Consider the following 57406-nt stretch of genomic DNA (forward strand, 5'->3'; position numbering starts at 1 on the left):
GGGTTGCTTACACTGGGATTATCTATAATTCAGCATCCAGAAATGGTCTTCAGGGGTATGTCAGCGCTTATCCGCCAAATAATATAAAAAGAAGTACTTCTCATTTCACAGTCAGTGGCATGAATGTCTACTATAATATGTCTCCGACAGTTATTGTTAATGTTCTGCTGTCTGTTAATTATTACGATACCTATCCTCCATACAGTTTCAATCCTTCCTTCCCGTCAACCATCCAGGGAGAACCCACCTTGTCCGATGCTCCGTCCACAGATGGCAGGAGCACCAAGGGACTTCCCGTAATGAGTCTTGTAAAGAACATCGAAGACGATAGCTGGACAAGAAACTATACTTATTATGATACCAAAGGAAGAGCGGTAGGGAGTTATTCCATTAACCATTTGGGAGGCTATACCAAAACAGAATCCAAGCTGGATTTTGCAGGAGTACCACAAGAAACCTATACTACCCATTTAAGAAGACCTAATGAAAACAGCGTATCAGTCAAAGAAAGATTTGTATATGATAATCAGAATAGATTATTGAAACATTATCACCAGGTTGATAACTGGACAGAACAATTACTGGCCGAAAACTCTTATAACGAACTATCCCAGTTATCCAATAAAAAAGTAGGATCAACAAATGGAGGCGCCCCATTGCAAAGCATAGATTATGCTTACAATATCCGAGGCTGGATGACAGATATTAACAAAGACCAGATGACAGTTCCCGATTTAGGAGGCAAATTATTTTCCTATAAAATCAAATACAACCAGAAGAATGGTCTCACCAATCCTGACCCCGTTTTATTCGCAGGAAAAGACGTACAGCCAAAATATAACGGAAATATCGCAGAAGTAGACTGGAGAGCCATTGAATCCCTGGGAGCCAATCCACCTATAGACCCCAAAAGATATGGGTATGCCTATGATGGATTAAACAGGTTAACAGCAGGCTATTATCAAAACCCCAATAACACAGGAAGCAAAGAAAATACAGAATCAATAGACTATGATTTAAATGGAAATATTACCAGCCTTTACAGGACATCAGTTATGGAAAATGATAATACAACCGCTACTGTAATAGACAAGCTGGCATATACTTATGTAGGCAACCAGGCCGTAAGGATCAAGGATAACAGCAATAACAATACCGGATATGAAGGAACTGCCGGCCTGCCTATTGATTACGATCTGAACGGGAATATGAAAAGCATGATGGATAAACAGATTACAGGAATCAGCTACAATTTCTTAAACCTTCCTGATGTTTTGAATATTGGTCTAGACCCGATAACCAGCCAGATAAAGACAAATTACCGTGCAGACGGCGTAAAACTGAGAAAAGAGAATCTAAAAACTTCCGTAGGAATTGCAGGTACAGCCTGGACAAAAGAAATCACGGATTATCTGGACGGTTTCCAGTATCTGAATAAAACATCCTCGGATGGTGGAGCCTCTGAAATGTTCTCCGTGGCTCCTATGGACACAAAGCGTGCCTTAGAAATGCAGGCATTTAGCCTTGCTCCGATTGATTTTGATCCCATCCCAGTAGATCCCATTGTTCAAAACCCTCATAATCCTGAGCTGCAGTTCTTTCCGACAGCAGAAGGATTTTATGATTATCAGAGAAAAATGTATATTTACCAGTATAAAGACCATTTAGGGAATGCGAGGGTAAGCTACGGAATGAACAGGAGTACAGGAAGTATTGAAATAACAGATAGCAATGATTATTATCCTTTTGGGATGAATCATTTAAAGACAGGGAATGCTTATTTTGGAGCTGGAAGGTATCAGAATTTTAAATATTCGGGAAAAGAATTGCTTGAAACTGGGGCTTACGAGTTCGGTGCGCGTCAATATATGCCAGATATTGGTAGATGGGGCGTTGTAGACGAACTTGCTGAAACTTCTCGTCGTTGGTCGCCTTATACTTACGCTTATAATAATCCTATTAGATATATTGATCCTGATGGTAGAGAAAGTAAAGACTGGTTCGTTAATAATAATACAGGTCAATTATTATATGTTAAAGGTGTTTCTGATTTATCAAAAGCTGATAATAGTCTTAAAAACCTTATTGGCGATACCAAACAATATGAAAGATTAGGTGATGACAATATGTTTGGAAAGAATGTTAGTGTTGAAGGAGTAAAAGGAAATGCTTTAGATAATAAACTGGTAAGAATGACAGCAGATCAATCTGAAGCCTTTATGGAAAATAAGGGCTATGAGAAAGCTGAACAAGTTAAAATTGTTGAACGCGAAATAGAATCAAAAGGACCAATGGGAGAAGAAAGGATTGCTCTAAAAAATCATTATATGGAGCAAGTGGGTAAAAGTGATATTACCTATGTAAAACCTAATGAATTAAATAAAAAAGAAGCGATCAAAGATATTACATATTCTTCACAATGGAGCTCTACCCGAACTATATCATATACATTGACTAAGCCACCAGGACAATCTAATGACAAGACTGCTTCTTTTGAAAGTTTAAGAAAAAGTGAAAATGCAAAACAAGGAGCAAGTTTTCTAAATGATTTAATTAAAGTTATTAAACCAATAATAAAAAAATGATAAAACCACTAAAATTTTTTATTTTATTAATATGTATGTTTTCTTGTAAAGAAAATGACTATGATTCAAAGAATACTGCAATATTGGATAGTCACATAAGCAATTTCCCCAGTGAATCAACGAAACATTTTCCCAAAAAAGTTGGTAGAGATGCATTAATCATATATAATGAAGATTTAAAAAACAACAGCATTAATCTTTATTTAGCAAAATTAAAGACAAGTGATGATGAAATTGATACAATCATTAAAAAGCTAAATACTATTAAAGCATATAGAGGAAATGATAATAAACTTTTGATAATCAATAAGAATGAAAAAAAAGATGGATATTTTAGTGAATTTCCGTATATAGACTCTTCATTAGAAAAAGGTGAAAAACCATTGCCAAATTTTGTCGATTACGATAAAAATATTTTTTCTAACTCTAATTATGAATTTTACATAATTCATTTTGATAACAAAAAGAGAATATTTAAAAAGCAAATCCTTAATCAAAATGCTTCAATGCCAAATAAATGGAAAAATGGTATTACTTATGGAATTGCTGTTGATAAGACTAATAAAAATATTGTTTATTGGGTAGCTATTTGGTGAGACTAAGCTATGGTTTTAACATTATGAAAAACAGTTTTGAAACGGTTGATACGAATGATTATTACCCTTTTGGAATGAATCATTTAAATCCTGCTGAACCGTCTTATTTTGCGGTCATGTTCCAAATATGTTGGTAATAAAATATAGCGTTGATTTTCAACGCTATATTCTAAAAAATTGAATAAAGTTTGAAAATTTGAAATGATATTTTGATAGTCGAAATAGAAAAAAATTGAAAATAAGCTACTTAAAATATTGAGAATCATACAAAGTGTTTCAAACGTGTTGGTAAGAAGATCAGTATATTTACCAGTATAAAGACCATTTAGGAAATGCAAGGGTAAGCTACGGAATGAACAGGAGTACAGGAAGTATTGAAATAACAGATAGCAATGACTATTATCCATTTGGGATGAATCATTTGAAAACAGGGAATGCTTTCTTTGGTCAAGGGAGTTATAAAAATTACAAGTACAACGGTAAAGAACTTCAGGAAACCGGAATGTATGATTACGGAGCAAGGATGTATATGGCGGATGTTGGACGATGGGGAGTTGTGGATCCTTTGGCGGAAACATCAAGAAGATTTAGTCCTTATAATTATGCGCTTAATAATCCAATGAGATTTATTGATCCTGATGGAAGACAAGGAAAAGATATTATTTTCTTGACTGAGAATGGTTCTTTCAAGGCTTCAAAAGATTTAATGTATCAAACAAAGGACGGTAAAAGAATATGGGATAAATATGGGACTAGCAAAACAGATGATGTTTATATAAAATCAAGTACTTTTTCTTCTAAAGACTCAAGGACTGGGGCCGAAACATATAGTTTAAAGGGTGATGAAAAATTTGTGAAAGATGGCAAAATAGATGGTATTGGAAAAACTTATTCAGCAATGGAAACATTTGAAGGAACAGATATATCGGGATCTGAAAATAAGCAGGTCCATTTGATGGCAATTAATGAATCGTTTTTTCCAAATGAAGCTTCAGACAGCTATTCAAAGTCAGAGGTAACATCTTCAGGAAAAACAGTAACATCTGAATATAATTTATCGGATTTAGCAAAAACTGTTTATCATGAATTTAAAGCACATATCGAAGATAGAACAGGAGATGCTGATAAGGATCACAAGAAATTTGGAGAATCTACCTTCAAAGGATATATAAGACCAAATTCCCCTATGGATACATTTGAAAAACAATTAATTAAAGTTGTTAGAACTCTAAATGAAAAAAAATATAATGAAAAAAAATAAAATCCTATTTTTCTTAGTATTAATATGTGTAAATTTTGTTAAAGCTCAAGATTTAAAACTTTTTACACCAATTTTAATCAGTGATATTAAATCAATAATGATTAATGGAGAAATGAATAATCAAGCAATAGTAGATTATTTTAATCCAGATGTTGATAAAATGCAGAAAGAGATATTAAAGTATAGTTCAGATTCAAGCGTACTATATTTATATAACTCTGAATCTAGTTCATATAAGGCATTTATATGTTTAAATAAAAAAAATAAAGAAACCGTTTCTACTGAGAATAATTTTGGTGTTTTTAGATCTTTTAATTTAATTAAGAAAAATGACAGGCTTTTTGATGCGGTATCAGCAACAGGTTCATATCCAAGTCATTTTGAAAGACTCAATTCAATAGAAATAATGGAGAAAAGTCAAAAGTTTCTAATTATAAAAATTAATTTTTCTGATACTTATGGTTATAAAGGATATAGTGTTTTAGTATTACAGGATTACAAATACATTAAGCATTAATGGAAGTTCATTTAGGAACTGCAAACATTTGGGTGACGTGTCAAATTTAGTGACACAGCTAATCCAGAACATCAAAAAGCATTTAAAAGTACATAGATAAGTGAACCCGAAGGTTCACTTATCTATTTTTTAGATTATATTGAAACATGACAAGCATGATGGATAAACAGATTACAGGAATCAGCTACAATTTCTTAAGCCTTCCTGATGTTTTGAATATTGGTTTAGACCCGATAACCAGCCAGATAAAGACAAATTACCGTGCAGATGGCGTAAAACTGAGAAAAGAAAATCTAAAAACTTCCGTAGGAATTGCAGGTACAGCCTGGACAAAAGAAATCACAGATTATCTGGACGGTTTCCAGTACCTGAATAAAACATCTTCGGATGGTGGAGCCTCTGAAATGTTCTCCGTGGCTCCTATGGACACAAAGCGCGCCTTAGAAATGCAGGCATTTAGCCTTGCTCCGATCGATTTTGATCCCATCCCTGTAGATCCCATTGTTCAAAACCCTCATAATCCTGAGCTGCAGTTCTTTCCGACAGCAGAAGGATTTTATGATTATCAGAGAAAAATGTATATTTACCAGTATAAAGACCATTTAGGAAATGCGAGGGTGAGCTACGGAATGAACAGGAGTACAGGAAGTATTGAAATAACAGATAGCAACGATTATTATCCATTTGGGATGAATCATTTAAAGACAGGGAATGCTTATTTTGGAGCTGGAAGGTATCAGAATTATAAATATCAGGAACAGGAATTACAAGAAACAGGTTTTTATAGTTTTAAATGGAGAAATTACATGCCGGATGTAGGAAGATTTTTTAATATAGATCCTTTAAGTGAAAAATATGCTTACCAATCGCATTACAATTTTTCTGAAAATAGGGTGATTGACGCAAGAGAATTGGAGGGACTTGAAGCTAAATTGATAAAGGATGCAGAGGTAAATTTGCAAGTATCTAATAATCCATTTAAATTGAGTGTAGAATATACTCCAGCAAAATATGAACTAAAAACAAATGTTATTCAGGGGGCTTTTTCAAACCTAGATGTACAACAAAAACTTTCAACAGTGGAAAATAATTTTAAATCAAAAGGGTTTGATCTAACAATTATTCAAGATAGTAATGCGACTTATAACATTGATATGACGTTTCCAGGACAATCTGTAACAATAGTAAATGATAATGGTACTACTAGGACGGGAACAGTTCTTGGAGATGCACCACTTGGCAATCCTACTACTGCAACGGTGAATGCAAAAAATGGAGATACGGATACAATTACGCACGAAATTGCTCATACCTTTGGTGCAGAACACATCTGGGAGCCAAACTCAGGGGTGGAAAATACTCCTGCCAATATTAACAATAGGATGAATTCATATGAAAACCCGACTTCTTCAATGAAAGGGTTAGGTACGGAATTTAATAAAAATCAGATACAGAAAATGGAAGAAACTGTTAAAGCTAACTCATTTAGACTACCTCAAAATAAAAAATAATGAAAATAGCATTTTTTTTAATAATCGTTTTACTAACCAACAATAGCTGCTCCGCACAACATAATATTGAATTTTATTATCAGGATAAAACGAAAGCAACAGAAACAGATAGTACAGCATATAAATCTTATTTGGAAAATATTCCAAAAGAATTTCTTAAAAAAGATGACGAAGTTTTATTATCTTTTAATAATGCTGCTTTTATTGACGATGTTATTACTATAAATGGTAAAAGTTATAATTTTGAAAACTATGCCTGTGGATATACACAAATTAGAGTTCTTAAAAGAGATAGAAAGATTAATATTACATCTAAGAAAAAAGAAGATATGAATTTTAAGCTAAAAAAAGGAATTGATTATATTATTATTAATGGAGGATTTGATAATAAATGGAGTGTTACATTTTCAGAATATTTTCCTACAATGGAATGCTTGTAAAATTACAAGTACAACGGTAAAGAACTTCATGTCATGTTCCAAACATGTTGGTAATAAAATATAGCGTTGAAAATCAGCGCTATATTTTTATAAAGTTTTTCTACTTATCAAGCAGTTTCTCCAGCCTCCCCATCATTTCATCCTTTTCTTTCAGCATGCGTTCATATAGGGCAATTTTTTCTTCGTGAAGCTGAACAATTTTATCAATAGGATTAATATTTTGAACTTCAACTCTATTATTGAACATTGCATTATCTGAAAACGTGCAAGAAATTAGATTCACAGCCTGCTCCTCATCAAAATTTTGAAAAGCTTCTACGGGAATTTTCAGTACTTCGGATATTTTTTGAAGCATTTGGTCTTCAATGGTTTCTTTCTGTTCAAGTAAAGAAATCTTCTTTTGGTTCCAGTCTTCGCCTAAATCAAGAGCCAGAGCTTCCTGCTTTATTCCCAGCATTTCTCTGAAGCGTTTTATGTTTCTTCCCTGATGTATTTTGTGGTCCATTCTTAATCAATTTGTGAAAGTTCAAAGATAATATATTCTATAAATTAAAGATAAAAAAATATCCGGTAAAATATCCGCTGGTATAGACACTTTTTCCGGATATAAACCACTAAAGTTTATCACTAGAAAACACATTTTTTATCAGAAAAAGCCCTTGCAACGGCCTGTAGGCATTCCCAAAGAAACTGGAGACACTTTCTAAAGCAGCTGCAGGCCCTTCCGAAGGCAAAACACCCCCTTACCCAAGGGGGTATACAGGCTTCACTAACTGGCTTTGGCCGTTTAAAAAAAGCCGATGGATACTTGAATAAGGCTCTGGAGACGGTTTATATAGTGTCTTTAGACGGGTAGAGGATTGGGAAAGCCAACTCAGCCTCTACTAACAATATGGTTGGTTTTTGTTACGGATAAAAAATTACAGTAAATCTTTATCTTTTCACCGGATATAGGCAAATACTTAATATTTAAAGCCATTATAGCCATTTTGTTTGGTATATTTGTTATACAATCACACAACACAAAATCTTATTACCATGAAAAAATTCCTTTTAATCATTCTCGGAATCGTTGTTATTTTGATTGCCGTATTATTCATCAAAATGTACACTTACCCCTTTAAAAAAAATACATCAGCAACATCAGACGGTTGGAAGCCTGTAAAAAATGATTCTGCCGTATTGCGTCTGTCAGGTGGGATCAAGATTCCTACAGTATCTACGGGAAGCCTTGGGGAATTCAATTATGCTCCGTTTGATCAGTTTAAAGCATACCTGAAAACATCTTATCCGCTTGTGTATCAGAATACCGAAAATAATGAAGTCAATACCCATGCCCTGGTTTTTCGGCTTAAAGGCAGCAATCCTTCATTAAAACCCATACTTTTCATTTCCCATATAGACGTTGTGCCTCCCGGAGATGCCGATGTGAAGAACAAAGAACAGAATATCTTCAGACCCGGTGACAAACCCTTGCCTCCCGTTTCAAAAGTAGCAGAAGACTGGGATTTTGAACCCTTTTCAGGAGCCGTGGCCAACGGCAGGATTTATGGAAGAGGAGCCATTGATATGAAAGGAATGCTTTTTTCCCTGATAGAATCCATGAATACGCTGATTAAAAGCAAAAAAACTCCTCAACGTGACATCTATCTGGCTTTCGGTTTCGATGAAGAAGTGGGCGGACAAAAGGGAGCTATGCAGATTGCAGATTATTTTAAGAAAAAAGGGCTACAGTTTGATACGGTTTATGACGAAGGAGGTCTCATTATGCAGAAAGGAAATATAGCAGGAGTAGACTCCGACGTAGCGGTTGTAGGTTGTGCTGAAAAAGGTTTTTTATCTGCAAAAATAAAAGTAAAAGGACTTGGCGGGCATTCTTCCATGCCTCCTATGGAAAGTGCGATAGGAAAAGCTGCAGTGATCATGCAAAGGCTTGAAGACAACCAGATGAAGCCTGCCATTACTCCGCTCATTAAAGGTTTTTTTGATAATATTGGCGGATCTATGCCGTTTACAACCAGGCTGGCTCTTTCAAACCAATGGCTGCTCAAACCCCTTCTTATATCCCAGCTTACCAAAAATAACACCACCAATGCCCTGGTGCGTACAACAACCGCTTTAACCATGATGAAAGGAAGCGATGGAACAAACGTACTTTCTCCCGAAGTGGAATTTGTAGTTAATTTCAGGCTTCTTCCCGGAAATACCGTGAAAGATGTTCGTGAACATATTGCCAGAGCCACAGAAGGTTTCGATGTTGAGGTAGAAGAGATCGACAATACAAGAGAAGCCTCTGCCGTTTCTCCTTCCAATACAAAAGGATTTAAATTAATAGAAGCCGGAGTCAGAGAAATCTATCCCGGTGCTATCGTGACTCCATATCTTACTATGGCCGGTACTGATGCCTATAAATATCAGATCGTAAGTAAAAATATCTACAGATTCATGCCCATCAGGATCAACAGCTCAGAACAGCAGAGCATCCACAGTACCAACGAGTATATCAGTATAGAAAATTACCTGAAAATGATCCATTACTTTGAATTCATCATGATGAATTATGACAGATAGGGGCGGATAGAGGTTTGAAGGTTTGGAAATTATAGTTGATGAGTTGCTGGTGTAAGTTTTTAAAAGTAAATCATCGGGAAAACAGTCTGAAATCTTGATTCTTGATTCTTGCTTCTCAAATCTTCTCAAACAAAAAATATAACACGTCAAGTTTTGTCGCATTACAGCAATAGCTTTGTCATATCAAAATTACAGAGCTATGGAATTGCCGTTTTACTTAACATTTAAAGAATTTGAAAGCCATTATTACGATACCCTTGAAAAATGGTTTGAAGAATACCACAACACAAGCGAAATTGATTATTTAAAGGCCCTTGCAGATCTTTACAGTCCTTATCTGTACTACAGCTTTGCAGATGACAGGCTCCTGGCTGATGCCTCTATGGAGATTAAAGATTGCTTTTTCCCTTATCACGAAAAGATCGGGATCTCTTTCTGCACAAACTGTGAAAATGAAAAGCAGTCCAAAACTACCAAAGGCATGAACCATATATTTGAATGGAAAACCATTACAATGATGGAATATGCACAGCACATCCTGGATAAGATCAACAGGCATCTGTTAAAAAACAGCAGCCCTCTGAACGGAAATAAAACAATCCGAGACTGTATCAATAATCATGAAATTATTACCTTCAGGGAAGGAGCCGGATATTGTGTAAATTATAATAAGCATCAGGTTGCAGTTCCGTTTTTGAAAGCCTATCTTCCTCATTACGGGCAGACTGTTGATATTGCGGTGTACAGGGATTTTATTTTTTCTGTCGCACAGATTGCGGAATTCATAGACAGAAAACTGAAAGCTGTGCAGGCTTTTGAATACACTATTTATGCTAAACTAAAATCGGAAGCCAAATTCAAAGTACAGATGAGCCATCAGTTCCTGACGATTTGTAACTAAATTTTGCACCAAACATTCATATCTAAATTATATTGATGAAAGCTTTCAACAGCTTTTAAAAACAAATCCCGGCAGAAATCCCGGGATTTTGTTTGATTTATCAGAAAGACGGATAAGTTTAAAATAAAAAAGCCTTAAACAACTAAGTTTAAGACCTTTATCTTCTTGCAGAGAGGAAGGGATTCGAACCCTCGATACAGTTACCCGTATACTACCTTTCCAGGGTAGCTCCTTCAACCACTCGGACACCTCTCTATTTGAGATTGCAAAAATAGGCTATTTTCTGGAATCTGCAAATATTATTTAAAAATTACTCGGTAATTTCTCCACAAAGGCTTCTGGTGAAGTTATCTGCGAAAGTTCCGGCGTAATTAGGATTGTCTATCAGGTGCATGGCTTTACTGATAGCACTTTCTGCTGTCATATCCTTCCCGCTGATGGCCCCGATTCTTGAAAAAATATTGCTGTTTTCATACTTTCCGAACGAAATACCGCCTGATATACACTGACTTACCACTACAATTTCAGTTCCGTTATTCCTGATTTCCTCAAGTGTTTCCTGGGTTTTTTCACTGCTGAAAATAGTTCCGGAACCAAAAACCTGGAGAATCAGAACCTTCATTTTCGGGATTTCTTTAAAGTGGCTCAGATGCATTCCCGGAAAAATTCTCCAGAACAGAACATCTTCAGAAATATGCTCATCTACATGAAACTCTATTTCAGGATCACAACGGTAAAGATTTTCCTTGATGATATTTAAGTGAACTCCGGATTGTCCCAGTATCGGATAGTTCGGACTGGCATAGGCGTCAAAATACTCAGCAGAATATTTCAGTGTCCTGTTTCCTCTCAATAATTTATATTCAAAATAAACCGCAACTTCCTGGATAACTGCTTCATCGTTTTCATAAAGACTGGCGTAATAAAGGCTTGTCAGAAGATTTTCCTTCGCATCCGTTCTCAGGTCCCCGATTGGCAGCTGTGAACCTGTCATGATTACCGGTTTCCTAAGACCTTTTAACATGAAACTTAAAGCAGAAGCCGTATAAGACATCGTATCCGTTCCGTGAAGAATCAGAAAACCGTCATACAGTTCATAATTTTTGAGGATATAATTGGCAATAACCTTCCATTCCTGAGGTCCCATATCCGAAGAATCCAGCGGTTTTGCAAAAGGATGCACAAATACTTCACATTCCATTAATTTCATCTCAGGCATTTTTTCGAAAATATTTCCAAAATCAAATGCGCGGAGGCTTCCGGTTTCATAATCTTTTTCCATACCGATGGTTCCTCCGGTATAGATGAGCAGGACTTTTCGTTTCATGAATCACTTTTTAGTAAGAAATTGAGCCTCGTTAAGGTTCATAGCTCAAAATTACGTTAATTTGCAAAGATTTGAAAATGAATGGAAGATTTAGCACAAACTTTTGAATATTTAAAGCAGTTTTTAACAGAGGAGAGATTAGCAAAAATCGAACACTTTTCGCCGGAAAGTTCGGATTTTGTACTTCCTGTTGTGGAAGATATTTATCAGTTCAGGAATGCTGCAGCAATTGTACGTTCTGTGGAAGCCTGCGGTTTTCATAAAGTGGTTGCTTTGCAGGAAGAATATAGTTTTGAACCCAATCTTCGGGTTACAAAAGGTGCTGATACTTGGGTTGAAGTGGAAAAACTTCCCAGAAATATGGAGTCTTTTCAGAAAATCAAAGACAGAGGCTACAAAATAGTCGTTGTTTCACTGGAAAATAATGCGAAAATGTTACCTGAATATGAAATTACGGAACCGATTGCTTTAGTTTTCGGAACTGAAATGGAAGGCGTTTCCCAGGAAATTCTGGATTTTGCAGATGAAACATTGGCGATTCCGATGTATGGTTTTACAAGGAGTTTCAATGTGTCGGTAGCAGCTTCAATCTGTATGTATGAATTAAAACAGAAACTGATAAAGTCGGATATTGATTATAAGCTTGATGAAGAAAAATTATTGAAAATGAAGATCCGATGGGCCGTAAATTCTATACGAAGTGGAGAACAGATATTTGAAAAATATTTAAAAGACCACAATCTTTCCCTATGAACAGGGCAATTGTTTTTCTCCTGATTGTTTTAGGCAGCTGCAGCAAAAAAGCAGAGCCGGAGAAAGAAATAGTTGTAAGTGAAAATATCCCGGTACAGCAGGTAGAAGTAGCACAGGAAGAAGATACAGAAACTGTTCCCTTTTCAAGATCTGTAAAAGGCAACGGATTTGTATATACGCTTCATGGTCTGGAAAAAGCTAACGGATCGATTGACTTTAAATCAATCAGCATATTTGAGAAAAAGAAGCTCCGCCAGAAAATTATTGTAGATTCAGTATATGTTCTGCACGATTGGGAAATTATTTTCAATGCAGACAAAGATGCCAATTTCGATGGATTTAAGGATCTGGAAGTGATCAACTGGGCCGGAAACTATGCTTTCTCATCGAGCTTCTGGCTTTATAATCAGAAAACGAGAAAATACGATCATTACAAACCTTTGGATACGATCCAGAATATTGAAATCGATGCAAAGAGAAAAGAAATCAATTCAAATTACCACATTGGCCCGGTTAATACTTACAGCAAAACCTATCAATGGGAAAATGGAAAACTTTTAATGATGAGCGCCAGTATTTTTGAGGAAGGGGAAGAAACTCATATGTACCGGAAAAATGGAAAAATCGTTGTAGAATGATTAGAAGCATAGGATAATCTAAATTTCACTCATTGGCTGCTAACTTCTAATTTCTAGCATCTGACTTCTCTATTTCATCATATTAAAATAATTCCAGGCAGCTACAAATATGCCTGCCGTTTCAGTTCTCAGCCTTTGGTTTCCAAGTGAAACAGCCTTGATTTTATGGTCTGCTAAAAATGAAATTTCCTTTTCAGAAAAATCTCCTTCAGGACCAATGAGAAAAGTAACCTGTTCCAGTAATGGAATATCTTTAAGCTCAGTTCTTTGCAGGTTTTCGTGACAATGAGCTACAAATGTATGTTCAGGATCAATATTTTTTAAGAAATCCGTAAGCTTTACCGCATCATTGATAACCGGGAAATGGAACCTCAAACTTTGTTTGGAAGCGGCAACAGCCTGTTTCCTGATTTTGTCAATATTAATATTTTTACGTTCCGTCTTTTCCGTGATAATGATGCTGATCTCGGAAATGCCCATTTCCACCGCTTTTTCTACAAAAAATTCAATCCTGTCTATATTCTTTGTCGGAGCAATGGCAATATGAAGTTTCGGGGAGAAATCCGGCAGCCTTTTTTTGATTTCGGAGACTTCCAGACCTGCTTTCTTTCCTTCAATAATTAATTTTCCGGAAGCAAGATTCCCTTTGCCATCTGTTACATAAATATTTTCGCCATCTTTCATCCGAAGAACCTTTACAATATGCTGCTGTTCTTCATCGTTAATAATGACCTTATCACCTGCTATTTCTCCGTAAAATAATTTCATATATCCTGGCTTAAAAAGGTAACTCCTGTTTTTATTGTGGTGTATATATCCGTATCACAATCGCGGTAAGTGCAAATAAATATTTCTTCTATCCAACGGCTATTCATGAAAATCAGGTTTAAATATTCCTGTTTTCTTAAATTATTTTTGATCGATAAATAATCTCCTTCTTTTGGAGTATAAGGAAAACTGAATACATGTTCCGAATTCATTTTTTCTAAAATCTCTTCCTTCACATCCTGAATATATCCTTTTTCAGAGCTTGACGGGAAATAATCTATAGAATTTTCCGAAGCATCATTTTTTCCTGTGATGGTTTCCAGTACCCAGTAATATTTTGAGTTCTTTTTAGAATGGGTTCCCAGTACTTTTTCTTCTAAGAGTATTTTCATAAGTCATATTTTGCAGTTGCGGAAGTCCTTAGATCGGTAAATTCTCCTCTTTCATATTTCAGCTGGGCAACCATTGCAATCATCGCGGCATTATCTGTAGTATATTCAAATTTTGGAATGTAAATATTCCAGCCTAATTTTTTATGATTATCCTCCATTGCTTTTCTCAATGCAGAATTGGCAGAAACTCCTCCGGCAATGGCCACTTCTTTTATATTTAATTCTTTCGCGGCTTTTTCAAGTTTTGTCATTAGAATTTCAATGATTGTTCTTTGAACCGAAGCACAAAGGTCATTTAAGTTCTCCTTAATAAAATCAGGATTCTTTTTAACCTCTTTCTGGATAAAATAAAGAACAGAAGTTTTGATCCCGCTGAAAGAATAATCGTAATGCTCCATTTTAGGTTTGTTGAAAGTAAAGGCATCAGGATTTCCCTCTTTCGCTAACCGGTCTATTATAGGTCCGGCAGGGTAGTCGAGATCAAATATTTTTCCAATCTTGTCAAAAGCTTCTCCTGCAGCATCATCAATTGTTTTTCCGATAATTTCCATATCAAAATAATCCTTCACCAGTACAATCATGGTATGCCCTCCGCTTACCGTAAGACACAGGAAGGGGAATTGAGGCGGCATAGGATTTGCATCGTCAATGAAATGGGCTAAAATATGGGCCTGGAGATGGTTCACTTCAATTAAAGGAACATTTAAACTCATTGCCAGGGACTTGGCAAATGACGTTCCTACAAGAAGAGATCCTAAAAGTCCGGGGCCACGTGTAAATCCTATAGCTGAAATAGCATTTTGTTGTATATTTGCTTTAGTAAGAGATTTTTCAACAACGGGGATTATATTTTGTTGATGGGCGCGCGATGCCAGTTCAGGAACCACACCACCATATTCTTTGTGGATGGCCTGATTCGCAGCAATGTTGGACAGAATACAGTTTCCCTTGATGATAGCTGCTGAGGTGTCGTCGCAGGACGATTCAATACCTAAAATTATAGAGTCGCTCATAATAATGGCAAAGTTAGAGAATAATAACGAGAATGAGAATAAAAAATCAGTAGCTGAGAACCTTGGTGATCAGGTACAGAAGACTGTTGAGAATGTAGAAGGTGCTGTAAAGGAGACAGTTAAGGAAGCGTCTGAGCTGGCATCAGATGCTATTCATCATCCCGTGGAGACGGCTGAAGAATTTGGGAAGCAGGCTGTAAAAGATGTTACCAGCTATTCCTGGTGGGCAAGGCTTCTCCTCATTCTTTTCTGGCTGGGAGTTATTCTTGTCGGCGGGGTGCTTACTGCCATTAACCTTCCGGCAACCAAGCGATGGGCCGCAGATCAGGCACTTCAGATTGTTAATAAAGATTTTAAATCCGGAATGTCTACTGAAAGTGTAGAAGTTGATTATTTCGGGGATGTAACCATAAAAGGATTAAAAATCAAGGATTATAAAGGCCTTGATTTCATCAAAGCAAAGGAGTTCCGTGCCAATTCAGACTGGATGTCACTTGCTTACAATGCCATTTCCGGGAACAGCAATTCTTTAAGCTTTAATTCCCTTACCCTCGTTAATGCAGATGTAAAGGTGATTACCTATAAAGGTGACAGTATTTCCAATTTTATCAGATTTACCCAGCTATTCGACAGCGGTAAAAAACGAGATCCGAAAAAGCCCCCTTTTCAATTGGATTCTAGGGTACAGATCATTGATTCGAAGGTTTCCATTATCAGTCAAAACTCTCCGGGAGAGCCGGGAAAATGGCTTACTGCTACAAAATTTAATTTAAAAGCACCTAATGTAAAGGTGAACGGAGCCAATATTTCGGCACTCATTAATAATATGTCCTTCGTTACTACCAGATGGGGCAAATCTCATTTTGTAGATACCTTTTCTACCGAACTTTCCTTAACCCATGAATTTCTGTCTTTAAAAGACCTTACTTTGAATACAGATCATTCTTTGCTTCAGGGGAACATCAAATTTAATCTTCATGACGGCTCATGGTCAGAATTTGCAGACCGTGTACGCTGGGATATGGAAATTAAGCAGGGAAGCCAGCTGAGCGGATATGATATCAGTTATTTTGTAACGAACTGGGATAATTTTAAACCGTTCAATCTTGCCGGGAAAATGACCGGCCCGCTGAATAAATTCTATCTGGAAAACTTCCTCATCAGAAATCCGGATGTTAATATTGCAACCAGGACTATGAAGGTAGACAGACTCCTGAAAGGAAATTTTGCGATTGAAACAAGTGACCTTTCTACCGATTTTACCTATAAAGACCTTAAAGCAATGATGCCTTCATTTATATCCAAAAAGATGAAGAATTTTGCTGATGATTTCGGAAAGCTGAAATACAACGGAACGGCAAGGGTTACTCCTGAACAGGTATATGTTGCCAATGGAAACCTGATAACAGGAATAGGGCAGGCGAAAATCTCCAAGCTTTCGCTTACCGCTTACAGTACGGCTATGCCTAAATATTCAGGAAATCTGGAAGTGAAGGATCTTAATACGTCTGTAATCACCAAAAACAAAAGTGTAGGCCTGATCTCCGGTAAATTTGATCTTAACGGACAGAGTTTTGACGTGAATACTATGCGCCTGACTACGAAGTCCCAGATCAGCAGCATCGAAATTATGGATAAGCAGATCCGTAACCTGTATCTGGACGGATTGCTGGATCATAAAAAATATAACGGCCTGATTACTGTGAATGATGAGCAGGCAAAGGCTACCATTAAAGGACTGATTGATTTCAGCACTTCAAGGATAGCTATGAATGTAAATGCCGATGTCACTCATCTCAATATGAATTATTTTACCAATAAACCGGGAAGCCAGATCGTGAGCGGCCAGGTAGAAGGTAAAATGTCCATGTCTAATATAAATGATCTCACTTTAGATGTAGATGCCAATAACCTGAATTTTGCTACGGCAACTCAAAAATACAACATTCCGAAAGCTAAAATAAAAACCTTTATAGAAGCAGGCGGTCGTGTTATTGATGTTGATGCGCCGGGAGCGGCAAGCGGTAAAATATCAGGAAGATATAATCTTGGTGATCTTGCAGGTATGGTGGAAAACGGAATTGGAAGAATCCTGGTAGGACCTCCGCCGAGAAAATTGTACAGAGGGCAGAACTTCAAAATGAATTTTGATGTCCGGCAAGGCATTGTAAATTATTTCCTGCCTGATCTTAAGCTTCCGCAGGGTGCTGTGGTAGAAGGAGAGTACAATGGGGATTCCAATGATCTGATCCTGAACCTGGATGCGAATTCCCTGAAGTATATCATGACGAAGAAGGAAGAGATTACAGATGCAGATAAAGCCTTAGCCACGGCTAATCCTGAATATAAGATTAATGACAGGAATAATATTTCCAGAGACAGTGCTATGATAGACAGTGTAATGGTGAGGATCAATACTGCAAATCTTAATGAACAGCTGTATGCCAGAATCAGTAAACTGGAATACAACAAAAATATTATCAAAGATTTTGAACTGAAGGGGAAAAATGAAAACAATACAACGCTTCATCTGGCCACTACATTCAAACACGGAAGCCCGGAAGATGATCAGAATGATAATCTTAAAGCATATGCCATTAATGTAGACCAGTCTACGAATGCTGCCGGAGATTATGTTTTCAGATTTGAGCCTACAGAAGTTAAATTTAATGAGGTTATCTGGGCTATAGACACAAGTCCGGAACTAGATCATTCCATTACCTACAGGAAAAATACCGGGGATTTTGATATCAGGAACCTGAGGGTATTTTCAGATAAAAGTGCCCTGTTCATCAAAGAGGCACAGTTTAAATCTGCCAAAGATTTTTATGTGGATGCAGAGATCGAAGAATTCGCTGTTGAAAAGCTTCTTGAAATGCAGTCCGGAGGAAATCCTATGGGAATAAAAGGCCTTGCCAACGGAAGTGTAAAGATCAAGATGGATAAGAGTACTTTGCAGCCGCTTGTAGATCTTACCGTGGATAATATTGTAATGAACGGAAACGAGATGGGGAATCTGACCATTTCCGCTACAAACGGTTTCTCTCTGAATGTTTACGACATTGATGTAAAAGTAGCTTCGGCAGGAATTCTTGGAAGTAATAACCTGCATTTGACAGGTACTGTAAATAATAATACCGCTTCACCTACGATTGACCTGACCGCGGAAATGCGTGATTTCGATCTTGCTTTTACCCAACAGTTTGTACAGACCGTTTTTGGAAACATCAGAGGAAAAGCGACTGGTGACCTCAAAATCAATGGAAAATTAAGCGATCTTGATTACAGCGGAGATATTGCTTTGAAAGGGTTCGGGCTTAAGCTTCTGTTTACGGGAGTAGACTATTCATTTGATGATACTGTGGTACCGCTTTCCCGTGGGCTTGCACTTCTCAATAATATTGAAGTTCATGACGGAAGATCAAATTCCAAAGGAACCATTTCCGGGGCAATCCAGTTTGAAACCCTTTCTTCAATGGGAGTCAACCTGATTATGAGGGCAGATAACCTTCTTATGCTGAATACCACACAGAAAGACTATGATCTGTTCTGGGGAAGGGTGTATGGGCAGGGAGATCTTTACGTGGACGGACCTGTTTCCGGACTGAGTATTTCCACTCCCAATATGAAAGCGCTGAACGGAAGTAACTTTACCTTTAATTCCAGTTCAACATCCAATGTTGAAGAATTTAAAATGCTGAGGTTCCTGAAAGAAGGAAAAGACGGACTTATCACCTTGGAAGAGAAGAAGAAAACGGGGGCCAATATGCATATCGACTTCAGTCTTGATGTGGATAAAGGAACTACGGTGAATGTTCTTGTAGGTGATGATGTAGGAAATATTACCGTAAAAGGTACTGCCGACAAGCTGAGGTTCCAGATGGGAAGACAGGGAGCAATTGCCATGAACGGGACTTACAAAGTAGATAACGGAACATTTGTTTCCAAAGCTATTCTTAATAAAACATTCCAGATAGAAAAGAACAGCAGCATACGATGGGATGGTGATGCTATGAAGCCGGCACTGGATATTACAGCCAATTATGTAAGAATGGTATCCAATGCAGGGGAATATCTGAGTATGGGAAAACTTCAGCCTATCAGTATACTGCTTCAGGCTAATATTACACAGTCTTTGGTTGATCCGAAAATAGACCTTAATGTAACCGCTCTTGATGTTTCCAGTCAGGTAAGAGAAACCCTTGCCGCTAAAATGAGCCAGGAAGGAGAGAAGGTATTGCAGTTCGGTTCCGTCCTATTGTTGAGTACTTTTAATGTTTCCAATAGTGGAGGAGTAGATTTTGATGTGGCAGGAGTAGCCGAATCTTCCGGGTACAATATGCTTCTTAAGCAGCTTGGTTCTGTTTTGAATACCATGAGTAATGAATTCCAGATCGATTTGAATTATGTAAAAGGTGACCAGAATTCCAATACAGGTGACCGTGCCAATGCAGGGGTAAGTGTAGCAGTTTCACCAAGGGTAAATATTAAGACCGGATTGGGAATTCCTTTAACGAAAACAGAAGGCACACAAAACAATTATCTCTCCGGAGAAGGATCTATTGAATATGATATTTCTAAAAAGAATGACGGAAGTCTCGTTTTAAGAGGCTATTCCAAACCTACCAATATCGGGATGGTAAGTACGAATGGTTCTGCAAATCAGGCCTATGGTGGAGGGGTAGTGTGGAGTAAAAGCTTTAATTCTCTGTTTAAAAAGAAGAAAAAAGATAAAAAACCGTCAGAAACCCAAACGGAAATAAAAACAGATTCTACAAAATCAGCTAGCAAATAATCGTAATATTTTAATGATTTTTATCATCCGTGTTAATTATTGTTAATATTTGATATAATTTTTTTAGTTAAATTATTTTTTATAAATTTGCAACAAATACATAGATTTTTTAAGAAAATTGTAATTTAACTAATATGAACTATCAACTGGACGAAATAGACAAGAAAATTCTTGATTTCTTAGTCGAAAACACAAGAATGCCTTTTACTGAAATTGCAAAGCAGATGGATGTTTCTGCTGGAACAATTCACGTAAGAGTGAAAAAAATGGAGGATGCAGGTATTATTTTGGGATCATCTCTTAATATCGATTATGGTAAGCTGGATTATCACTTTACAGCTTTCATTGGAATCCTTTTGACAAAATCCAACCGTACTCAGGAAGTACTGAAAGAACTATCTACGCTTCCAAACGTAATTGAAGCCAGCGTTATTTCAGGAAAATATAATATTTTCTGTAAAGTAAGAGCTAAGAATACGGATGATGCGAAGAGAATTATTTATCAGATAGATGACATTCAAGATGTAATGAGAACCGAAAGTATGATCTCTATGGAGGAATACCTGAGCGACAAAAACAGATTGATCAACGCTATTTCTATATAATTCAAATTTTAAACGAATATTATATTAAAGAACTTATGAAATTATTCATAAGTTCTTTATTTTTGTACCTATGGAAGAATACAGTTATTTTGATGAGGATCCAAAGAAAGGATGGGGCTTTATTTCAGCATTTGCAGCATTGATGCTGTTCACCGTTATGGGGCTGGGAATTGATATGGATGAGTACCTTCAGCATGAATACCTCCAGATCCCAAGATGGTATTTTTTTGCCATCTTTACCGTTGATGCCCTGATGGTCATTGGACTTATCCTGATGTTCTTCTACAGAAAAATAGGAATCTTTATGTTTCCGGCATTGCTGGTCCTGCATTTCTTTATGCACAATTATTACCTTTCCACATTTTTGTATACCGATGTAACGAATCTTTTCCTTTTTACAGGTTTTGGTATGCTGGCGATTATTCCGAAATGGAAGTTTTTCAGGTAGAAGATTTGCCCTCTTCGTAAAGATGGAAAGTCTTTTGTTTTAGAGGATTCTTACTCCATGTTTCCCATTTTCCCGTATATGGATCATAACCACATTTCAGAGGCTTGGATATATCCAAGCCGTCACTATTGATATAATTCCGTTCGGTATAAGCTCTGCAATCTGTGCAGATATATCTGAATTCACAATCTTTACAGACCTCTATTTTATCTTTCGTAATATTCCAGTATTTCTTAAATCCTGGTGCTGTCACAGCTTTTTCAAGACTGATATCATTGATATTTCCAAAACTTTCAGCCATTAAAGGACAGTTTTTAATATGGCCGTTTATATCTATTCCGATCTTTTTATGAAGACAGGAATTATGATGAATAGCTTCTGAAACTTTTGAAAAATTGGTATTGAAATACTTCAGGTCTACTTTTCCGCAGGATGAAATTTTGAGATTTTCACGACTGAATTTCAGATAGAACCTGAACGTATCTCCGGATTTAACAGGAGCTTTTGAACAACCATAGAATACTAAACCATAAACCCTTTTTATTGTTTGATTAAGATTTTTGATAAAACCTTCATCTATGGCATCATGATACGGAGAAAATACTTCAATGCCGTTTAAAACAGAACCGCTGAATTTTGCATCAATTTCCTGAAACTCTTTAAGAGAAAGTTTTTGGTGGGCATAAATAACAAGATGCTTTACTCCAAGATTTTCTACAGACTGTTTTATGTTCTCTAAAACTGAAATATTATTGAGCTCTATGAAAATATTGGCAATTTCATTAGGTTCTTGGAACTGATAGGAGAGTGGAGGGAAATTCCTGTCCCGGTTTCCTTCCGTTATAAAACCATACTCCTTTTCAAGTAACAGGTCTATATATTCACAGGCAAATTCTTTGGATTCTGCATCGTAATTCTCCAGAATATCTTCTATAGATTTATTCTTCAGTTCTTCTATGATTTCATAAAACTCCAAAGAATATAGTTCTGAAATATTTCTTTGAAGATCAGAGATCAGAACTCTGCCGGCCCCTTTCGTGACCATAATATTGCTGAACAGGTTAAAATATCTCATATCATTCGGGTGAGCTGTTTTAAAGGTTTTTCTCTTACATGATGTTCAGTCCGGTATTTTTCAGATGATACAAAATATACCATACTGCTGTGAATTTTACTGACATTTTTTGTTTTAAAAATCTCAATATATTTGAATGTAAGAGGCAGTTTGTTTTTTTCGTTGTAGAGTTTTTTCATAAATATTCAGCGATTTTTTGTTCCAGAGAATAATTACATGTGTTGGACATTCCTGTAAACTGGCCAATAGGATTGCTCTCCAGGAAATAATATTTTTCTCCCTTCTTTATAAAATCCAGCGATCCGGAATTAAGATCCAGAAACTGCATCAGCAGTTGTATTTTTTCTTCAATATCAGGGGGAAGGCTGTAGGGTACATTCCTGTTAGGTTTTACGTTGTTATATTTTCTGAAATCCACTTTAGTCTGTTCATCGTTTTGTGAGAATATGGCCATAGACCAGCATTTGCCGTTCAGGTAAAAAGTTCTTATTTCAAAATCTTTTTCAATTTTCTCCTGAAAGAAGGTGATGAAAAAATCTCCTTCTTCATGCTCTTCAACTACAGATGTATACATAAAACCACCGGAATTTTTCTTTAGCTCATCCAGCATTACATTTCCGTTAATGGTCTTTATAATGGTATCTCCGATTTTTACATCGTGGGTATTTTCTGCCAGAAAATATTCAGGTACGTCAAAACCGATTTCTTTTGCTTTATCAAGCACAATCAGCTTATTTACATCACTATTGCTTTCCTTATTGATGTGTCTTTTGGATTCAAGTGTTTTGCGGACATAATCTTCAAGCCAGTGTTGTGTTTCACTCATATTAAGGTTAATAGATGCATGATTGTATTTTAACCGTTTAAAGACCAGTCTTCCTCTTCTGTACCAAACGCTTTTTATTTCATCAAGGAAGAAACGGTTTCGGGAGCTTTGCAGTAGAATTCTTTTTTCCTGAACTTTAATTTCAAATATTTCATCCTCATGGATGCGGAGGAATTTTTTGCCCATTGCAATCAGTTCCTTAATTACTTCTACAGTGGTGATCTCATTATTTTGAGAGATAATCAGTATCATAATAAACTTAGTGATTATTTATTTTTTCTCTGAAAGTCTTTTACCATTTTTGAAGACTGTTTGAGACCGGGAAAACCTACTGCTTTCCGGTTGCGGTCTATCCTTGCAGAATCGGCAGCATTAAAATTCGTATCATAATGCGAGAATATGCCGTAAACAGGCTCCAGATGATGAATGTACTGGTATTTGTCAACCATTTCTATATAATCTCTCGGAGGGCATTCACCGGACTTCACATATTCCAGCAGTTTTGTCTTGAAAAATTCATAGTGTTCTGTTCCTGCCATATGATTAAGAAGTGTTCCCATATGCATCAAGCGTTCATTATTTCCATATAGCCCTATTTTCTGTCTTGAAGGAAATCCATAGTTCTTGAATGTCCAGATTAATAGTTCTGCATTTTTCCTGTCATTGATTACTACTTCCGGGCCTACACGGTTATTTTGCTGGTCGCGCTCAAAAGCAATGCTGAAAGAATCTATCAGTGTTTTATTTAAGCCTCTTTTCCATTGAAGAACCTTTTGTTCAACAGCCATGCTGTCAATTTCATACTTTTTATAAAGCTTGAAGAACTCTTTATCTTCTCTTTTGTATTTCCAGTTGGGTGCGGATTGTGCTATAAGTTTATCCAGACCTTTTATCCTTCCAAATTTTTTATGAAATTGGTCTGAATACCTGATGTAGGTTTCATAGTCTTCCAGTCTTTCGTTTTGAACTGGAGGATATTTCCTGAATAGTTTCTTATACTGTCTGATGGTTGCTAAAGTATCTTTACCAACTCTTTGTGCACTGTCAATGGTGTATACTTTATGATAGTAGTCAATGTAATTCAGTTTCCTGCCTTTACAGGAAAGAAAAGAGATGGCAATCAGGGTTACAAAAATGATTTTTTTACATTTCATTGAATGGAATTATCTAAAAAACAGAGGGGGAAATCCCCCTCATATTTAGTCAATAGTTAATGTTGCTACCAGTACTCCGTCATTGTACATTCTGGTATCACCGGTATTTCCTTCATTGCCGTTAGGTGCGGTTTCCTGTGTTGTTCTTAGATTAGATTCAGCATCATGTTTTCCCCCAACAATATTTCCAGGATTGCTCAATTTTTTGTTTTCTAATGAAGAAAAACCATTCTTCATTCCTTGAAGTTTTTTCATAATTGTAATAAAATTTTTAATTAGGATTTGTGTTGTCATATAAGCCCTGACATGGGTTCGTTATTCTGCGTTTCATCCCGTACTGTACACTTACATGCGAAAAACTGAACACTTAATCAACGTTGATGGGTTCAAAATTATAAATAATTACATCACTTTAATGTGAGTATTTATTGCAGATTTATTAAGCCCATAATGAACGGTTGTACAGATTTAAATAAAACCTGAAAATAATTTGTACTGTTAAATATTTTTAATTGAAAAATCTAAAATCCAAGGTTTGATTTTATAAAACTGAACTATAAATAAATATCCCAATATCTCTGTTGTACGAAGATTATAAGCTATTATGTATACATAAAAAACTGAAATAATAAAATCATGTATGCAAATCTGGAAAAACTTAATATTGAGTAAAAGTTACTTTGAAGAAATTGAATAGAAAATGCTAAAAATTTTTGACTAGGGATTTCTATAAATGGAGTTTCGAATAGTACCATGATAATTCCCCTCCTTTGAAGGGTGGTAAATCGGAGATTGATGGGGTGGTAAAAAAACTCCGGCGGTTTCGAAGAAACCGCCGGAGCCTATATCATAAACCTTTTCGCTAAAATTCTCTTTAGCAATAACCTATTAGGTTTACTATTTTTTAATGACTTTATGTGTATTAAAAGTGCCATCTTCAAAATAGCATGTTACAAAATACACCCCGGAAGGGTATTTTGAAAGACTGATCTCTGTTTGTTGTGGCTTGGCAAGAATTTGATTGGCAGAATTCAACAGAATTATACTCTTTATTTTTTTTGCAGAATTAATAGATATTTTTTCTGTAGTCGGATTAGGATATAATTTTACCAAATTTTTGGTAGCTGTAATATCACCGGTTGCAAGGCTTGCCATACAACTGGGATCATACGTATCTGTTGAGATGGTCCAGTTTTTTGTGTTAACGAGGATATTTCTGTATTGTAAAGCTTCTGCGCCGTAGCTTGAAGTAACATCTCCCATATTTTTTCCATTTGGTGTTGCAGGATTGGTGGCCCAACCTTTTAACGTTTTACTGTAATTTTCACAATTTAAAGCTGAACCGGAAAATATAGACCCTAAATTTACTGCGGGATTAAGTACCCAATTTCCCAGGTTTTGGTTAAAACTTGGAGCTTGATAAAACATTCCTGTTAGTGAAATAACATTTGAGGTATTCCAATTTCCAATGTTCTGATTAAAACTTAATGCATACTGAAACATAGCGCCCATACTGGTAACATTTGAGGTATTCCAGTTTCCTATATTTTGGTTAAAATCTTGAGTGCCATAAAACATTTCATTCATACTAGTAACGTTTCCTGTATTCCAGTTCCCAATATACTTGTTAAAAGCAATTGCATCAGCAAACATATAGCTCATATCAATAACATTAGATGTATTCCAAGTGCCTATATTTCCGTTAAAACTTTGGGCATGCTGAAACATCTTGCTCATATCGGTAACATTTCCGGTATTCCAGGAGCCTATGTTTTGGTTAAAATTTGTAGCATAGTAAAACATAGAATTCATATTGGTCACATTTGAGGTATTCCAGCTTGCTATGTTTTGGTTGAAATTTGAAGCATTATAAAACATATAACTCATATCTGTTACATTCCCTGTATCCCAGGTAGTCATACTTGGAACATTCACCAATGATTTGCATGCAAAAAACATAAGATACATACTGGTTACGTTACTGAAATTTGGAGTATCAGTTGCTGAAATAACCATATTTTGACAACCATGAAAAGAATCTGACAGATCGGGTTTCCAGGTTGCATTCCCCCACTGAACAATATCTAACAGCTTTTTGGCATTATTTACTGATACACCATTGAAGTAAAATTTAAAGGGTGAGGTAGGGGTAATTGTTACTGTATATTGACCAATTGCAGGAAATACAATGGTAGTATTTCCAGAAGTTCCGGTTCCGCTACCAGTTAATGATGGATTGGTAATGCCCTGATAGGTATAGTTATATGTTCCTTCAGTGGGAATTACAATTGCTTTTGAATTATCAAAGTTAATATTGGTATTCCACTTTGTAATAATAGGTTGTGCTGAAAATAAACTTCCTATAACAAGGAAGAATACCAACAATTGAACTTTCATAAATTATGATTTCTTATAAATTTTTAAAACTGCTCTAATAACTGTTATGCTAAAATTCTCTTTACAGCCTCTTTTACAGCCTCTGCATCAATCTTATATTTTTTCATAAGCTCGGCAGGCGTAGCAGATTCTCCGAAAGTATCATTTACAGCAACAAATTCCTGTCTTGTAGGTCTTTTTCTTGAAAGCATTCCCGCAACAGATTCCCCTAAACCGCCAAGATAATTGTGTTCTTCTGCTGTAACGATCTTTCCTGTTTTTTCAACAGATTTAATGATGATCTCTTCGTCTAAAGGCTTAATCGTGTGGATATTGATTACCTCACAGGAAATACCTTCTTTTTCAAGCTCATCAGCTGCTACAAGAGATTCCCAAACCAGGTGCCCTGTTGCAACAATTGTTACATCAGTACCTTCCTGAAGAAGAATTCCTTTTCCGATTTCGAAAGGCATATCTTCCGGGATGAATACAGGAACCGTAGGTCTTCCGAATCTTAAATATACAGGGCCATCGTGTTCAGCAATAGCAATAGTGGCTGCCTTTGTCTGGTTGTAGTCACATGGGTTGATAACCGTCATGCCCGGAAGCATTTTCATCATACCGATATCTTCCAAAACCTGGTGGGTAGCACCGTCTTCACCTAAAGTAAGACCTGCGTGAGATGCACAGATCTTTACATTTTTACCTGAATAAGCGATAGACTGACGGATCTGGTCATACACTCTTGAAGTAGAGAAATTAGCGAAAGTTCCTGTAAAAGGAATTTTTCCTGTAATGCTTAAGCCTGCAGCAATTCCCATCATGTTTGCTTCTGCAATCCCTATCTGAAAGAATCTTTCCGGTGCCTTCTCGATGAATTTTTCCATTTTCAAAGAACCGATAAGGTCTGCACAAAGTGCTACTACATTAGGATTTTTGTCTGCAAGTTCTGCCAATCCTGCTCCGAATCCTGAACGTGTATCCTTTTTTTCTGTATATGTATATTTCATTTTTTTTACTGATTATTTATTTTGATTACTATTTACTTCGCCTGGATTAGTAATCAGCAGGAGCTTCCAGATATAATTGTTTGAATGCGGTGTCAAGCTGCTCATCATTAGGAGCTTTTCCGTGCCATGCGTGAGATCCCATCATATAATCTACACCATAACCCATTTCTGTATGAAGGATGATTACCACAGGCTTTCCTTTTCCTGTTTCAGTTTTTGCCTTTTCAAGCATAGCAATAACAGCTTCAAGGTCGTTACCGTTTTTCTCTTCCAGAACAGTCCATCCGAATGCTTCCAGTTTAGCGTGCAAATTTCCTAAGCTTAATACATCATCCGTATCACCGTCAATCTGGCGTCCGTTGTAATCGATAGTTGAAATGATGTTATCCACTTTTTTAGCCGCTGCATACATCAGAGCTTCCCAAACCTGACCTTCCTGAAGTTCACCGTCACCGTGAAGGGTGTAAACAATAGACGGGTCGCCATCCAGTTTTTTACCTTCTGCTACACCAAGTGCTACAGAAAGACCCTGACCGAGAGATCCGGAAGCAATTCTGATACCCGGAAGACCCTCATGCGTAGTTGGGTGTCCCTGAAGTCTTGAATCCAGCTTTCTGAAAGTTTTCAGTTCTTCTACCGGAAAGAAGTTAAATCTCGCTAAAGTAGAATAGTAAACCGGAGAAATATGCCCGTTGGAAAGATAAAAATGATCCTCATTCTTCCCCTCCATAGTGAAAGGTAGCTTGTAGTTCATCACCTTTCCGTAAAGCGCTGTGAAGTATTCCGTACAGCCTAAACTTCCGCCCGGATGCCCTGAATTTACAGCGTGAACCATTCTTAAAATGTCTCTTCTGATCTGCGTAGTAAGAGATTTTAACTCTTCAATACTTTTACTCATTATATCTGATTTATTTGCACGCGAATTTACAATTTTTTAACGGCTTACGGAAATGCAAAAACCCGGACTTATGATCCGGATTTATATTTATTGTATGAAAATACTGGTTTTAGCAGCCCTCGTTCAGGTATACTGAAATTTCCGTAATGATATTATTGACGAATTTAAAAGAAAGCTGTGTCCCTGCATCAAGATCCTCCAACGTGAAATATCCTGTATCTTTAAGACGTTTTTCACCCTTTTCATCCCAGGCCGGATGAACGGTAAAACTTGGATGATTTCTATAGGCATTGATCAGGTCATCTTTTGTATTCCCGATTCCGATCCCGCTTTTGGTTTTGAATTTTTTGCTGGTGGTCGTCAGTCCCATTACGCTTGCTACATTCGGTTTTGCTTCACTGATATAGCTTTCGTAAAGATCGATCTGGATCAGTTCTCCATTATATTTAACATTGTTTTTAATGGTTCCGTCTGTGATTTTCAGTTTTGTGCCAGCCATCTTTTCAGCCTCCGCTTTTTCCATAAAGATTTTGTAAGGTCCGATTCTCAGGGTAGAAACCTCAAAATCCTGTGCATTCATGAAGCCGAACGCCAAAATGAATACAAAAAGTGAAATGATTTTTTTCATGATTAATAGAATGTATTGTTTGAGTTTTATTTTTTCCCTAATATTTTATTGATAATATTTTTAATTATCGGTTCCATAATCGCATATCCTGCAGGAGTAGGGTGGATGCCATCCTTTGCAAGACCTTCCCGCATACCGCCTTTTGCATCACGCATAGCTTCATTATAATCTACAAAAACAAGTTTGTTGTTTTGTACGTACTGCTTTAATCTGCTGTTTAAAGCATCCACTTTCTGAGGTACATCAGCTATTTCTTTACGCCAGGGAAATGAGGCGGCAGGAAGTACGGAAGCAATAATTACTTTAATTCCATTGCTTTTGGCAATATCAGCCATTGATTTGATGTTGTTAAAGGTAAAATCCGGATCATAAATTCCGGTATTTTGAGCAATATCATTAGTTCCTGCATTAATAACCACAATTTTGGGTTTTAAAGCAACGACATCATTCTGAAAACGTAACAGCATTTGCGAAGTAGTCTGCCCGCTGATGCCTCTTCCTGTATAATTGTTCTCAGAGAAAAACTCAGGATGGCTTTTTACCCAACCCTCAGTAATGGAATTGCCCATAAAGACCACATCTACTTTTTTCTTTGAATTTAAAATGGTTGTATTGTCATCTTTATATCTGGCAAGGTTGGCAAAATCAACGGCGCTCTGTGCGTTTACAAACACACCGAAAAGCAAGCCAATGACAAGGAAAACTGATAATTTCATACAGAATATTGTTTGTTTTTACAGGTTATCGGACGAGAAGGCCCGATTTTACAAAAATACAATGAAACCCAATGATTTTAACCTAAAATCAGGTTAATTTTTATAAAGGTTGATTCTATTTCGGGAATATCCATTCAATAGAAACGGGCTTTAGCCCGTTTAGATATTAATAAGAAAATCATCATCCGGCTTTAGCCAAAACCAAACTTTATTTCTTTCTGATCAGCCAAAGTCCGATGAATGTCAGTAATCCGTTGATAATCAGTAGTTCAAGTCCGATCTTGAAATCACCGAACATATTCTCCTGGTATTTATCAATAAAAAATGAAATCAATGGCGCTGCAATACATACATAAGGAACAAGATTATCACGAACCTTGTATTTGGTAAAAATTCCAAAGGCAAAAAGTCCCAGCAGCGGTCCGTAAGTGAATCCTGCAAGCTTAAGGATAAGACCGATCATGGAATTGTCATTAATAACCTTAAAAATAATTACCATAATCAGGAAAGAAAGGGCAACCAGAAGATGGATATTTTTTCTGAATTTTTCTTTTTGGGAATCGCTCCAGTCTTTCTTTTCCTTCATTCCGAAAATATCAATGCATATGGAAGAAGTGAGGGCGGTCATTGCACCATCCGCACTTGGAAATAGTGCTGATATCAGGGCAATAATAAAGATAATGGAAATAAAACCGGGCATATGATTCAGGGCAACATCAGGGAAAAGCTGATCTCCTGCGCTTGTTACATGTTCCTGAGCTCCGTACAGGTGAAGAAGTCCGCCCATATAGAGGAATAATGAAATTACTCCAAGAAGAATAAAGCCCAAAGTCACCATATTTTTCTGTGAATCTTTCAGTTTTGTTACAGATAAGCTTTTCTGCATCATTTCCTGGTCTATTCCCGTCATGGTAATGGTGATGAAAGCTCCCGCCAGAATCTGTTTGATAAAGAAACTTTTCTGGTTAGGATCGAAATCAAAAATTTTGGTGTAGCCTTTTTCATTCATAGCCGTAAAGCTCTCTCCGAAACTTAATCCTAAATGATTGAGCATATAAACTGTACAGATAATCAGTCCTAAAAGCATACAGGAAGTCTGTAAGGTATCTGTCCATACAATTGTTTTTACACCACCTTCATAGGTATAAAGGATAATCATAGCCAAAATGATGAGAGTAGTCACTATAAACGGAATTCCCAGACTGTCCAGAATAGAAATCTGAAGGATATTCACTACAAGGTATAGCCTCGCCGTAGCACCTACCAGCCTGGAAACAATGAAGATCCATGCTCCGGATTTATAGGAAAGCTGGCCCAGTCTCTGTTGGAGATATCCGTAAATGGAAGTCAGTTTCAGACGGTAATAAAGGGGAAGAAGCACATAGGCCACCACAATGTATCCGATAAGATATCCCAATGTGATCTGCAAATAGGCAAATTTATCATTTCCTACAGCTCCCGGAACACTTACGAACGTAACACCTGAAAGCGATGTCCCGATCATCCCGAAAGCGACCAGCATCCAGTTACTCTTACGGTTTCCGATGAAGAAACTCTCATTATCACTTCCTTTTCCCGTTCTGTAGGCTACCCACAGCAACAATGCGAAGTAGACGATAATAATAGACAGTAATATAACTGGAGACATAGTTTTTCAATTAAAATTTTACAAATATAGTTTTTTTATGTTCGGTTAGGAAAGAAAAAGCCTTTCAGGATAAAACATCTGAAAGGCCTGTATCTTGAAAGTAAAATTAGTGTCAGTTAACTAAAACATCCTGTAATTCTTCACTTTTCTGAAAACTTGCTTTGGCAAACGGGCAGAGCGGAATGATCTTTTTGTTGTTTTTCCTGGCAAAATTCACTGCTGCCAGAAGCATTTCTTTTCCTACGCCTTTCCCGTTGTAGGCTTCTTCCACCTCCGTGTGGTCTATGATAAATCTTTCTTCTCCGGCCCAGGTATATGTCATCATTCCTGCGCGTCTTCCATCTATGAAAGCTTCAAAACTTCCGTGTTTTTCGTCGTTGTTTTGTTTTACTTCGGTCATATTATGAAAATTTGGTTAGTATTTCTATGTCGTTGGTTAATATTTTGTGTACGGGACAGGCATCAGCTATGGTGTGGAGCCTTTTCATCTGCTCATCATCCAGGATTCCTTCAAAGCTGATCTCTCTTTTGAATACGGCTCTCTTTGTTAAAGGATAATTTTCAAGCTCAACTTCCACGTTGATGTTTTCTACATCCCATTCCTTTCTTTCAATATACATTCTTAAAGTGGCTGCAGTACAGCTTGCGAGGGACGTTGCCAAGATTTCCATAGGGTTGAAACCTTTATTCTGCCCGCCTTTATCTATCGGTTCATCGGTAATGATCCTGTTTTCGCCAGCCGTTACCTCAGTATAATACTTTGTTTTTCCTAAACTTGCTTTTACGGTTACCGCCATTATTGTTCTGTATTGAATTTATAACTTAATGCTCCTGACGGGCAAAGGTCTATTTGGTTTTTAAGTTCTTCCGGGGTAGCATTTTCAGCTTTTATCCAGGGTCTGTCTTTAGGATTGTAGACCTGGGGAAGTGTTTTTACACAAACAGCCGAGTGTATACACTTTTTGGGCTGCCAGATAACAGTAATGCTTCCATTAGGATATTCGTGTGTTTCCATATCAATTTTCTTTTAATGATTTTTCGATTCTACGGTCGGGAATCAGCCATATGAGAGCCACGAGATAATAAAAACCTATGGCAATATAGGGATAAAAAAATGAAACGGCGATTCCGAGGACATAAAATACAATTGAAATATATTCTTTAAACTTTGAATGTATAGCTTCCTTCAGCTTTGAGTTTTCACCTTCATTCTTAAGAATCAGGTTTTCTAAAATGGTATAAGCCACAGCAGACATAATCAGGCCAATCCCGTATGCTGCTGTTGGATTCTCTGCAAAATGAGTGGTTCCTATCCATTCCGTAGCGATAGGCATCAGTGAAAGCCAGAACAGCAGGTGAAGATTGGCCCAGAGAATACCTCCGTTTACTTTTTTTACGGTCTGAAATAAATGATGATGGTTATTCCAGTAAATTCCAACATAAATAAAACTGAAAATATAAGCCAGAAATCTTGGAAGGAGAGGTCTAAGGCTGGCCCAGCTGCTTCCTTCCGGAACTTTCAGTTCAAGAACCATAATGGTAATGATAATCGCAAGAACTCCATCGCTGAAGGCTTCCAGTCTTCCCTTAGTCATTGGTTGCAGTCTCTTTTTTAAAGTTTTCTATCTTATCTTTAAGCTCCTTAAGCATATCAGGGTTGATAACACCGCTTTCAAGATCAAAATTTTCATAAAACTTAGGAAGAGAAAAGGTGTCTTTGATATCTGCAGCAAACTGCGGGAAGAATGTTTTAGCCGTATTCATCACATTGCCGCCTCCGTAGCCTCCCGGTGAAGTACTCATCAGAAACATCGGCTTGTTCTGGAATACTTTTACGTTGATCCTTGAAGACCAGTCGAAGACATTTTTAAAAGCTGAACTGTATGACCTGTTGTGTTCTGCAAGAGAGCAGATAATGACATCACATTCCTCGATCTGCTTTAAAAAATTATGGGCTTCGTCCGGAAAACCTTTCTTTTCAAGATCTACGGAAAAAACGGGCATTGTGAAATCATTCAGATCGATCAGATTGATTTCCTCATTCTGAAAATCTTTCAGAACGAATTTTACAAGTTCCCTGTTGATTGAAGTAGAAGACGTACTTCCTGCAAATGCTAATATTTTCATGTATTGTGCTGTACTAATAATTATTTTCTGTTTAAAATTGCCTTGGGAAGCGGAACATATTCTGTTTCGTCACCGAGAACCAAAGGAAAAGCATCATGGTTCTGGTCATTCCAGTTCACTTTGGCCTGGTCGAGCAGCTCTTTATCTGAATTCACAAAATTCCAGAATATAAAACGCTCCTCGTCAAAAGGTTCGCCTCCAAAAAGATAGACTGTACCGTTTTCACTCATTTCAAATTCACATAATTTTGTGTCTTTGGCGATCATCAGCTGTTTTGAACCGTAAGAATTTCCTTCCGTGGTAACCGTTCCGTCCAGTACATACATGGCTGCTTCACCGTAAAGATCTTTTCCGATGCTTATTTTCTTCGCTTCTTTTGTTTTGATCTCAATAAAGAACAATTTGCTGTGAACGGGAACTGCAGATTTTCTTCCGAATGCTTCACCGGCAATCAGTTTATACTGAACTCCGTCTTCTTCCCACACGGGAATCTCGTCTGCCTCAATATGATGGAAAGTAGGTTCTGTCTGTTCAAGGTGCTTTGGAAGACCTACCCAGATCTGGAATCCGTGGAGTCTTTTATCGCTGTGTCTTAAATATTCCGGGGTTCTTTCTGAATGTACCACACCTTTTCCGGCAGTCATCCAGTTAACGGCTCCAGGTTTTATTTCAACTGCACTTCCGATGCTGTCCCGGTGGAAAATAGAGCCTTCCAGCAGGTAAGTTAATGTTGATAACCCGATATGCGGATGCGGAGGAACATCAAGATTCTGGTAATCCTTCAGCTCAGAAGGTCCCATATGATCGATAAATACAAATGGCCCAACCGCTCTTTTCTCACGGAAAGGAAGAAGTCTTCCTACGAGGAAATTTCCTATATCTGCGGCTTTTTCTTCTATGATAAGTCCGATATTTGACATAATAAAGTAAATGTTTTTAAATTTAGATGAATGAAAGCTATTTATCCGGCTACAGTTTGTCGTATCCTTCGAATCTTTCATCTACAATACGTTTCCACTCCGGATGCCTCTTGATATAGGCGAAAACATAAGGACAGAACGGAAGAAGTTTTTTCCCGTTTTCTTCAATATAAGCCAGTGTTTTTTCTACAACGGCGGTGGCTGCTCCGGTTCCTGCCAATTCAGGATCTGTTTCCGTATGTACTAAGGCAATCTGCTGGCCCATTTCACGGTAATCGATAAATGCGAAATGCCCGTCTGTTTCTATTTCAAATCTTTTTCCTGCTTTTACAAGAGGAATGTTTTCAAATTCTGGTTTCATAATTTTTTGTATTGTAAGCAGGCCGGCGGATCGCAAAAACACAAATTTAGATTTTTATGTTTTTGCGGTTCACCAACTCTGTTATATAAAGTTAATAAAAAAGGGATAATGTAAGATTAATATAAATTTAATTCTCTTAATCTTCCAGATAGCCGAACTTTCCGGTGTTGTAATCTTCAAAAGCCTGCATAATTTCTTCTCTTGAATTCATTACGAAAGGCCCGTGAGGATAAATCGGCTCATTAATAGGCTCCCCGCTGATAATAAGTACTATTGCATCTTCCTGAGCTTCAATGCTGAATGTTTCACCTTCGTTTTTAAATAAAACAAAGTGATCTGATGCTGCTTTTTGATCCCCGTTTACGGTGATGCTTCCTTCAATCACCAATGCTGCGGTATTGAAATGGGCCGGGAAGCTGAACTTGGCTTTTCCACCTGCTTTTAATTTGGCATTCATCATATTAATGGGAGTGAAAGTATCTGCAGGACCTCTGTGACCATTATATTCTCCTGCAATAACTTCTACAAGACCATTTTCTCCAAGATCAACACGTTCCATTGCCTTATTTTCTATAGCCTGATACTTTGGGCAGTTCATCTTATTTTTTGCAGGAAGGTTAACCCATAGCTGAACCATCTGGAAAATGCCTCCTTTTTTTGACCATCCGGTTTCATGATATTCTTTGTGAAGAACTCCTTTGGCAGCAGTCATCCACTGTACATCACCTTCGCCTATAACCCCGCCGCCGCCGGCACTGTCATGATGTTCTACTTTACCCTGATAAGCTATCGTTACGGTTTCAAAGCCTCTGTGAGGATGAACTCCTACACCTCTGGGCCTGTCGGAACCATTGAAATGAAATTTTGAATTGTAATCAAGCATAATGAACGGGTCCATTCTTTTCATGTCCAATCCCTGTACCCCAGGTATAAAATTGTGAACTCTAAAACCATCTCCTACAAAATGTGCAGGTTTTGGAGATACCACGATTTCTACTTTTTTCGCTGTCATAATATTGTGAATTTTATATAACAAAAATACTGCAGCGGAAAATCGGACACATTGATCTGTGTTAAGTTCGTTAAAAGGTAAAAAGGCTGAGATGGCAAATTGCTTTAATCTTCTTTGGATTTCATATTCTTTCCATCTGAAATATGAAGTCTTCTGAAAACAAAGCCTGATATTATGGTTAAAATTCCTACGGTAAGGAAAGTGTACCGGAAAGCATTATGGGTTTCGCCTTTGATAAGGTCGGAGCTTTCAAATAATTTTAAAACAATTAATCCGAAAGCAATTCCAAAACCTATAGCCAGCTGCTGATTAACGGATATTAATGAATTTCCGCTGCTGGTCTGAAAGTTCCTTAAATCTGCAATGGAAATGGTGTTCATGGAAGTGAACTGTATGGAATTGAAAAACCCCAGTATGGCAATGATGGGGATAAACCAATATAAGGAAGTATGAATATTGGGAACAGCAAGAAGGCAGATCAGGGTTCCGATGATAAAGGTATTCACCATTAAAGTCTGCCGGTAGCCATATTTATTCAGAATTTTAATAACGGAAGATTTCCCGAACATAGCGGTAAGGGCCATTGGTGCAATGATCCATCCGGAAGTCACAGCCGACTGTTTGTAGGCAATCTGGATCATTAGCGGAAGTAGTAAAGGAACGGAGCTGATCCCTAAACGGGTAGCCAGGTTCCCTACAATTCCTACACGGAAAGTTCTTACCTGAAACAGGTTTAAGGGAAAAATAGGATTCCCGTCTCTTCTGGCATGTTTGTAATAATAATAGAGGAACAGAAAGCCCAGAATAAATACAAACAGTACCGGGCTGATGTTCTGCATATCTCCAAAAAGCTCCAGTGAAATGGATAACAGAAGCGAAGCGGCTGCAAAAATTAAAAATCCTTTCAGATCAAAATCAACATCAGTGGATTGGTAATCCGGCATGTATTTAAAGCCTAAAATGATACCCAAAATTCCGATTGGAATATTGATCAGGAAGATCCAGTGCCACGAAAGATAATCTACCATATAACCTCCCACTAACGGACCAAGTACAGGGCCAATCAGTGCCGGAATGATCGCGAAGTTCATTGCTTTAAGCAGTTCGTTTTTATCAAAGGTTTTAATCAGGGCCAGTTTTCCAACCGGTGTCATCAGACTTCCTCCGACTCCCTGGATGATCCTTGAAATTACCAGATGGGTTAAATTTTGAGACATGGAGCAAAACAGTGATCCTAAACTGAAGAGCACCAGTGAGAAAATAAATACTTTTTTAGTGCCGAATCTGTCTGCCAGAAAGCCGCTTGCAGGCATAAAAACAGCCAGTGTCAGAACATAGCTGATGATAGCATTCTGCATATTGAGCGGAGATTCATGGAGGTCGCGGGCGATGGAGGGCAGGGAAGTGTTCAGGATGGTGGAATCCAGCATCTGCATGAAAATTGCTGTGGCCAGGATAAGCGGCAGTATTTTTTTTACAGAGGTCTGTTGCGGGCTTGTTTCTGTCATTTGGTGTAGACTGGAAATCCGATTATTTCCAGATTTATTTTTGTTGAACCAGCTTCTGTTTTTAAAACAGTTTGATTCTTAGATAAAGAATTTGATATAAAATTAAAAAAGTCCTGTGAATTTTCACAGGACTTTTTATTTATTTTTTTGTTTTTTCGACTCCTTTCCATTCGTTGCCGGCTTTTCTGTACTGGCTTAGGGTGTAAGTTTTGAAATCTTTTGTTTTGTATTCGATGTTATCGGTGTTTTGTTCAAACGGCATGATGTAGTAATAATCAACATCTGTTTTGTCCGATTTGTTTCCTTTTTTCACAGACGGAACATATTTGGAAAACTTATAGCTTGGAAGATACTGTTTTAGTCTTGTGTAGAAAGCTTTGTCTTCTTTTTCGTCAGGGATGATGTCTACGATATTGAAATCGTCTTTTTTCTTATCAATCCACAGGTAATAGGTTTTTTCTTCGCCTACGTTTCTGTTTACAGAGTTAAAGGCAAACAATTCTTTAGGAACCAGTTCCTTGATCTTTTCAGGATCTACTTTGGTGTAGAATTGCCCTTTAGAAGGATCCACATAAGTTTCAAGGTTATACATCAAAACGGAATTGTTTTCGAAGTTTTTGTTCTTAAAATATTGGTTTAAAGACAACTCTGCTGTTGCTCTGAGCTCTTTTCCTCTTTCATCCAGTTTTTTGGTAGGATTCTGAGGGTTTACTTTTTTCACAAACTCATATAAAACGACAGGTTTTACATCTTTCAGGTGAGGATACGTTTTAAGCTGCTCTGCTTTTACCAGCCAGTAAAACTGCTGATAATAATCGTCCTTATCCGCATCTTTCACGCTCTTATAAGCCAAAGCAAGCTTTTTTGAATTTAAGTACTTGCCATATTTTCCCTGTCCAAAAGCGAAACTGATGGATAGTAAGGCAAATAAAACAGTAAGATTTCTTCTCATTTTTTTATAATTGATATTTTCGTTGTCCAAATATAATTATTTCTTGGATATTATTTTTGATTGTCGGTTAAATTATATTGATATTATTAACGTTATTCAAAAGAAAATCCTGTATTTCTACAGGATTGATAAAATTTTGAAATTGGAAGTAACAATCAGGAGCCGAGAATCAAGATACTAGATGTTAGATTTCAGACATCAGATTTCAGATATTATGACTGGTGGTTTCGAGATCTTCAGTCACCCGGTGTTTGTCTTTGATTCAATACTTACTGATATATCAGCTTCAAAATATAATTTTAATTACTTACAGCAAGCAACCGGTTTTTACACTTCTATACTCTAAAACCCTCAAACTCTCTGACTTTCAAATTTGTACTCGAACCCCGCATCACGAATCGTAACTCGTCTCATGTACTTTCACGGCTCTTCCGCTTGGATCATTCATTTTTTTGAAAGCTTCATCCCATTCCAAAGCAATAGGAGTGGAGCAGGCTACTGAAGGAACAGACGGAACTGTTGCCGCTGCCGTTTCGCTTGGGAAATGTTCTTCGAAGATTGTTCTGTAACGGTATTCCTCTTTGTTCTGAGGCGTGTTTAACGGAAATCTGAATTTTGCATTGGCCATCATTTCATCAGTAACTTCTTTTTCGGCAACCTCTTTTAATGTGTCTATCCATGAATATCCCACACCGTCTGAGAACTGTTCTTTCTGTCTCCAGACGATAGATTCCGGAAGAATGTCTTCAAAAGCCTTTCTTAATACCCATTTTTCTATTTTTCCTTCTGCTGCATGAATCATCTTGTCTTTAGGGTTTACGGTCATAGCAATATCCATAAATTCTTTGTCAAGGAAAGGAACCCTGCCTTCAATTCCCCAGCTCATCAGGGCTTTGTTGGCTCTTAAACAGTCGTAAAGGTGAAGCTTGCTTAATTTTCTTACTGTTTCATCATGAAATTCTTTCGCATTGGGAGCTTTGTGAAAATAAAGGTATCCTCCGAAAAGTTCATCTGAACCTTCTCCTGAAAGAACCATCTTGATTCCCATAGATTTGATCACCCTTGCCAGAAGATACATCGGGGTAGAAGCTCTGATGGTCGTTACATCATAAGTTTCCAGATGATAAATGACGTCGCGTACTGCATCCAGTCCTTCCTGAACGGTGAAGTTAACCTCATGGTGAACAGATCCGATATGGTCTGCGGCTTTTCTTGCAGCAGCCAGGTCAGGGGATCCTACTAAGCCTACTGCAAAACTGTGAAGTCTTGGGTACCATGCTTCCTGGGTATCTCCGCTTTCAACCCTTTGTCTTGCAAATTTTGCAGTAACGGCTGATATAACAGATGAATCCAGCCCTCCGGAAAGGAGAACACCATAAGGAACATCGCTCATCAGCTGTCTGTGAACCGCATCTTCAAGGCCTTTTCTTATTTTTGATATATCGGTTTCGTTGTCTTTTACGTTATCAAAACTTTCCCAGTCTCTTTTATACCACTGCTGAAGTTCTGCTCCATCAGGACTGTATACAAAATGTCCCGGAAGAAAGGTTTCAATGGTTTTACAGATGCCTTCCAGTGCTTTTAGTTCTGAGGCAACGTAATAGTTTCCATTTTTATCCCATCCCTGGTAAAGAGGGCAGATTCCCATATGATCACGGGCTATAAGATAGATTCCTTTTTCTATATCGTAGAGAGCGAAGGCAAAAATTCCGTTAAGCTTTTCAATGAAATCTTTTCCGTACTTTTTGTATAACGCAAGAATTACCTCACAATCCGATTGAGTTTGAAATTCGAAATCCGGAAATTCTTCTTTTAATTCTTTATGGTTATAGATCTCCCCATTCACTGCAAGAACTATTTTTTCATCTTTAGTGAATAATGGCTGCTTTCCTGAAGTAGGATCTACAATAGCAAGCCTTTCATGAGAAAATACTACTTTTTCATCCTGAAATACACCGCTCCAGTCCGGGCCGCGGTGACGGATTTTCTTTGACATTTCTAAAACCTGAGGTCTTAGTATTTCTGTTTTTTGTTTGGCGTCAAACAAACATACAATTCCACACATGTTGTTACTTATTTGAAGCAAAAGTAGTGCTGATGTTTAAAAATAGCAATAAAAAATGTTTGTAAATTTATATTTTTAATTAATTTAATTATTTTAATGAAAAATATTAAGTATTTGAATTGATTGTGATGGATTTAATTGATTTTTTTCGCCTGATAAAATTATGTTTATATCCTATACAAAATTAAAATGAAATAATTATTAATATATGGTAATTTATTATATGAATTTTAGCCCTTACTTTGTGGCTCGAAATAATTTTTTTTCATCATTTGTGTTTTTACCTTCTTGCAATTCTCTTTGCAAGAAGGTTTTGTTTTATAGGACCCCCTAACACAACCTCCTGAAACATTCCATGAGCTGAAACAGGCTTATCAGCTGAGGATTTTCCGTTTGCAGAAAATGATATATTGAATTTCATAAAGTGTATGTATGGAGTTCTGAAAAACTTTGAAAACGGTTTATAAAATACATAAGTAGGGATTAATAATAAAGGCGTTACAGGTAAGTTGTCAACAGACCAAAAACGGTCATAAAAAAGCTGCCTTTGAAGGGCAGCTGTATATTATATCAAGAAGTTTAATAATTAGGAAACTCTTTCGATCAGCGCCATATAAAATCCGTCGTAACCTTGACTAGGCATTACTTTTTCATCTTTAACCAATTTAAATCCTGAATTGTGTTTCAAAAACTCTTCTACCTGTAAATTGTTTTCAGACGGCAGGATAGAACAGGTAGCATATACCATTTTTCCGCCTACTTTTACCATTTTGGAATAATCCTGAAGGATTTGCTGCTGTTCCTTTTTAATTCTGTCAATGAAGTCCTGGTCAATTTTCCACTTACTGTCCGGGTTTCTCTTTAAAACGCCAAGTCCTGAACAAGGGGCGTCAATCAGAAGACGGTCTGCTTTATCATGAAGGCGTTTGATTACTTTATTGTCCGAAATCATACGGGTTTCAATGTTGTGCGCTCCCGCTCTTTTTGCACGGCGTTTCAGTTCAGCCAGTTTCCATTCGAAAATATCTAAAGCTACGATCTGACCTTTATTCTGCATCAATGCAGCTAAGTGAAGCGTTTTACCGCCGGCACCTGCACAGGCATCCACCACTCTCTGACCTTCTTTTACATCAAGGAAATATCCTATTTTCTGTGAAGAAGCATCCTGAACCTCAAATAAACCTTCTTTAAATGCTGTAGTAAGGAAAACGTTCTTTTTTTCCTCAAGCTGTACGGCATCCGGGTAATTTTTTACGGTATAGGCCACTACATTTTCATCAGAAAGATCAGAAATCAATTCTTTGGTAGATGTTTTCAGGGTGTTGGCTCTTAAAACTGTCGGGGCCTGCTCATTTAAAGCACGCATTTCTTTTTCCCAGCCGGCACCCAGTTCTTTTTCCAGGGTTTCAGCCAGCCATTCGGGAATGGAATGTTCTATTGCTTTTGTAGGAACGGTATCTTTTTTAAGTTTGGTGAGGATATCTGCGATTTTAATTCCGTCAAATTCTTCAAACTTCTTATAATTTGTTTTGCTCCAAAGCAGGTAGGCGATGATGAGCCTATAAATATTATTGGGTTTTACGCCTTCTCCCATATAATATTCAAGGCGTTTTTTCCAGCGGATGATGTTATAGAAAATCTCAGAAACAACGGCTCTGTCCTGGCTTCCCCATTTTTTATGAGCTTTTAAAAGTCTTTCGATCACCTTATCGGCATATTTATTTTTCTCGAAAAATGTTTCCTGTAAAGCATCGTGAATTCCGATAGCCAGGTTTCTGTGAATAAGTTCCATAAAATTGGGTTCTGCTATTTTGAATCTGCAAAAATACGACTTTTAATTGATAAGTAATTATTTATCGGTAATGAGTAATTTTTTAGTTTTTAGTTTTTTCCAGTTCAATTTCAAAACCACTTTTTTCAATACGCAAAGCTTTATTAATATCTATCTTGTGCTGCCTCATGATGTACTTTGGAAGATATCCGCTAAATAAAGTGATTTCATTATTGTTTCTCTTTGTAATTCCATAGCTTAAGGATTTGTTTTTGTAAATTACTTCAAGAAAAGTATCCATAGATATTTTATAATTTTTCCGAACACTGCAATTTTCTGAACTAAAGATAATTTCACCATTATCTTTAATTTCAATAATTGCATTTTTATCCAAAGAGCATTTCGTATTATCATAATCGAAAGGAAAAAAATCAAAAGGCTGGTTTTTTATTTTCCACTTCCCTTCAAGATATTTATAATTTTCATCAAGAACGCTTTCTTTTTTACATCCAATAAAAAAGAGTAATAATAAAAAGCCGAAATATCTCATGTTTAAAATTTTAATTAAAAATATTAAAAATTCTACCTTTGCAAAAATTAAAAATATGAGTGATACTGTACTTTGCCCGAAATGCAGCTCTGAATTTACTTATCCAAGTGATGATATGATGGTCTGCTCCCAGTGTTTTTATGAATGGAGTCCTGAAGAGGCAGCTGCTGATGCTTCCAATGAAGGGAAAATTCTGGATTCAAACGGAAATGAACTTCAGGATGGAGATTCTGTAGTTGTAATTAAAGATCTTCCCGTAAAAGGCGCTCCAAAACCGGTAAAAGCTGGGACCAAAGTAAAAAACATCAGACTGAGACCGGGCAGTGATCATAATATTGACTGTAAAATTGATGGTTTCGGGGCTATGGCTTTGAAATCAGAATTTGTAAAGAAAGCATAATCCGCTGACAATAATGCATAAAAAAAGGAAAGAATTGGACAGTGTAATCTTTCAAAAGACTTAATTGCAGAATATGCTAATGTCCGTCTTAAGGCAGAAAGAGAATTAACCAAAAATTTCCTTATGCTGTGGAAATGCAAATGTAAGAAAAAGTTTCAAACGGTCTCTTACATTTGCATTTTTTTTATCCACATATTAACAATAACTATAAGAAAATGTATAAGTTACGGGAGCTGAAGCGCTAAACGGCAAAAATAAATTGTTATAAAACGAAGAAGGCTAATCCGTCTTTTTTTGCTCTTATTCAAATGAAACTTTAATATCCCCTTCTATTTTACTGTCTGTGTAGACAATAAGTTCCTTATCTTTTACTTTGATCTTATTCCAGTAGTGGTTTCCGGCAAACCTGCTTTCCAGAAGCCCGGCTTCGGTTCCGCTTTCAGAGATTTTTATTTCTTTAGGATAATATGAAAATTTAGGAAGCTGGAAATCTGCCTGTTCTTCTTCACTGAAAATATTCACTTCACCAAAAAGTTTGGCAACATAAGAATTATAAGGATGTTTGTAAGTGTCTTCCGGACTTTCGTTCTGGATCAGTCTTCCATCTTTCAGAATAACAATCTGGTCAAGCCAAGGCATAATATCCTGAAGCTCGTGGGTAGAAATAATCAGGGAGATCCGGTGCTGCTTCACATATCTGAAAAGTCTTTCCCTAAGCTCTATTTTTCTTGGAAAATCCAGATTACTGAAAGGTTCATCCAGTATAAGCAGTTTAGGAAGTACAGAGAGAGCCCGGGCTATGGCAACACGCTGCTGCTGCCCTCCGCTTAAATATTTGGGAAGAACATGGGCGAATTCCTGGAGCCCAACCACTTCCAGAAGTTCCATAACGGTTGCTTTTTTCTGTGCTAAATTGATATTAGAAATGAATTTTCCTACATTTTCAGCAACGGTGGCATAAGGCATCAGATCAAAGTTCTGGGCTACCAGCTTCATCTCAGCTTCCCCGGGAACCAGATTTCCTTTGGGGCCTAAAAGCCGGGTTCCATTAAAAATAATCTCACCGCTTTCCCAGTCCAGAAGCCCATAAATCAGATTGAGCAATGTAGATTTTCCACAGCCGCTTTCTCCTGCAAGTGCAATGATTCTGCCTTCTTCAAAACCCAGATTAAGGTTCTGAAACAGGGGCTTATCTTTAGTATGGGAAAAAAATAAATTGTTTATTTCTAATAGCATAATACAAATGTAAGGTTTTTATGAAAAAATAAAATTTTTTATTATATTAGCGGAAGTAATAAAAATATATCAAAAATGAGAAAAAAGCTGTTTTCACTGGCAATTCCTGCTTTATTTGTTGCAGCTGTAGCGGTTTCTTGTAAAAAAGACAAACCGGTTACAAGCGAAAGCAATGAAGTGACAACTACAAAAGACGGGAATCAGTATACAGTGGATACATTAAACAGTAAAGTGGAGTGGAAAGGATATAAAATATTCAAGTCTGAAAGTACAAGCCATTTCGGAACAATCAAGTTTGAAAGTGGTGATGTAACGGTAAAAGAGGGGAAGCTTGAAAGCGGAAAATTTGTTGCTGATATGACATCTTTAACGTCTGTAGACCTGAAAGATGATGCTGAAAATTTAGGAAAGCTGAACGGCCATCTTAAGAGCGGAGAATTTTTTGAAGTGGAAAAGTTTCCTACGGCTTCTTTTGAAATTACAAAAGTAATGCCTGCTACAGAAGGAGATTACAATACACTTCTTGATGGGAATTTAACCATTAAGGGGATTTCAAAACCGGTTCAGTTTAAGGCCAATGTTTCGGTAAAAGATGGAGTGGTAAGCGTGGCAACAGAGCCGAAAGATATTAAAAGAGAAGAGTTTGGCGTGAAATTCCAGACTCCTGCTGAAAACGGGGTGATTAAAGATGAGGTAACTCTTCAGATCAACGTTAAAGCTTTGGAAAAGAAATAATTTTTTTATTTAAGTGAAATAAGTGATTGAAGTCTGCCTCCCGTAAAGGGGCAGATTTTTTTATTACAGATTCATTATTAAACTTAAAAAACGTATTTTTGCAAAACATTTTGAAAGGGTAAAACAATGATAGAAAAGATAGAAGAACTACTTACCGAAGTAAACAGCTTCAATGCTACGTCTAAAGAGGAAATTGAAAACTTCCGGATCAAGTATAACGGTAAAAAAGGTGTTCTGAACGATTTTTTTGAAAAATTTAAAGAAGTTCCGAACGACCAGAAAAAAGAATTCGGGCAGAAGATTAATTCTTTGAAACAGGCTGTTGCCGTAAAGCTGGAAGATCTGAAAGATACTTCCCAGTCTGCTGTTGTCACAGAAAAAGAAGATCTTACAAGACCTGCTTTTCCATTGGATCTTGGGTCGAGACACCCGATCAACCTTGTGAAGAACAGAATTATTGAAATTTTCAAATCCATAGGTTTTGCAGTGGCAGATGGCCCTGAAATAGAGGACGACTGGCACAACTTTACGGCTCTTAACCTTCCTGAATACCATCCGGCAAGAGATATGCAGGATACTTTCTTCATTGAGCAGAACCCTGATATCCTTTTAAGAACGCATACTTCTTCCGTACAGATCCGTTATATGGAAGAAAACCAGCCGCCGATCAGAATCCTTTCTCCGGGAAGAGTATTCAGAAACGAGGCTATATCTTCACGTTCACACTGTATTTTCCATCAGATTGAAGGATTGTATATTGATGAGAATGTAAGCTTTGCAGACCTTAAGCAAACCATCCAGTTCTTTACGACTGAGCTTTTCGGAAAATCCAAGATCAGGATGAGACCTTCTTACTTCCCTTTCACAGAGCCTAGTGCCGAAATTGATGTATATTGGGGATTAAACTCTGAAACAGATTACAGAATCACCAAAGGAACAGGATGGCTGGAAATCATGGGCTGCGGAATGGTAGATCCTGCCGTTCTGAAAAATGTAAACATCGACTCTGAAAAATATTCGGGATATGCTTTCGGAATGGGTATTGAAAGAATTACAATGCTGCTTTACCAGATGAGCGATATCAGAATGTTCTTCGAAAATGATATCAGAACCTTAGAACAGTTTAAAACACTATAAAAAATCAAACCTCCGGAATTTCCGGAGGTTTTTGTTTTTAATTACTGACCTAAGAAACAAAACGTAATTAAAAACGATTGTATTGAAAATTACAACGTGTGCTTCTAAATGAAACATCATATTAGTTTTTACCCTGTCATGTTGAGCGGAGTAGGGAAGCATTACAGATTATTGGTCTTGTCTGCTGTTATTAATAAGACAATTAAAAATTGAAATATATTACATTCTAAAAATAAAAATACCGGCAAAAAAATTCTGTCGGTATTTTTTTATTTAAAAGACTGATGGTCTTTTATTTATAATTTAAAGGGTATTTTACATTTTTGAGATCATCAATACTTGCTTTCAGTGAACCGACAGCCAATTCAGCTTTCAACAGCATGGGAATATGGTTGGCATCATTGGTTACCCACATGGTCACCCCTTCTTTTTCCTTAAAAACCCTTCCGCTTTTTACAGACGGAATAATCTTTAAACAGTTGATAGTCCCGAATTTTGTTTTCAAATCTTCAGTACCTGCCACTTTCAGCTGAAACGGAAACATTTCATCATCAATCCACACATTCATGTTGATTACCGTTCCTACTTTCAGTTCGCCCGTACTCTTGCTTCTGAGGTAGTAAAAACAGGAAAGCATGTCCTGAACCCCTTTTACGGATTTAATTACCTTTGAACCGTTGGCAGGTGTTTTTTTGTCAGTTAAGATCAGGGTGTTGTTATTGTGATTAAAAACTGTTTCAAAATGCTGTCTGTAGCTTCCCTCACGTACATTTCTCACGTAAAAGCTTGGCAGCCCGGTTTCTGTATTAATGAAACTTTCATATAAATCTTCCACTTTGAAGAAGGCTTTTACAGCACCGGTGGTTTGTCCCGTACCTTTAACGTAAAGATGGGGAGCGCCCATATAATTGGTTTTCTTGGCAGTAAGGTTGGCGGTTCCGGCATTCAGGATTCCGTAGTGGATTCTGAACGTAATGGATTCTCCGTCAGCAATATTGTCAATCTGAGCATGGCCAAACAGGAACATCAATATTGCAAAAAGACTTAAAATTTTCTTCATGGTAAGACATTTAACAAAAACATTGCCAAATTTAAGATTTCTAAGTATTTACAGAGATTTGACAAATCTCAGCTTTTTATTTAGAATCAATTAAATATGCTTAGCATTAAAATTAGTAAATTTGCACTTACATGTATAATTAAATTATGTTTTTATTATGATAACCACTGATATATTGATCATAGGTGCCGGGCCTACCGGGCTTTTTGCTGTTTTTGAAGCAGGTTTATTAAAGATGAAGTGCCATATTATTGATGCGCTTCCGCAGCCGGGAGGACAGCTAGCAGAGCTTTACCCGAAAAAACCTATTTTCGATATTCCAGGTTATCCTTCAGTAAATGCAGGAGAATTGGTAGATAATTTAATGGAGCAGATCAAACAGTTTCAGCCGGGATTCACTTTGGGAGAGACAGCCGTTTCTTATACAAAAGTGGATGATGAATGGTTTGAAGTGGTTACGAATAAAGGAACCGTTCACAGATGTAAAGCTATTGCCATTGCAGGCGGATTGGGAACTTTTGAACCCAGAAAACCTACTTTCGAGAATGTTGCCGATTATGAGGAAAAAGGTCTTGAATATTTCGTTAAAGAACCTGAGCATTTCCGAAATAAAAAAGTAATAATTGCCGGAGGGGGAGATTCTGCTCTTGACTGGAGTATTTTCCTTTCCAACGTGGCGAGTGAAGTTACTTTAATCCACAGAAGAAACGAGTTCAGAGGAGCTCTGGATTCCGTGGAAAAAGTTCAGGATCTTAAGAATGAAGGAAAAATCAAATTGATTACTCCTGCTGAAGTTACCGGAATTAAAGGTGACGGAAAAGTAGAAGCAATTACAGTACAGATTGAAGGTCAGGAAGCTTATGATATTGAAACTGATTATTTTATCCCTCTATTCGGATTGACACCAAAACTGGGTGAAATAGGAAACTGGGGACTGAATATCGAGAAAAATGCGATTGTGGTAAATAATGCACTTGATTATCAGACTAATATTGATGGAATTTATGCCATCGGAGATATCAATACTTATCCCGGAAAACTGAAGCTGATTCTTTGCGGTTTCCATGAAGCCACTTTGATGTGCCAGAGTGTTTACAACAGACTGAACCCGGGGAAGAAATTTGTATTAAAATATACTACAGTAAGCGGTGTAGACGGATTTGACGGAAGCCGTAAGGAAGCAGAAAAGGCAGTTGTGAAAAAAATTGACTAATTTTGCATTATTATGTCAGATATCAATATTAAGATTACGGATCGGGAAGGGGTAAACCATGATGTTGTAGCCCCTACAGATATGTCTATGAACCTGATGGAGATCATCCGTTCCTATGAATTGGCGGAAGAGGGAACCATCGGGGTATGCGGAGGAATGGCGATGTGCGCCTCATGTCAGGTATATGTGATCAATGATCCGGGCCTTGAGCCAATGGGCGATGAAGAAGATGCAATGCTGGCGGAAGCTTACCACGTAAAAGACAACAGCAGACTGGGATGCCAGTTACATATGGCAGATGAAATGGAAGGTCTTGAAGTGGAGATTGCTCCTTATCCTTAGAAAATATTTAATTTAATATTAAAAGCTCCTGAGAATTTAATTTTCAGGAGTTTTTTATTGGGTGAAAACATCTAATTTTCCATCCACACCATTCTTTCCAAATAATTTTATTGATGTATTTTTTTCTGTAACACTTATATTATTTATGATTTTTGTTTTTAACGTTTCTAATAATTTTCCTGGTTCATAACTTGTTAATTGGTAGTCAATAAATAGTAGTGGGTTATTTCCAATTGTTCCCAGTTCTAGCTGGTTTTTGAGAAAACCTTCAACATCGTATATCTTGTCATAATTAGGCTCAACCGTATAAAAGCTACCTTTTTTAACATTTAAATTATTTTCATCAATCAATTCAAAGAATTTTTTGCTCCAGTTATTTATATCCCATATATTTCTTTTTTCATTCAATATCTTTTCAATTAATGTCTTGTTCTTATTTGTTTCTAATAATTTATTGATGCACAAGAATAAATCGTATGGATATTTTGCATTTCTAGCTTTATCTATAAAGTTTGTTTCAAATTGTTTAGTATTAATATGATTCTCGTTGAGGTAAACTATATAGTTATTTAAATCAGATCCATGTAAATTTTTCAGATCTTTCTTAATGATTTCAGATCTTTCTTTTTTAGATAAGTTTTTATTAGCTTTTTCAAATAATTCAATTTTTTGAGAAAAAAAACTTAACGGAAGCAAGAATGTAAAGAATATTAAAAATCTCATTTCAATTTTTATAAACAATTATTAATATTATAAAGTTTAAAGGATTTATTAAATCTCATCCTTCGAAATCCATTTCCCTACAGTAGGAGCCTGATAATTCCTCATCTTCTCCAAAAGCTCTTCAATACTGTCACTGATCAAAAGCATATCCCGGTTCACCTGCTTTAAAAATCCTTTATCCACCATCGTTTGTACCAACTTTATCAGATCATCATAAAACCCGTCAATGTTTAAAATACCAATTGGCTTTTTGTGAAGTCCCAGCTGTGCCCAGGTGATCATTTCAAAAAATTCTTCTAAAGTTCCATAACCGCCGGGAAGAACAATCACGCCGTCACAAAGGTCATTCATCTTTGTCTTTCTTTCGTGCATGGTTTCTACGAGGATAAGCTCCGTAAGGTTTTTATGGGCAATTTCTTTAGATTGCAGAAAGTGGGGCAGAACTCCAATTACTTTTCCGTTTTCATGTAAAGCTCCATCCGCAACGGCTCCCATTAAACCTACATCTGCACCACCGTATATAAGCTTAATGTTTTGCTTTGCTAATGTTTTTCCAAGTAAAGTTGCCTGCTCTTTGTAAATATCATCAGAACCAAAACTTGAGCCGCAGAATACTGTTATACTTTTCATTATTGTAAATCTTTTTTAAGCGTTAAGAGGAATGAATTTATTAAGAGGTAGTTAAGATAAAATATCCAGAATCTTAGATTCTGGATATTTAATATAGTAGTTTTATTCTTACTTATTCTATCTTGGTTATTTCCCAGATACCTTTTACTCCAAAAAGGAAATAAAGTAATTTGTTGATGAAACTACCGCATTTTATTTTCCAATTTCCAGTGTAAGAGTCTTTAAGATTTGAAATGCCGGTATAGTAAATGGGTGTATGTTTCTCGTTTTCATTTTCCGTCCTTTTTCCATTTATAGACACCATTGTTTTTACAGGCATTTGTTTAATAAATTCTATACCGTTATTATTAATCTTTCCTCTGACGGTTCCTACACCTCTGGTTCCATACTCATGATCGTTGTCCTGTACCGTTCCGGTAAAATTTTCACCATCAAACTCTGTTATTTTTAATAGGAATTCAACTTCCTTATTATAGAGTTCAGAGCTTTTATTAACGTTGTACTTGTATTTTCCCTTCCAGGTACCAATCATAATTTTCTTATTTATTTCTGAGGAATATTCGCTAAAATATCTTTAGTAAAGCTCCAGAATTTCTGTGCAGAAGGGATATTAGCTTTCTCATCCGGAGAGTGTGCTCCCCTGATTGTAGGACCGAAACTCACCATTTCCATCTGAGGATAATTGGCTCCGATGATACCGCATTCCAATCCGGCATGACAAGCTACTACATGAGGCTTTTCACCGAATTTTTCTGTGTAGATTTTTTCCATCAGCTGAACAATCTCAGAACCCGGTTTCGGTTTCCATCCCGGATAAGAACCGCTGAATTCAACATTCATTCCGGCTAATTCCGCCACGGATTTTAATTGTTCGGCCACAGAATATTTGGATGAATCTACAGATGATCTGGTAAGGTTTAAAATCTTAAGTTCACCACCCTTTAATTCTACTCTGGCTACATTGTTGGAAGCTTCTACAAGATCTTTTACATCGGGACTCATTCTGTAAACTCCATTATGAAGGGATTTTAATGTAAGAATGATCTTCTTTGAATCCTCTTCTGAAATAGCTTTGTCAGAAGTTGTAGAATTTTCAATATTGATATGAATTCCCGGTTCTACAGTGGTAAATTCTTCTAAAATCTGTTTTTTAAGATCAGTAGCCTCAACAATAAATTCCTGGGCATTTCTCACAGAAATCAATGCTGTAGCTTCTCTTGGAATTGCATTTCTCAATCCGCCTCCATCTACGGAAATCAGTTGAATATTCTGTTTAGCCAGACCGCTGTAAAGAAGTCTTCCCAGAATAATATTGGAGTTCCCGAAACCTTTATGGATATCCATCCCGGAATGCCCTCCCTGAAGGCCTTTTACCTCAATTCTTACAATCTGTCCTTTTGCAGCTTCTGTTCCGTAATTTTGATTAATTGTTACATCTACACCGCCCGCACAGCCAATATCAATTTCATCATCTTCTTCTGTATCAAGGTTTAAGAGAATGTCACCTGTAAGCTGTCCCGGCTTTAAGCCAAGAGCACCTGTCATACCGGTTTCTTCATCGATTGTGAAAAGTGCTTCCAGAGCAGGGTGGGGAATATCTGAACTTTCAAGAACAGACATGATAGTTGCCACTCCCAAACCGTTATCGGCTCCCAAAGTGGTTCCTTTTGCTTTTACCCAGTCTCCGTCAATCTCCATTTTGATTCCTTCTGTTTCGAAGTCAAAATTAACATCATTATTCTTCTGGCATACCATATCCAGATGTGACTGGAGCACAACGGATTTACGGTTTTCCATCCCGGCAGTTGCGGGTTTCCTGATGATAACATTTCCTACTCCGTCTACAGTAGTTTCCAATCCCAGATTTTCACCAAATTCCCTGATGAAGGCAATTACTCTTTCTTCTTTTTTAGACGGTCTTGGAACTGCATTTAATTTGGAGAAATTTTTCCAGATTATCTGCGGTTCTATATTAGATAATTCCATGAAATTTTATTTTTATCAAAATTACAAAATAAAAAATGCTTCCGTGAATTCAGAAGCATTTTTGTTATAGCAGGCAAAAGGGCAAAATTGTTAAAAGGCTTATTTGAAAATTTGCTTATTAGCTTTCTCGGCTTCCTTTGCCTTTTTACCCTTTCGATTTTGTCTTAGCATCCGCATTCCCCATAAATAGGTATTGTTTCCACGGTACCGTCCGATTTTTCAATCGTCAGTGTACCTTCAAATAATAAAGCTTCCTCACTTTTTATTTTTTTGCCTTTTACGGAGATTTTGTAGTTGTCGCTTTCAATTTCTTTCGTCAGTTCTTCGTCAACTTCCATGTCGCTTGATGAGATGAGATTCATGGTTAATCTTTTACCATCCAGTTTCATATAGGCTGTTTTTCCCGCATCGTCAGCATAGATATATTTCTCTGCCTCAAAATCGACTTTGTTTCTTGCAAAATAGCATGAACATTCTTTGATTTCTTTTGGAAAAGGAATAATGTCCACCAGTACTTTTCCTGATGCTGTTTCTGTTTTTGCTGAATCTTTAGTAATGCTTAAAGAGTCTGCAGGAGTAGAATTTTGAATGGTTTCCTTATCTTTTTTACATGCGGTTAAAAGAAACGCTGAAAAGAAAATGATTAGATATTTCATTGTCTGTTATTTTTTATTTTTAGCCCCTTGCTCTTTCCAGAAGAACCATCATCAGTAATGACAGGATTACTAAGCTTTCATCTTCGTCATCAATATCAATCATTCTGTCAAGCTGGAATCTTCTTCCGAAGAAAGAAGGCATTTTTTTTAGTTTAAAATATTCTTTTCCGTCAATACCTCTTACGGTATAAGCCGGATTAAGGAAATATCCGGTAAACATACCGATAATTGGAATTTCACTTACCATCCCATCAAAGAATTTCGTCCATGCGTTATCTTCTGTAACTGTGAACTTTGCCTGATCGTTTGCATCTAAAATGTCATAGCTGGATTTCCAGATAGAGCGCATTCCTTTTCTGGCAAGTCTTCCGTAGTTTTTGTTATCGGTAAGATCATTTAAAGAATAAGAAGCGTTGAAATCGATCCATTGATTGGCTTTGATCCTGAAAAGTTCCTTAGACTTACTTTCGTCATTGAAAACAATAACATCTTCCTTCAGCTTGAACATTTTCTGACGAACATAAGCGACATAATTTCCGTTTCTGTCCGTAATATTGAAGTCACTCGCTAAAGTGGAGATTTTGAATTTAAAATCCAGAGGATAATTTAGATTTTTAAGTACCATTAGTTTATTTTTTTCATATTAGAACCCCAAAGATAAAGGTTTTTTTACAATCAGGGGCCAGAAGCCGGGAATCAAGATTTTAGAATACCGGATATCAGATGTCAGATTTCAGGCATGAGATGGATGGTAGCCTGGTGGCTGAGGCCCCCGAAGCCACCAGATGTTCATCATATATTCAAATTTCCGTATTAACAACAGCCTCAAGCTCTCTACCATATAACCACTGTCATTTCGAATCCCGCATCCCGAAACTCCCAGCTCTCAAACTCAGAAACCCCGCATCAATTCTCAACAATATTCCTTATTTTTGTACTTATGGATTACCCTAGTAAAGTTTTAGCAAAAGCTGTAGACGAAATTTCAGGACTGCCCGGAATCGGGAGAAAAACAGCGTTGAGACTGGCGTTACACCTGCTGAAACAGCCCAGTTCCAGAGCGGTGGGGCTTGGAAACTCATTAATCAACCTTGTTAATGAAATAAAATACTGTAAAGAATGCCATAATTTTTCAGATTTTGATGTTTGTGAGATCTGTAGCAATGAAAAAAGAAACGGTGAGCTTATCTGCATTGTTGAAGATGTACGTGATGTAATTGCCATTGAAAACACAGGGAAATTTACCGGGAAATACCTGATTTTAGGCGGGAAAATATCACCAATGGAAGGTGTTGGCCCCAATCAGCTGAATATTCCCAGTATTGAAAGAAAACTGAATGAAGGTGCAGTGAGGGAATTTATTTTTGCTTTAAGCGCTACTATGGAAGGTGATACAACAGCGTATTATATCTATAAAAAATTTAAAAGCTTTAATGTGAATTTCTCAAGTATTGCCAGAGGAATTTCAGTAGGTGATGAGCTGGAATATGCAGATGAGGTGTCTTTGGGAAGATCTATCATTAACAGGTTACCGTATAACGAAAGGGATTAAATATGAAGCTGTCAGTAATTATTGTTAATTATAATGTCACAGGGCTGTTGAGAAACTGCCTTCTTTCTATCCGGAAATATGCAGAAGGGGAGAATTATGAAGTAATTGTTATAGATAATGCATCAACGGATACATCCTGGGGAGATCTTATTCCTGAATTCCCGAAAGTACATTTTATATCCTCTGAACATAATGATGGCTTTGCTGTAGCCAATAACAAAGCTGTAAAGACAGCAGCCGGAGAATACGTCCTTCTTTTAAATCCTGATACTGAACTGGAAGGATTTTATATGGAAGATCTGCTGGATTTTGCAGACTCCAAAACAGATTTTGGATGTTTAGGTGTAAGGATGCATGATGCGGAAGGAAACTTTCTGCCTGAAAGCAAACGTTCCGTACCGGATATGTTCAATTCTTTTGAGAAGCTGTTTACGAATTTTAAAAGAAGCAATTCAAAATCCTATTACAGAAATGATATTGATGAAAATGCAATTGCTGAAGTAGATGTGGTGACCGGAGCCTTTTTATTGATTAAAAAAGATGTTTACGAAAAAGCAGGAGGCCTTGATGAAACATATTTTATGTACGGAGAAGATATTGATCTCTGCTATACTTTATTGAGAAACGGGTACAAAAATTATTATTACGGTAAAGCTTCTCTGCTGCATCATAAAGGAGAGAGTACTGTTAAAGATGAGGTATATCTTGAGCGGTTTTATGGGGCTATGCAGATCTTTATAGATAAGTACTATAAAGCACCCAAACCATTGCAGTACTCATTTTTAAAAGCAGGGCTGAGGCTTCGCCATAAGATAGAAAAGATTAAGCTAAAATAAAAAAGCAGTTCAATTTGAACTGCTTTTGTTTATATAAGATAAGTTTATTATTATTTTGCCGGAGCTGCAGGTGTCTGAGCCGGAGCAGTGGTAGTAGCTGCAGGAGCAGACTGCTTCGCGGGAGCTGAAGTTTCTTTCTTCACCGGTTGCTGTGTCGGAGCTACTGTAGCAGGTTTACCTGTGATCACAACGCTTATAAGAATAAGAACGATGATTACTGCGCCCAGAGTCCATGTTGCTTTTTCCATGAAATCATTGGTTCTCTGTACCCCGAACTGCGCAGATGATGCACCTCCGAAAGTACTGGATAAGCCTCCTCCTTTTGGATTTTGAGCCATAACGATGATCACCAATAAAACGCTGGCAATCATAATAAGAACCATCAATAGTGTAAATATAGTATCCATTAATTCTGATATCTTTTTGAATGGGCAAATTTAATCTTTTTTTATCGAATGACAAAGAAGATCGCCGTAAATGTTATTAAAAATAAAAACGGCAGCGTAGGCTGCCGTTTTTATGGTGTCAAAAAAGCTGGTTTTTATTTAAAATCAGAATCTTTAGCCTGATTTAAGAGATAAGACTGTACAGCCAGGTTAATATCCATACCACCCATATTCTGGATGATCGTAAAAGGTAATTTTACACCTGAAACATCTTTGTAATTAGCATAGCTTGTAGGAATAGAGCCTCCTTCACCAGCTTTTACTTCTCCGGTTTTCAGACCTGTGCTTACGCTATAGTAATACGTTGCTTTATCTGCTTTTACTACGTAAGAATCTTCATTGTTGTATTTTTCTATTCCGGCTAATTTTAACGCCGGATTTTTAGCAAAACCTAATTCAGGAAAAAGTTCCGTTTCTTTTGTCATTTCACTTTTCTGTTTATCATCAAAAGGTTTTTTCTGTCCCTGAACTTCCATATATCCGTCTTTTCCATCAAAAACGATTTTCTGGATGGTATTGCCCATCATACTGATGTTCATGGCCATTTTTCCACCTTTGGCATGAATCATTTTCATCGCCATATCCATTCCCTGCACCTTAGTTGTAGCATCAGCAGAGATGGATGTGACTTTCTGAACAGCTGCTGCGCCTCCGATAGCATTGATATATTTATCAGCAACGGAACCAACAGTAACATTAGCATCAGCTTTTTGTGCAGCTGGTTTGGCGACAGGATTAGCTTCCTTATCGTAATATTTTACAGGATAACCCAGTTTTTCAAGCCCTTCAGAGATATCAGAAGCTTTACCGGCGATGAAAATTCTACTTTGATTAGGCAGGATATTCGTTTTTACTGCATTGGAAATATCCGCGGCAGATACCTTGTCAATTGACTTCAAATAATTGGTATAGAAATCAGAAGGCAGATCCTGAACTTTTTGGTTCAAAGCGAATTTTGCAACAGTTTCCGGTTTCTCCAGAGACATGATGAAAGAACCTTTCAGTTTAGCCTTTGCATTGGCAAGTTCTTCAGGTTTTACGGTTGAAATAGCATTAAGTTCATTCATGAATTCCTTCACCGCTTTATCTGTAACCTCATTTCTTACGCTTGCATCAGCTGAGAAATCAGAAGAATATTTACCGGCATTCATATCTGAATAAGCCCCGTAAGTAAATCCGTTCTTCTCACGAAGGTTCATGAAAAGTCTTGCTTCGCCGCCACCGCCTAAGATATAGTTGGCCATTATAGCAGCAAAATAGTTAGGGTCCTTCATTTTAAGGTTGTTCAGGTTATTCACCGAAACTACAGACTGTACAGCTGAAGGAACGTCTACCACATTAATTTCTGTTTTGGCAAGATTAGAAGCTGGTTCCAGAGGAGTAACAGGGGTATTGGCTTTTTTCCATCCGCTGAAAGCTTTCTCTACCAAAGGCTTTACCTGATCGAATTTCACATCTCCCACAATCACCAGATAAGCATTGTCAGGAGCATAATATTTTTTATAAACGTTTTGTACGTCGCCTAACTGGATTTTGTTGATAGTTTCTACAGTTTCAAATTCACCTCTTGCCGTATTTTTGCCATACATTAATGCATTGGAAACCTTAGAGGCAATGGAAGAAGCATTTTTTTCTTCAGATTTTAATCCTTCTACAGCTCTTTCTTTTGAATTCTGAATTTCTTCAGCAGAGAATTTCGGATTGATGATGGCATCTGCCATTAAGCCCAGTACCTC

General features: G+C 37.0%; 59 protein-coding genes and 1 tRNA gene (1 of these 60 cut by a window edge). 20 read left to right on the forward strand and 40 right to left on the reverse strand.

Annotation, left to right across the window (positions count from 1 at the left end; all coding sequences use genetic code 11):
• The 6 genes from HNP36_RS00005 to HNP36_RS00030 all read left to right on the forward strand — a co-directional run.
• The coding region (locus HNP36_RS00005; protein ID WP_184162148.1) for an RHS repeat domain-containing protein at positions 1-2585 on the forward strand (2585 nt) is incomplete at its 5' end.
• Positions 2582-3181, forward strand: a complete 600-nt coding sequence (locus tag HNP36_RS00010) for a hypothetical protein (protein WP_184162146.1) — start codon at positions 2582-2584, stop codon at positions 3179-3181. The genes HNP36_RS00005 and HNP36_RS00010, both read left to right, overlap by 4 nt.
• Before the next feature lie 352 nt (positions 3182-3533).
• Positions 3534-4442 (forward strand): RHS repeat-associated core domain-containing protein, encoded by a 909-nt coding sequence (locus HNP36_RS19320; RefSeq protein ID WP_184162144.1) that lies wholly within the window; start codon positions 3534-3536, stop codon positions 4440-4442.
• Positions 4429-4959, forward strand: a complete 531-nt coding sequence (locus tag HNP36_RS00020; protein ID WP_184162142.1) for a hypothetical protein — start codon at positions 4429-4431, stop codon at positions 4957-4959. The genes HNP36_RS19320 and HNP36_RS00020 overlap by 14 nt, the downstream gene beginning before the upstream one ends.
• A 155-nt stretch (positions 4960-5114) precedes the next feature.
• Complete coding sequence (locus HNP36_RS00025) at positions 5115-6470, forward strand: RHS repeat-associated core domain-containing protein (RefSeq protein ID WP_228456190.1); 1356 nt, start codon at positions 5115-5117, stop codon at positions 6468-6470.
• The gene (locus HNP36_RS00030; protein ID WP_184162138.1) at positions 6470-6910 is read left to right on the forward strand and encodes a hypothetical protein; all 441 of its coding nucleotides are present in this window, start codon (positions 6470-6472) and stop codon (positions 6908-6910) included. Before HNP36_RS00025 ends, HNP36_RS00030 begins: the two co-directional genes overlap by 1 nt.
• A gap of 100 nt (positions 6911-7010) precedes the next feature.
• On the opposite strand, the gene HNP36_RS00035 is transcribed toward HNP36_RS00030, so the two are convergent.
• Positions 7011-7415, reverse strand: coding sequence for a helix-turn-helix transcriptional regulator (locus HNP36_RS00035; RefSeq protein ID WP_184162136.1), 405 nt, complete (start codon positions 7413-7415; stop codon positions 7011-7013).
• A gap of 533 nt (positions 7416-7948) precedes the next feature.
• Here HNP36_RS00035 and HNP36_RS00040 point away from each other — a divergent pair.
• Both HNP36_RS00040 and HNP36_RS00045 read left to right on the forward strand, forming a co-directional pair.
• A complete protein-coding gene (locus HNP36_RS00040; protein WP_184162134.1) occupies positions 7949-9481 on the forward strand; it encodes a M20/M25/M40 family metallo-hydrolase in 1533 nt (510 codons plus the stop codon).
• Positions 9482-9680: 199 nt separating this feature from the next.
• Entirely contained in the window at positions 9681-10382 is a 702-nt protein-coding gene (locus tag HNP36_RS00045) for a hypothetical protein (protein ID WP_184162132.1), read from the forward strand.
• Positions 10383-10550: 168 nt separating this feature from the next.
• On the opposite strand, the gene HNP36_RS00050 is transcribed toward HNP36_RS00045, so the two are convergent.
• Together HNP36_RS00050 and HNP36_RS00055 are read right to left on the reverse strand one after the other, a co-directional pair.
• Positions 10551-10637 (reverse strand) — tRNA-Ser (locus tag HNP36_RS00050).
• A 55-nt stretch (positions 10638-10692) separates the two neighbouring features.
• A complete protein-coding gene (locus HNP36_RS00055) occupies positions 10693-11709 on the reverse strand; it encodes an asparaginase (protein ID WP_184162130.1) in 1017 nt (338 codons plus the stop codon).
• An 81-nt stretch (positions 11710-11790) separates the two neighbouring features.
• On the opposite strand from HNP36_RS00055, the gene HNP36_RS00060 reads away from it, so the two are divergent.
• Together HNP36_RS00060 and HNP36_RS00065 are read left to right on the forward strand one after the other, a co-directional pair.
• Positions 11791-12462: a TrmH family RNA methyltransferase gene (locus tag HNP36_RS00060; RefSeq protein ID WP_184162128.1), complete on the forward strand. Its 672-nt coding sequence runs from the start codon at positions 11791-11793 to the stop codon at positions 12460-12462.
• Positions 12459-13100: an XAC2610-related protein gene (locus HNP36_RS00065; RefSeq protein WP_184162125.1), complete on the forward strand. Its 642-nt coding sequence runs from the start codon at positions 12459-12461 to the stop codon at positions 13098-13100. The genes HNP36_RS00060 and HNP36_RS00065 overlap by 4 nt, the downstream gene beginning before the upstream one ends.
• Positions 13101-13169: 69 nt before the next feature.
• Here HNP36_RS00065 and HNP36_RS00070 read toward each other — a convergent pair whose 3' ends face one another.
• From HNP36_RS00070 to tsaD, 3 genes are read right to left on the reverse strand one after another with little or no spacing between them, the layout of a single operon-like run.
• On the reverse strand, positions 13170-13868 hold the full coding sequence (locus HNP36_RS00070; protein ID WP_184162123.1) for an RsmE family RNA methyltransferase: 699 nt from the start codon (positions 13866-13868) through the stop codon (positions 13170-13172).
• Positions 13865-14260 carry a hypothetical protein gene (locus tag HNP36_RS00075; RefSeq protein ID WP_184162120.1) on the reverse strand — a complete coding sequence of 132 codons (396 nt, stop codon included), beginning with the start codon at positions 14258-14260 and terminating at the stop codon, positions 13865-13867. The genes HNP36_RS00070 and HNP36_RS00075 overlap by 4 nt, the downstream gene beginning before the upstream one ends.
• On the reverse strand, positions 14257-15273 hold the full coding sequence (gene tsaD, locus HNP36_RS00080) for a tRNA (adenosine(37)-N6)-threonylcarbamoyltransferase complex transferase subunit TsaD (RefSeq protein WP_184162117.1): 1017 nt from the start codon (positions 15271-15273) through the stop codon (positions 14257-14259). Before tsaD ends, HNP36_RS00075 begins: the two co-directional genes overlap by 4 nt.
• A gap of 4 nt (positions 15274-15277) precedes the next feature.
• Between tsaD and HNP36_RS00085 the strand changes: the two genes are divergently transcribed.
• The 3 genes from HNP36_RS00085 to HNP36_RS00095 all read left to right on the forward strand — a co-directional run bounded on the left by HNP36_RS00085 (position 15278) and on the right by HNP36_RS00095 (position 21121).
• Positions 15278-20068, forward strand: a complete 4791-nt coding sequence (locus HNP36_RS00085) for a translocation/assembly module TamB (protein ID WP_184162114.1) — start codon at positions 15278-15280, stop codon at positions 20066-20068.
• Positions 20069-20202: 134 nt separating this feature from the next.
• Entirely contained in the window at positions 20203-20673 is a 471-nt protein-coding gene (locus HNP36_RS00090; protein WP_040996736.1) for an Lrp/AsnC family transcriptional regulator, read from the forward strand.
• 70 nt (positions 20674-20743) lie between these two features.
• Positions 20744-21121 (forward strand): hypothetical protein, encoded by a 378-nt coding sequence (locus tag HNP36_RS00095; RefSeq protein ID WP_184162111.1) that lies wholly within the window; start codon positions 20744-20746, stop codon positions 21119-21121.
• On the opposite strand, the gene gwsS is transcribed toward HNP36_RS00095, so the two are convergent.
• The 24 genes from gwsS to HNP36_RS00215 form a co-directional block, all read right to left on the reverse strand.
• Positions 21114-22196 carry a grasp-with-spasm system SPASM domain peptide maturase gene (gwsS, locus tag HNP36_RS00100; RefSeq protein ID WP_184162108.1) on the reverse strand — a complete coding sequence of 361 codons (1083 nt, stop codon included), beginning with the start codon at positions 22194-22196 and terminating at the stop codon, positions 21114-21116. The two genes, HNP36_RS00095 and gwsS, sit on opposite strands and share 8 nt — an antisense overlap.
• 175 nt (positions 22197-22371) lie before the next feature.
• Entirely contained in the window at positions 22372-23274 is a 903-nt protein-coding gene (gene gwsG / locus HNP36_RS00105; RefSeq protein WP_184162105.1) for a grasp-with-spasm system ATP-grasp peptide maturase, read from the reverse strand.
• Between the two features lie 14 nt (positions 23275-23288).
• Entirely contained in the window at positions 23289-24176 is an 888-nt protein-coding gene (locus HNP36_RS00110) for a hypothetical protein (RefSeq protein ID WP_184162102.1), read from the reverse strand.
• 45 nt (positions 24177-24221) lie between these two features.
• On the reverse strand, positions 24222-24431 hold the full coding sequence (locus tag HNP36_RS00115; RefSeq protein ID WP_184162099.1) for a hypothetical protein: 210 nt from the start codon (positions 24429-24431) through the stop codon (positions 24222-24224).
• Positions 24432-25073: 642 nt separating this feature from the next.
• Positions 25074-26573: a BspA family leucine-rich repeat surface protein gene (locus HNP36_RS00120; protein WP_184162096.1), complete on the reverse strand. Its 1500-nt coding sequence runs from the start codon at positions 26571-26573 to the stop codon at positions 25074-25076.
• 44 nt (positions 26574-26617) lie between these two features.
• Entirely contained in the window at positions 26618-27562 is a 945-nt protein-coding gene (locus tag HNP36_RS00125) for a transketolase family protein (RefSeq protein ID WP_184162093.1), read from the reverse strand.
• Between the two features lie 46 nt (positions 27563-27608).
• Positions 27609-28463 carry a transketolase gene (locus HNP36_RS00130; protein WP_317168966.1) on the reverse strand — a complete coding sequence of 285 codons (855 nt, stop codon included), beginning with the start codon at positions 28461-28463 and terminating at the stop codon, positions 27609-27611.
• A 106-nt stretch (positions 28464-28569) separates the two neighbouring features.
• The gene (locus HNP36_RS00135; protein WP_184162087.1) at positions 28570-29088 is read right to left on the reverse strand and encodes a hypothetical protein; all 519 of its coding nucleotides are present in this window, start codon (positions 29086-29088) and stop codon (positions 28570-28572) included.
• Between the two features lie 26 nt (positions 29089-29114).
• Positions 29115-29804, reverse strand: a complete 690-nt coding sequence (locus HNP36_RS00140) for an SGNH/GDSL hydrolase family protein (protein WP_184162084.1) — start codon at positions 29802-29804, stop codon at positions 29115-29117.
• A 208-nt stretch (positions 29805-30012) separates the two neighbouring features.
• The gene (locus HNP36_RS00145; RefSeq protein WP_184162081.1) at positions 30013-31452 is read right to left on the reverse strand and encodes a sodium:solute symporter; all 1440 of its coding nucleotides are present in this window, start codon (positions 31450-31452) and stop codon (positions 30013-30015) included.
• A gap of 112 nt (positions 31453-31564) precedes the next feature.
• Positions 31565-31852: a GNAT family N-acetyltransferase gene (locus tag HNP36_RS00150; protein ID WP_184162079.1), complete on the reverse strand. Its 288-nt coding sequence runs from the start codon at positions 31850-31852 to the stop codon at positions 31565-31567.
• Position 31853: 1 nt separating this feature from the next.
• On the reverse strand, positions 31854-32249 hold the full coding sequence (locus HNP36_RS00155) for an OsmC family protein (protein WP_184162077.1): 396 nt from the start codon (positions 32247-32249) through the stop codon (positions 31854-31856).
• Positions 32249-32467, reverse strand: a complete 219-nt coding sequence (locus HNP36_RS00160; protein ID WP_184162075.1) for a (4Fe-4S)-binding protein — start codon at positions 32465-32467, stop codon at positions 32249-32251. The genes HNP36_RS00155 and HNP36_RS00160 overlap by 1 nt, the downstream gene beginning before the upstream one ends.
• Before the next feature lies 1 nt (position 32468).
• Complete coding sequence (locus HNP36_RS00165) at positions 32469-33047, reverse strand: TMEM175 family protein (RefSeq protein ID WP_184162073.1); 579 nt, start codon at positions 33045-33047, stop codon at positions 32469-32471.
• Complete coding sequence (locus HNP36_RS00170; RefSeq protein ID WP_184162071.1) at positions 33040-33579, reverse strand: NADPH-dependent FMN reductase; 540 nt, start codon at positions 33577-33579, stop codon at positions 33040-33042. Before HNP36_RS00170 ends, HNP36_RS00165 begins: the two co-directional genes overlap by 8 nt.
• A 20-nt stretch (positions 33580-33599) precedes the next feature.
• Positions 33600-34499 carry a pirin family protein gene (locus HNP36_RS00175; protein ID WP_184162069.1) on the reverse strand — a complete coding sequence of 300 codons (900 nt, stop codon included), beginning with the start codon at positions 34497-34499 and terminating at the stop codon, positions 33600-33602.
• 49 nt (positions 34500-34548) lie between these two features.
• On the reverse strand, positions 34549-34860 hold the full coding sequence (locus HNP36_RS00180; protein ID WP_184162067.1) for a GNAT family N-acetyltransferase: 312 nt from the start codon (positions 34858-34860) through the stop codon (positions 34549-34551).
• 136 nt (positions 34861-34996) lie between these two features.
• Positions 34997-35872 carry a pirin family protein gene (locus HNP36_RS00185; RefSeq protein WP_184162064.1) on the reverse strand — a complete coding sequence of 292 codons (876 nt, stop codon included), beginning with the start codon at positions 35870-35872 and terminating at the stop codon, positions 34997-34999.
• A gap of 104 nt (positions 35873-35976) precedes the next feature.
• Entirely contained in the window at positions 35977-37380 is a 1404-nt protein-coding gene (locus tag HNP36_RS00190; protein ID WP_184162061.1) for an MFS transporter, read from the reverse strand.
• A 139-nt stretch (positions 37381-37519) separates the two neighbouring features.
• Positions 37520-38332: a hypothetical protein gene (locus tag HNP36_RS00195; RefSeq protein ID WP_184162058.1), complete on the reverse strand. Its 813-nt coding sequence runs from the start codon at positions 38330-38332 to the stop codon at positions 37520-37522.
• A gap of 391 nt (positions 38333-38723) precedes the next feature.
• Positions 38724-40397 (reverse strand): asparagine synthase B, encoded by a 1674-nt coding sequence (asnB, locus tag HNP36_RS00200; protein WP_184162054.1) that lies wholly within the window; start codon positions 40395-40397, stop codon positions 38724-38726.
• Between the two features lie 280 nt (positions 40398-40677).
• A complete protein-coding gene (locus HNP36_RS00205; RefSeq protein WP_184162049.1) occupies positions 40678-40818 on the reverse strand; it encodes a hypothetical protein in 141 nt (46 codons plus the stop codon).
• A 165-nt stretch (positions 40819-40983) separates the two neighbouring features.
• Complete coding sequence (locus tag HNP36_RS00210; RefSeq protein ID WP_184162046.1) at positions 40984-42189, reverse strand: RsmB/NOP family class I SAM-dependent RNA methyltransferase; 1206 nt, start codon at positions 42187-42189, stop codon at positions 40984-40986.
• An 82-nt stretch (positions 42190-42271) separates the two neighbouring features.
• Positions 42272-42718, reverse strand: a complete 447-nt coding sequence (locus HNP36_RS00215; protein ID WP_184162044.1) for a hypothetical protein — start codon at positions 42716-42718, stop codon at positions 42272-42274.
• Positions 42719-42773: 55 nt separating this feature from the next.
• Between HNP36_RS00215 and HNP36_RS00220 the strand changes: the two genes are divergently transcribed.
• Entirely contained in the window at positions 42774-43118 is a 345-nt protein-coding gene (locus HNP36_RS00220; protein ID WP_184162041.1) for a zinc ribbon domain-containing protein YjdM, read from the forward strand.
• Between the two features lie 300 nt (positions 43119-43418).
• Here the strand turns inward: HNP36_RS00220 and HNP36_RS00225 are convergent, their stop codons facing one another.
• Positions 43419-44354: a sulfate/molybdate ABC transporter ATP-binding protein gene (locus tag HNP36_RS00225; protein ID WP_184162038.1), complete on the reverse strand. Its 936-nt coding sequence runs from the start codon at positions 44352-44354 to the stop codon at positions 43419-43421.
• Positions 44355-44429: 75 nt separating this feature from the next.
• Here HNP36_RS00225 and HNP36_RS00230 point away from each other — a divergent pair, with 75 nt between their 5' ends.
• Positions 44430-45089 carry a YceI family protein gene (locus tag HNP36_RS00230; RefSeq protein WP_184162035.1) on the forward strand — a complete coding sequence of 220 codons (660 nt, stop codon included), beginning with the start codon at positions 44430-44432 and terminating at the stop codon, positions 45087-45089.
• Between the two features lie 126 nt (positions 45090-45215).
• Positions 45216-46226 carry a phenylalanine--tRNA ligase subunit alpha gene (pheS, locus tag HNP36_RS00235; protein ID WP_184162032.1) on the forward strand — a complete coding sequence of 337 codons (1011 nt, stop codon included), beginning with the start codon at positions 45216-45218 and terminating at the stop codon, positions 46224-46226.
• Positions 46227-46518: 292 nt separating this feature from the next.
• Here pheS and HNP36_RS00240 read toward each other — a convergent pair whose 3' ends face one another.
• A complete protein-coding gene (locus HNP36_RS00240; RefSeq protein ID WP_184162029.1) occupies positions 46519-47286 on the reverse strand; it encodes a DUF3108 domain-containing protein in 768 nt (255 codons plus the stop codon).
• A gap of 157 nt (positions 47287-47443) precedes the next feature.
• Between HNP36_RS00240 and HNP36_RS00245 the strand changes: the two genes are divergently transcribed.
• Both HNP36_RS00245 and HNP36_RS00250 read left to right on the forward strand, forming a co-directional pair.
• Positions 47444-48499 (forward strand): NAD(P)/FAD-dependent oxidoreductase, encoded by a 1056-nt coding sequence (locus HNP36_RS00245; RefSeq protein ID WP_184162026.1) that lies wholly within the window; start codon positions 47444-47446, stop codon positions 48497-48499.
• Positions 48500-48511: 12 nt separating this feature from the next.
• A complete protein-coding gene (locus tag HNP36_RS00250) occupies positions 48512-48841 on the forward strand; it encodes a 2Fe-2S iron-sulfur cluster-binding protein (protein ID WP_184162023.1) in 330 nt (109 codons plus the stop codon).
• 54 nt (positions 48842-48895) lie between these two features.
• Here the strand turns inward: HNP36_RS00250 and HNP36_RS00255 are convergent, their stop codons facing one another.
• From HNP36_RS00255 to HNP36_RS00280, 6 genes are all read right to left on the reverse strand, one after another.
• The gene (locus tag HNP36_RS00255; protein WP_184162020.1) at positions 48896-49564 is read right to left on the reverse strand and encodes a hypothetical protein; all 669 of its coding nucleotides are present in this window, start codon (positions 49562-49564) and stop codon (positions 48896-48898) included.
• A 48-nt stretch (positions 49565-49612) separates the two neighbouring features.
• Positions 49613-50194 carry a TIGR00730 family Rossman fold protein gene (locus HNP36_RS00260; protein ID WP_184162017.1) on the reverse strand — a complete coding sequence of 194 codons (582 nt, stop codon included), beginning with the start codon at positions 50192-50194 and terminating at the stop codon, positions 49613-49615.
• Between the two features lie 112 nt (positions 50195-50306).
• Positions 50307-50726 (reverse strand): hypothetical protein, encoded by a 420-nt coding sequence (locus tag HNP36_RS00265; protein WP_184162013.1) that lies wholly within the window; start codon positions 50724-50726, stop codon positions 50307-50309.
• 11 nt (positions 50727-50737) lie between these two features.
• A complete protein-coding gene (locus HNP36_RS00270) occupies positions 50738-52180 on the reverse strand; it encodes an aminoacyl-histidine dipeptidase (RefSeq protein WP_184162010.1) in 1443 nt (480 codons plus the stop codon).
• Between the two features lie 164 nt (positions 52181-52344).
• The gene (locus HNP36_RS00275) at positions 52345-52836 is read right to left on the reverse strand and encodes a hypothetical protein (RefSeq protein ID WP_184162007.1); all 492 of its coding nucleotides are present in this window, start codon (positions 52834-52836) and stop codon (positions 52345-52347) included.
• A gap of 19 nt (positions 52837-52855) precedes the next feature.
• Positions 52856-53461, reverse strand: a complete 606-nt coding sequence (locus HNP36_RS00280; RefSeq protein ID WP_184162004.1) for a hypothetical protein — start codon at positions 53459-53461, stop codon at positions 52856-52858.
• A gap of 315 nt (positions 53462-53776) precedes the next feature.
• On the opposite strand from HNP36_RS00280, the gene recR reads away from it, so the two are divergent.
• On the forward strand, positions 53777-54388 hold the full coding sequence (gene recR / locus HNP36_RS00285; protein ID WP_184162001.1) for a recombination mediator RecR: 612 nt from the start codon (positions 53777-53779) through the stop codon (positions 54386-54388).
• 2 nt (positions 54389-54390) lie between these two features.
• The gene (locus HNP36_RS00290) at positions 54391-55224 is read left to right on the forward strand and encodes a glycosyltransferase family 2 protein (RefSeq protein ID WP_184161999.1); all 834 of its coding nucleotides are present in this window, start codon (positions 54391-54393) and stop codon (positions 55222-55224) included.
• 50 nt (positions 55225-55274) lie between these two features.
• Here the strand turns inward: HNP36_RS00290 and secG are convergent, their stop codons facing one another.
• Positions 55275-55631, reverse strand: a complete 357-nt coding sequence (gene secG / locus HNP36_RS00295; RefSeq protein WP_184161996.1) for a preprotein translocase subunit SecG — start codon at positions 55629-55631, stop codon at positions 55275-55277.
• 134 nt (positions 55632-55765) lie between these two features.
• Positions 55766-57406, reverse strand: the 3' portion of a protein-coding gene (locus HNP36_RS00300) for a M16 family metallopeptidase (RefSeq protein WP_184161993.1). It continues 393 nt past the right edge of the window; the window shows 1641 of its 2034 coding nt (coding positions 394-2034); its start codon lies beyond the right edge, outside the window; its stop codon occupies positions 55766-55768.

Source organism: Chryseobacterium shigense (genome assembly GCF_014207845.1).
In the GTDB taxonomy this organism is placed as follows: domain Bacteria; phylum Bacteroidota; class Bacteroidia; order Flavobacteriales; family Weeksellaceae; genus Chryseobacterium; species Chryseobacterium shigense_A.

Excerpts from the sequence above, each read along its gene's own strand:
- HNP36_RS00280 (WP_184162004.1), bottom strand. The coding sequence starts at position 53,461 with ATGGTACTTAAAAATCTAAATTATCCTCTGGATTTTAAATTCAAAATC.
- HNP36_RS00045 (WP_184162132.1), top strand. The coding sequence starts at position 9,681 with ATGGAATTGCCGTTTTACTTAACATTTAAAGAATTTGAAAGCCATTAT.
- HNP36_RS00220 (WP_184162041.1), top strand. The coding sequence starts at position 42,774 with ATGAGTGATACTGTACTTTGCCCGAAATGCAGCTCTGAATTTACTTAT.
- HNP36_RS00165 (WP_184162073.1), bottom strand. The coding sequence starts at position 33,047 with ATGACTAAGGGAAGACTGGAAGCCTTCAGCGATGGAGTTCTTGCGATT.
- HNP36_RS00095 (WP_184162111.1), top strand. The coding sequence starts at position 20,744 with ATGGAAGAATACAGTTATTTTGATGAGGATCCAAAGAAAGGATGGGGC.
- HNP36_RS00210 (WP_184162046.1), bottom strand. The coding sequence starts at position 42,189 with ATGGAACTTATTCACAGAAACCTGGCTATCGGAATTCACGATGCTTTA.
- HNP36_RS00160 (WP_184162075.1), bottom strand. The coding sequence starts at position 32,467 with ATGGAAACACACGAATATCCTAATGGAAGCATTACTGTTATCTGGCAG.
- HNP36_RS00135 (WP_184162087.1), bottom strand. The coding sequence starts at position 29,088 with ATGAAAAAAATCATTTCACTTTTTGTATTCATTTTGGCGTTCGGCTTC.
- HNP36_RS00270 (WP_184162010.1), bottom strand. The coding sequence starts at position 52,180 with ATGGAATTATCTAATATAGAACCGCAGATAATCTGGAAAAATTTCTCC.
- HNP36_RS00240 (WP_184162029.1), bottom strand. The coding sequence starts at position 47,286 with ATGAAGAAAATTTTAAGTCTTTTTGCAATATTGATGTTCCTGTTTGGC.
- gwsS (WP_184162108.1), bottom strand. The coding sequence starts at position 22,196 with ATGAGATATTTTAACCTGTTCAGCAATATTATGGTCACGAAAGGGGCC.
- HNP36_RS00030 (WP_184162138.1), top strand. The coding sequence starts at position 6,470 with ATGAAAATAGCATTTTTTTTAATAATCGTTTTACTAACCAACAATAGC.
- HNP36_RS00230 (WP_184162035.1), top strand. The coding sequence starts at position 44,430 with ATGAGAAAAAAGCTGTTTTCACTGGCAATTCCTGCTTTATTTGTTGCA.
- gwsG (WP_184162105.1), bottom strand. The coding sequence starts at position 23,274 with ATGATACTGATTATCTCTCAAAATAATGAGATCACCACTGTAGAAGTA.
- HNP36_RS00185 (WP_184162064.1), bottom strand. The coding sequence starts at position 35,872 with ATGACAGCGAAAAAAGTAGAAATCGTGGTATCTCCAAAACCTGCACAT.
- HNP36_RS00150 (WP_184162079.1), bottom strand. The coding sequence starts at position 31,852 with ATGACCGAAGTAAAACAAAACAACGACGAAAAACACGGAAGTTTTGAA.
- HNP36_RS19320 (WP_184162144.1), top strand. The coding sequence starts at position 3,534 with ATGAACAGGAGTACAGGAAGTATTGAAATAACAGATAGCAATGACTAT.
- HNP36_RS00195 (WP_184162058.1), bottom strand. The coding sequence starts at position 38,332 with ATGAGAAGAAATCTTACTGTTTTATTTGCCTTACTATCCATCAGTTTC.
- HNP36_RS00065 (WP_184162125.1), top strand. The coding sequence starts at position 12,459 with ATGAACAGGGCAATTGTTTTTCTCCTGATTGTTTTAGGCAGCTGCAGC.
- HNP36_RS00260 (WP_184162017.1), bottom strand. The coding sequence starts at position 50,194 with ATGAAAAGTATAACAGTATTCTGCGGCTCAAGTTTTGGTTCTGATGAT.
- HNP36_RS00265 (WP_184162013.1), bottom strand. The coding sequence starts at position 50,726 with ATGATTGGTACCTGGAAGGGAAAATACAAGTACAACGTTAATAAAAGC.
- HNP36_RS00070 (WP_184162123.1), bottom strand. The coding sequence starts at position 13,868 with ATGAAATTATTTTACGGAGAAATAGCAGGTGATAAGGTCATTATTAAC.
- HNP36_RS00055 (WP_184162130.1), bottom strand. The coding sequence starts at position 11,709 with ATGAAACGAAAAGTCCTGCTCATCTATACCGGAGGAACCATCGGTATG.
- HNP36_RS00025 (WP_228456190.1), top strand. The coding sequence starts at position 5,115 with ATGATGGATAAACAGATTACAGGAATCAGCTACAATTTCTTAAGCCTT.
- HNP36_RS00110 (WP_184162102.1), bottom strand. The coding sequence starts at position 24,176 with ATGAAATGTAAAAAAATCATTTTTGTAACCCTGATTGCCATCTCTTTT.
- pheS (WP_184162032.1), top strand. The coding sequence starts at position 45,216 with ATGATAGAAAAGATAGAAGAACTACTTACCGAAGTAAACAGCTTCAAT.
- HNP36_RS00145 (WP_184162081.1), bottom strand. The coding sequence starts at position 31,452 with ATGTCTCCAGTTATATTACTGTCTATTATTATCGTCTACTTCGCATTG.
- HNP36_RS00010 (WP_184162146.1), top strand. The coding sequence starts at position 2,582 with ATGATAAAACCACTAAAATTTTTTATTTTATTAATATGTATGTTTTCT.
- HNP36_RS00175 (WP_184162069.1), bottom strand. The coding sequence starts at position 34,499 with ATGTCAAATATCGGACTTATCATAGAAGAAAAAGCCGCAGATATAGGA.
- HNP36_RS00215 (WP_184162044.1), bottom strand. The coding sequence starts at position 42,718 with ATGAGATATTTCGGCTTTTTATTATTACTCTTTTTTATTGGATGTAAA.
- HNP36_RS00275 (WP_184162007.1), bottom strand. The coding sequence starts at position 52,836 with ATGAAATATCTAATCATTTTCTTTTCAGCGTTTCTTTTAACCGCATGT.
- HNP36_RS00290 (WP_184161999.1), top strand. The coding sequence starts at position 54,391 with ATGAAGCTGTCAGTAATTATTGTTAATTATAATGTCACAGGGCTGTTG.
- HNP36_RS00140 (WP_184162084.1), bottom strand. The coding sequence starts at position 29,804 with ATGAAATTATCAGTTTTCCTTGTCATTGGCTTGCTTTTCGGTGTGTTT.
- recR (WP_184162001.1), top strand. The coding sequence starts at position 53,777 with ATGGATTACCCTAGTAAAGTTTTAGCAAAAGCTGTAGACGAAATTTCA.
- HNP36_RS00040 (WP_184162134.1), top strand. The coding sequence starts at position 7,949 with ATGAAAAAATTCCTTTTAATCATTCTCGGAATCGTTGTTATTTTGATT.
- HNP36_RS00120 (WP_184162096.1), bottom strand. The coding sequence starts at position 26,573 with ATGAAAGTTCAATTGTTGGTATTCTTCCTTGTTATAGGAAGTTTATTT.
- HNP36_RS00255 (WP_184162020.1), bottom strand. The coding sequence starts at position 49,564 with ATGAGATTTTTAATATTCTTTACATTCTTGCTTCCGTTAAGTTTTTTT.
- HNP36_RS00170 (WP_184162071.1), bottom strand. The coding sequence starts at position 33,579 with ATGAAAATATTAGCATTTGCAGGAAGTACGTCTTCTACTTCAATCAAC.
- HNP36_RS00090 (WP_040996736.1), top strand. The coding sequence starts at position 20,203 with ATGAACTATCAACTGGACGAAATAGACAAGAAAATTCTTGATTTCTTA.
- tsaD (WP_184162117.1), bottom strand. The coding sequence starts at position 15,273 with ATGAGCGACTCTATAATTTTAGGTATTGAATCGTCCTGCGACGACACC.
- HNP36_RS00180 (WP_184162067.1), bottom strand. The coding sequence starts at position 34,860 with ATGAAACCAGAATTTGAAAACATTCCTCTTGTAAAAGCAGGAAAAAGA.
- HNP36_RS00190 (WP_184162061.1), bottom strand. The coding sequence starts at position 37,380 with ATGACAGAAACAAGCCCGCAACAGACCTCTGTAAAAAAAATACTGCCG.
- HNP36_RS00075 (WP_184162120.1), bottom strand. The coding sequence starts at position 14,260 with ATGAAAATACTCTTAGAAGAAAAAGTACTGGGAACCCATTCTAAAAAG.
- HNP36_RS00155 (WP_184162077.1), bottom strand. The coding sequence starts at position 32,249 with ATGGCGGTAACCGTAAAAGCAAGTTTAGGAAAAACAAAGTATTATACT.
- HNP36_RS00035 (WP_184162136.1), bottom strand. The coding sequence starts at position 7,415 with ATGGACCACAAAATACATCAGGGAAGAAACATAAAACGCTTCAGAGAA.
- HNP36_RS00250 (WP_184162023.1), top strand. The coding sequence starts at position 48,512 with ATGTCAGATATCAATATTAAGATTACGGATCGGGAAGGGGTAAACCAT.
- asnB (WP_184162054.1), bottom strand. The coding sequence starts at position 40,397 with ATGTGTGGAATTGTATGTTTGTTTGACGCCAAACAAAAAACAGAAATA.
- HNP36_RS00085 (WP_184162114.1), top strand. The coding sequence starts at position 15,278 with ATGGCAAAGTTAGAGAATAATAACGAGAATGAGAATAAAAAATCAGTA.
- HNP36_RS00125 (WP_184162093.1), bottom strand. The coding sequence starts at position 27,562 with ATGAAATATACATATACAGAAAAAAAGGATACACGTTCAGGATTCGGA.
- HNP36_RS00225 (WP_184162038.1), bottom strand. The coding sequence starts at position 44,354 with ATGCTATTAGAAATAAACAATTTATTTTTTTCCCATACTAAAGATAAG.
- HNP36_RS00020 (WP_184162142.1), top strand. The coding sequence starts at position 4,429 with ATGAAAAAAAATAAAATCCTATTTTTCTTAGTATTAATATGTGTAAAT.
- HNP36_RS00060 (WP_184162128.1), top strand. The coding sequence starts at position 11,791 with ATGGAAGATTTAGCACAAACTTTTGAATATTTAAAGCAGTTTTTAACA.
- HNP36_RS00115 (WP_184162099.1), bottom strand. The coding sequence starts at position 24,431 with ATGAAAAAACTTCAAGGAATGAAGAATGGTTTTTCTTCATTAGAAAAC.
- HNP36_RS00245 (WP_184162026.1), top strand. The coding sequence starts at position 47,444 with ATGATAACCACTGATATATTGATCATAGGTGCCGGGCCTACCGGGCTT.
- HNP36_RS00205 (WP_184162049.1), bottom strand. The coding sequence starts at position 40,818 with ATGAAATTCAATATATCATTTTCTGCAAACGGAAAATCCTCAGCTGAT.
- secG (WP_184161996.1), bottom strand. The coding sequence starts at position 55,631 with ATGGATACTATATTTACACTATTGATGGTTCTTATTATGATTGCCAGC.